We start from the raw sequence: 56655 nt of genomic DNA on the forward strand, positions 1-56655 counted from the left end.
CCTTATCTTTGTGGCCACAAAAGGGAACACCCCCCAGGCGCGCGGCGCTCCGCCCCCGGGTGTGGGGTGGGGGGGCGGCCCCCGGAGCTGCGCTTTCACGCAATTCCGGTGCCCGCCACCACGACTCGGTTTCGAAACAGCCCTTCGAGAACCGAGCTACATCGCAGTGACTAGCCGCGAATCATGTTGCGCAGCACGAACTGCAGGATGCCGCCGTTACGGTAGTAGTCCGCCTCACCGGGGGTGTCGATGCGGACGACCGCGTCGAAGACGACCTTCTCGCCGTTCTCCTTGGTGGCGGTGACCTTCATGGTCTTCGGAGTCACACCCTCGTTCAGCTTGGTGATGCCCTCGATGTCGAAGGTCTCGGTGCCGTCCAGGCCCAGCGACGCGGCCGACTGGCCGGCCGGGAACTGCAGCGGCACAACGCCCATGCCGATCAGGTTCGAGCGGTGGATGCGCTCGAACGACTCGGTGATGACGGCCTTGACGCCCAGCAGGCTGGTGCCCTTGGCGGCCCAGTCACGCGAGGAACCCGAGCCGTACTCCTTGCCGCCCAGCACGACCAGCGGGATGCCCGCGGCCTGGTAGTTCTGCGAGGCGTCGTAGATGAAGGCCTGCGGGCCACCCGGCTGGGTGAAGTCGCGGGTGTAACCACCCGAGACGTCGTCCAGCAGCTGGTTGCGCAGACGGATGTTGGCGAAGGTGCCGCGGATCATCACCTCGTGGTTACCACGACGCGAGCCCAGCGAGTTGTAGTCCTTGCGCGCAACGCCATTGGCGTCGAGGTACTGCGCGGCCGGGGTGCCCGGCTTGATCGGACCGGCGGGGGAGATGTGGTCGGTGGTGACCGAGTCGCCCAGCAGCGCCAGCACGCGCGCGCCCTTGATGTCGGAGACCGGGGTCGGCTCCATCGACATGCCGTCGAAGTACGGCGCCTTGCGGACGTAGGTCGACTTCTCGTCCCACGCGAAGGTGTCGCCCTCGGGGGTGTTCAGACCCTGCCAGCGCGCATCGCCGTCGAAGACGGTGGCGTAGGACTTGGTGAACATGTCCCGGCTGATCGCCGACTTGATGGTGTCGTCGATCTCCTGCGAGGACGGCCAGATGTCCTTCAGGAAGACATCGTTGCCGTCGGTGTCCTTGCCCAGGGCGTCGACCTCGAAGTCGAAGTCCATGGTGCCCGCGAGCGCGTACGCGATGACCAGCGGCGGGGAGGCCAGGTAGTTCATCTTCACGTCGGGGGAGATGCGACCCTCGAAGTTGCGGTTACCCGACAGCACGGCGGTGACCGACAGGTCGTTGTCGTTGATCGCGGCCGAGATCTGCTCCGGCAGCGGGCCGGTGTTGCCGATGCAGGTGGTGCAGCCGAAGCCGCCCACGTAGAAGCCCAGCTTCTCCAGGTACGGCCAGAGACCGGCCTTCTCGTAGTAGTCGGCGACGACCTGCGAGCCCGGGGCCATGTTGGTCTTGACCCACGGCTTGGACGCGAGGCCCTTCTCGACGGCGTTGCGGGCCAGCAGGGCCGCGCCGATCATGACCGACGGGTTCGAGGTGTTGGTGCAGGAGGTGATGCCCGCGACCACGACGGCGCCGTGATCCAGGACGAAGTCACCGCGCTCCGGGTCCGACACCTTGACCGGCTTGGACGGACGGCCCGCGTTGCCGTTGGCGGCGGTCGGGACGGCCGAGTCGTCGGAGGCGGTGCCCGGGGCGACCGGGTCGCTGGCCGGGAAGGACTCCTCGATGGCCTCGTCCAGCGCGGTGTGCGGCACCGGGTCGTTGGTGTAGGTGCGGATGTCCTGACGGAAGGCGTTCTTGCTCTCCGACAGCAGGATCCGGTCCTGCGGGCGCTTCGGGCCGGCGATGGACGGCACCACGGTGCCCAGGTCCAGCTCCAGGTACTCCGAGTACGCGGGCTCGTTGTCCGCGTCGTGCCACAGGCCCTGCTCCTTGGCGTACGCCTCGACGAGCGCGAGCTGCTCGTCGCTGCGGCCGGTCAGGCGCAGGTAGTTGATGGTCTCCTCGTCGATCGGGAAGATCGCGGCGGTGGAGCCGAACTCCGGGCTCATATTGCCCAGGGTGGCGCGGTTGGCCAGCGGAACCTCGGCCACACCGGCGCCGTAGAACTCGACGAACTTGCCGACCACACCGTGCTTGCGCAGCATGTCGGTGACGGTGAGCACGACGTCGGTGGCGGTCACGCCCGGCTTGATCTCACCGGTCAGCTTGAAGCCGACGACGCGCGGGATCAGCATGGAGACCGGCTGGCCCAGCATGGCGGCCTCGGCCTCGATGCCGCCGACGCCCCAGCCCAGCACGCCCAGGCCGTTGACCATGGTGGTGTGCGAGTCGGTGCCGACACAGGTGTCGGGGTAGGCCTGGCCGTTGCGGACCATGACGGTGGGGGCCAGGTACTCGATGTTGACCTGGTGCACGATGCCGACGCCCGGCGGGACGACCTTGAAGTCGTCGAAGGCGCCCTGGCCCCAGCGCAGGAACTGGTAACGCTCGCCGTTGCGCTCGTACTCCAGGTCGACGTTGCGCTCGAGGGCGTCGGCGGTGCCGAACACGTCGAGGATGACCGAGTGGTCGATGACCATGTCGGCGGGGGACAGCGGGTTGACCTTGTTAGGGTCGCCGCCGAGGGTGGTGACGGCTTCACGCATGGTGGCCAGGTCGACGATGCAGGGCACGCCGGTGAAGTCCTGCATGATCACGCGGGCCGGGGTGAACTGGATCTCGGTGTCGGGCTCGGCCGACGGATCCCAGGCTGCGAGGGCGCGGATCTGGTCGGCGGTGATGTTCGCGCCGTCCTCGGTGCGAAGGAGATTCTCCGCGAGGACCTTCAGGGCGTAGGGCAGCTTCTCGGTGCCGGGCACGGCCGAGAGCCGGAAGATCTCGTAAGAGTTGCTTCCGACCTCGAGGGTGCCCTTGGCGCCGAAGGTATCGATACTCGTCACGTTCAGCTCCACTCGTCTGTGAATGGGAGGGCCAGCGGCGGGGCTGTGCCGATGGCCTCGTCGAGGCGCGGGCCTCGTCCGTTTTCCGACATTAACAGTACGCTTGTCCTGTGAGCACATCGGGGGCGGGAACTGTGTGGCGCGGTGAGGCGATCTGACAAGCCGTCCCGTACCCTGCGTTCGTGACCGTCTCGCACCCCTCGGTTTTCACGCCCGTGAAGGCGGAACTACCGCCGAACACCGACTTGAATAAGATCATCGCCGATCTCGACGACAACCATGTCGCCGCCCCCGAGGGACGCGACCAGGAGGCCCTCGCGGCCATCGCCGCCGACGCGCGCGATCAGGGCGTCAAGCTCGATATCGTTGTGGTGCCGGGCAATCCGGGAATCGAGGCGAACCTGCGCGATCTGGCCAACGAGGTCGGCAAGATCGAGCACGGCACCGTGGTGGTTTTCAGCGACGACTGGGTCGGCACCTTCAGCGACCAGTTCACCCGCGGGCGGCTCGAGCGCGCCGAGGACGGGGCCAAGTACCGCGGGCCCGAGCACACCGCCGATGCCGCACGGGTTTTCGTGGATCGGCTGCAGCAGCCGGAGGCGGTGTCGTGGACGGTGATCACGCTGGTGCTGCTGGGCCTGCTGGTCGCGGGGATCGGCGGGCTGTACGTGGTGAAGTCGCGGCGGGCTCCGGAGGGGGCGCGGCCGCCGACTCCAGTGGGGTAGGGGTTCTGTTGCCGACGGCGACGGGGTCGCCGGGTGGGGTTCGGGTTCGTCCCGGGCCCCTTTTTCATTGCCCGAATCCGGAGGCGCGGTAAAGCAAACCGCCCGGTTCGTATGCGACACGCCCACTCGGTGATGCGTGTCGTGTCATGTGACGCATGGTGATTGTGTGATCTACCTGCAAATATGTGGCTACTGACGAATTACATATGTGTGATTGTGGCGTGGCTGATCAGAGCACTCCATGACATGTCGTACGGTTTCGCGATGGCACGCCTGGGACAGATGTGCCGAATGGGACTCCAGGGAGGTGCGATGCGACGACCGGCGAAGCGGCGCGGACGTCCAGCGAGAGTCGCTACGGAGTTGCTCGTAGCGGCCGTCGTGCTGGCCTGTGGCATGGCCTCCGGACACGCGGTCCCACCCCCACCCCCCAATCCCAGCGACGGCGACCTCAATGCCGCCGGAGCCCAGGTCGACGCCGGTGTCGGCGAGGTCGGCGCGCTCATCAACCAGGTCGCCACCGCCGAACAGCAGCTGCAACAGCTCGACGACGCGATCGCCGTGCGCCGCGAAGCGGTGAACAAGGCCCTGGTGGATCTGCAGATCGCCCGCGACGCCGCCGATGCCGCCGCCCAAACCGTGGTGCAGTGCCAGCAGGAGCTGACCGACGCGGGCGCGAAAGTCGATACCGCGCACGGCAATTTCGACAAGTACGTCGCGCAGGTCTACATGCGTCCCGGCTCCACCTCACTGATCAGCTATATGGCCGCGCCGAGCCCCGAGATCGCGCTCAACCGCGCCCAGATCCTGACCATCGCCTCCAAGAACCAGCAGCAGGTCGTCGACGGCCTGCGCCACGCCCAGGTCGACCAGGCCAACAAGACCTCGGCCGCCAAGCAGGCCCAGCAGGCCGCCGACGCGGCCGCGGCCGCCGCCGACGCCAAGAAGGCGGACGCGCAGAACGCCGTCACCACCGCCCAGGCCGAATTCAACCAGCAGAACAATGTCCGCAACGGCCTTGTCTCCCAGCGTGACTCGGCCCAGCAGCGCCTGGACTCCGCCCGCGCCAATGTGGCCGGCCTGCAGAGCCAGCGTGACGCCTTCGTCGCCTGGGATCAGCAGCGCAAGGCCGAGGAAGCCGCCGCCCAGGCCGCAGCCCGCGCCGCCGCGGTCGCCGCCGCCGCTCGCGTGGCCGCCGACCGCGCCGCCGCCGACCGCGCCAACCAGGTCGGCCAGAGCCATCGACCGCACAAGGTCCAGGACTCCTCCCCACCCCCGCGCCGCCCCCAGCCCAACCGCTCCGACACCCAGACCACCCGTCCCAGCGGCGGCTCCCGCTCCGAACTCATCGAAACCGTCGTCGACCGCGCCATGTCCCAACTCGGCGTCGTCTACGCCTGGGGCGGCGGCGACGAGGACGGCCCCACCCTCGGCATCCGCGACGGCGGCACCGCCGACAGCTACGGCGACTACAACAAGACCGGCTTCGACTGCTCCGGCCTCATGATCTACGCCTTCGCCGGCGTCGGCGTCTCCCTCCCGCACTACTCCGGCTACCAATACACCATGGGCACAAGGGTTCCCGTCTCCGAACGAGCCCGCGGCGACATGCTCTTCTGGGGCCCCGGCGGCTCCCAGCACGTAGCCCTCTACATCGGCAACAACAAGATGATCGAGGCCCCCCAATCCGGCGAGGTCGTCAAGGTCTCCGCGGTCCGAGAAGACGGCATCATGCCCTACGCCGTCCGCATCATCTCCTGACCGACCGGCGGCGGTGTAGCCGCGGCCGAGAAATCCCGTGTGTGCCATCGCTGTAGCGATTCGCGGGCCTGATGGGGCCCGAGGACACGGCCGTCCTCGTAGACCGAAACAGCCGTGTTGCTCGTTAGGCTTTCGAGATGAACAGCTGGATCGTCGAGGGAAGCGCGGTCGACAAACAGGACGTGGTGCACCTGATCGTGGACCTGCACAACACGGGCGATTGGACGCAGCGATGCACGGGACGGCCCGCCACGCCTGAAACTGTGCCGGGGCGAGCGCGCTGCCTGCGTTGTGCGCTCAAAGCCGCAGAGGCGTTCCGTCTCGGCGAACAACCATTGGATGCCGTCAAAGAGTGGATGCGAGTCGACCACACGGCTCTTCCCCGCCCGGCTTCGATCCAGCTTCGGGTGCCTGAACGGCGGACGCATCGGTCGGCCCCTGCCGAGTCGGGAAACCAGGAGTTGGTGCTCGATCTGGCAGACCCGGACATGCGGTATGTCATCACGGATGCCCTCTCGAGGTGGGCTGCGCACCAGCGTCGCAAGGCCCGCGCCGAACCGGACACGACCCTGACCGCAACGCGAAACCGTTGGGCCGACCTGGCTGACGTGGTCCGTGTCCGCGCCGATGTCGTGGGAAGTGACTGAGTTTCTCGATGACGGAGGCCCGGTCGGCGTCGGGAATGCTGCGTAGGCTCGAGGTTCCGACAGTAATCGCCAAGATTGCGGCTGATATACGTAATCGGCTGGTAGATAACAGGTCTGGCACTCGGCGTGCGGATTGTTCCGGTGCCCTCGCAGCTCTCTTCGAGAAACGTAGGCAGGTAGGTATGGGATTCGTTCAGCGATTCGACCATGTCGGCATCACCGTTGCCGACCTGGACGCCGTGACGGCGTTCTTCGTCAGCCTCGGCTTGGAGGCTGATCAGAAGATGGCTGTCGAAGGCGCGTTCCTGGACACGGTGATCGGTATGACCGGTGCCGCCACCGAGATCGTCATGCTGCGGGTGCCCGGCGGAGGAACGACGCTGGAGCTCTCGAGCTTCGAGCGGCCGGAGCACCTGCCGGGTTCGTCGGCCGCGCCGGCCAACGAATTGGGTCTGCGCAGCGTCGCTTTCGAGGTGCAGGATCTGCAGGCCGCCGTTGACCACGCCGCAGCAGACGGGTACGGCCTGGTGGGAGGCATCGGTGAATACGAGGGCATATGGCGGATGGCCTATGTCCGCGGACCCGAAGGAATCATCGTCTCGTTGGCCGAGCGTATCCAGCGGTAGGGAGTCGCATCAGGGCTCGGCCCGAGTCGGGCGGGTTGTTTCCCGGCAGCGTGACGAGGGACGATAGCCGTATGGAATTGACAGCGGTGCCCATCGAGAATCCCGATGAGCTCAATGTCATCATCGGGCAGTCCCACTTCATCAAGACCGTCGAGGACCTCCATGAAGCCTTAGTCGGCACCGGCCCGCAACTCCGCTTCGGGCTGGCCTTCTGCGAAGCCTCCGGCCCCCGCCTGATCCGCTGGTCGGGTAACGACGACAGTCTGATCGAGCTCGCCACCAAGAACGCGACAGCCCTCGCCGCCGGACACTCCTTCATCGTCTTTCTCCGCGACGGCTACCCGGTCAACGTTCTCAATGCGATCCGCCATATCCCCGAGCTCTGCACCGTCTTCTGTGCCACGGCCAACCCCGTCGAGGTGCTCATCGCCGAAACCTCGCTCGGGCGCGGCATCATCGGCGTCGTCGACGGTACGCCGCCCCTCGGGATCGAAACCGAGACCGACCGCGCCGACCGGCACCGACTGCTCCGCGCCATCGGCTACAAGCTCTGAGCCCACTCGGACTCACGCGCGGGGCATGGACGTGCGCCGAGCGCGGTCGTTCGCGCTCATGCGGTGATGATGCCGATCACCGTTGCGACGAGATCGCCGTCGGGATCGCGCAGGCGCGGTAACTCCGCCCTGCTCTGCACTAGCGATCCGAGAGTGAGATCCACCAGTTCGGAACCGACCTGTGCGGCCGAATTGCGTCCGCCCGGCTCGAACCACGTCCACGCCCATTGCGCGGCGCCGAAAACGAGCAGGCTCCGGATGCTGGTGTCGACGGGACGGAAGTCGCCGGATGCGATGCCCGCCTCGAGCACGCCGCGCAGGATTCCGGTGTAATACCTGCGCAGCTTGCGCCCCTCGGAATCCTCTTCCTGCTGGCCGAATCGGGCGACCTCGCGCTGGAATGCGACGGTCCGGTTCCGGTCGTGTACCTGATAGAGCATGGCCGCGTGCAACAACCCGGCCAGCTGCTCGGGTGGCGTCGAGAAGGTCGAGACGATTCGTTCCGCCTCGTCGACACGGCGCCGCATATAGGAGACGTGCAGCGCTTCCAGCAATCGCGCCTTCGTGCCGTAATGGTGCACGATCAAGCCCTGCGAGATACCGAGCTCGCGTGCTATCTCGCTGAAACTCGTTCCGTCGTAGCCTTTTTCGGCGACATGGCGCGTGAACATGTCGAGAATCGCGCCCGACTTGCCAGGTCCCGCCGCACGTTCATTCATCGATCCCGCCCCTGTTCGTCCACATTCTCCGACACCCCTGGAGAACCGATCGACCGCGCGAACTGTCGTTGACTGAGTGCGCAGTCAGTATTAGCATTATGCCCCGAGTCGCACCGGCGCGTTCTCGACATCAACCATTCATCTCGAAAAGTTGACCTACCGCCCATGTATCAGCACGCCAATCTCACCGAAGTCGTCGATGAGCGACGAGCTTTCGCATGCATCGCATGACCGGCTCGTTCGGTAGCGCCACAGGCGGGCGCGCATGAATGCGGGTGTAGCGGCGTCCGAGTACCCGGCGACCGATTCCGAATCGTTGTTGTCCCCGGAGCAACTCTTGGCCGCGATCGCCGGGCGGCTTGCCGAACCGTTCCCGCTCGTGACGTGGGCGAGGGAGCTCGGCGATCTGCATGCCGCGTTGATTTCCGCGGTGCTGAATCCGCGGCGGAATGCGCCGGAGGTCACCGAGGCGGCGCTGTGCGCCGATATCGCGAAGGTCATCGACAAGATCAATTCTTGGGCCGCCTCCTCTGTCCGCCACAGCCGTTGCGCCCGCCGCCACACCCACACCTTCGGTGAGGTGATCAGCCACGTGGCCAAGACCTACGCCGAAGCGTGGTGGACGGTGCTGCACAGCGACTGCGAGGACCTTCGACACTCGGCCTGGGTTCACCTCGGCGAAGTTCGCGACGGCTACGCCCACCTCATCAGCGACATCCGCGCAGGGCGCGTCCAACTCCCACTCGGCTGGCGAGGCATCCGGCACACTCGGCCCGCGGGCTGAGAACCGACGCGACCGGTCCGGCCCGAGACGGCTGTAGAGCTGTACCCGAGTCTCGAATCACTGTGGGGCGGTAGTCAATCTGCGGGCGGCCATCCGCTCGACCAGTAGCGGGATGAAGTCGCGGACGGGACGTCCGTCGAACGTGCGGTGGGCGTCGTGGACTATGTCGGCGACGGTCCCGGCGCCGACGGCCGGGAACTTGGAGGTGAGTCGACCAACGAGTTCCTCGATCTGCTGATCTTCATCATTCGCTGCCATACTTCATGGTCGCGCCTCGTGATCGAGTGCCGTTGCCGAACCGCGATGAAATCCGTATGGCCGTTGGCTCTCTATCTGGTCACGGTGCGCCTATTCCGCTATTCGGCTGTACCCGCGAGTAATCCGTCGAACGTGGGCCTCGTCTACCTGGTGGTCTCGGTTCGGGCCTCGATCGCGGTCACCGAGTTCTTGAACGCCTTGGTCAGCACGCCCCGGCCGACGGTGGCGAGCACCGCTCCGAGGAACCAGCCGCGCGGATTCTTGCCCTCGCGTACCACGGTGTAGTCGATATCGGTGGTGCCGTCGGGACGCGGGGTCAGGTCGTAGGTGTGCCCGGAGTGGTGACCCCACGCGTTGGAGTCGGTGGTCGTCAGCACGACGTGGTCGGGGTTGGTCCAGTCGTAGTCGAGTCGCTCCCAGATTCCGGTGGATCCTTCGGTGACGTCCGCGTGCTGGGGATCCTGGGCGTGCACCGCGAGGTACGACCCGGTGCTGTTGCCGAACAGCTCCGATCGGCCCGGGCCGAAGTCGGTGAGGGCTGCGACGAACTGCTCGGGCGTCACACGCGTGTTGGCGTGCATGTGGATGGTGGTCATTGCCTCTTCTCCTTACTCGGGTAGCTGATCGCCGTGCATGTTCCAGAGTGCGCTTCGCAAGGCTTCGTCGGACCGGTGGTGGTCTCTGATCTGGCCCGGGAGCCGTCTTCGGCACCCGCGTCGGTGAACTCCACGTGGCTGTTTGCTCTCGATACGGTCACGGTGGCCGCCGGTGCGGCTCCGCGAGATCACGGGAACGTGACGATCGTGATGAATCGGACGGTTCAGAGCACGCAGCTATTGCTGACAAGTTGCTGTTCGGCTTAGCGTCGAGTTCCGTCCGGAAAGGTGGGGCGGGTCACACCCGGTCGGGGATTCCGGTCAGCAAGGGATACGTCCATGAACCTTCATCAACTCTCCACAACTCGAGCCAGCCGTCCGCCGATCGACGTGCGGGATGAGATTCGGCCGGCGGCCCGGGTGCTGATCGTCGAGCAACATCCCGCGACCGCCGAGATGACTCTGCTGGTCCTCGGCGCGGCCGGTTATGACGCCGTGCACGCGTCGACGGCCGCCCAGGCGCTCACCGCTGTCACCAGCTGGAAGCCGGATCTGGTGCTGACCGATCTGATGTTGCCGGACCTGTCCGGACCCGAGTTCTGCCTGCGACTGCGGGCGGCCTCGTCGGTGCCGATCCTGATCGTGACCACCGAAACCGATCCCGACCTCGTGGGCCTCGCGATCAGCGCGGGCGCGTCGGGGTATCTGCCCAAACCGTTCCGGACCGGCGACCTGCTCGATCGAATCCACACCGGTCTCGGGTTCTGACCGAACGTTTGCCCGCGCGTTGAGCGGTGAGCCGTGATGCGGTGGCTGTGTCGGCTGACTCGGGTCGCCTCCCACGCAGCGGGTGGTCTACCGAGCCGCCGGGTTACAGCCGCGCGGCACCGTCGGGTGAGCAGCGGTGTCGATCGCACAAGCGGTAGTAGGTCGCCTCGGTGATCTGAAGGATTCGGTACCCGAGGACGAACAGCATCGCCACCGGCGTCAGCGGTGCGGAGACGACGCTCATGGGCTGACTTCCTGTACCGAGGCGTCGAGGATCGCGAGCAGGACCTTGCGGCACACGGACGTGCTCGCCAGGTGTCCGGGGAGCGTCAGCACCGTGCAGGCCTCGGCTCGCCGGCATTCGTGGACGAGGTCGACGAACACCGGGGGCAATGTCGCGCTCTGAGGTCCCGGCTCGTGGAAAACCGTGCCGAGCACGTACCCGAGGGATCGGGCCGCGGCGCGCAGTAGCGTGTCGCTGGCACTCGGGTCACGGTTGCTCAACAGATCGTCGCGCACATATCCGTAGGCGAGCGGCTGCAAAGTGGTCATCGAAGCAGCCGGTTCGGGCGGTCGGCGACGGTGACGACCGGAAATCCGTCCTCGCGGCTCTGCTGGAAGCGCACCCGCACCGGCCCGATGGAGATCAGCGGCACCTCACCTTCGAAGGAGGTGTAGACCCAGGGTCCCTCGTCGAGTTCGACGATGGCGATGGTCATCGGCGTCGATACGCTCTGCGGATCACCCGTGCGGTGCACCCTCCGCGAGGACACGATCGAACCGGACCCGGACGCCGGCACCCACTCGAGATCGTCGGACGCGCAGGCCGAACAGGCGCCGACCATCGGCCCGAACAGCTTGTCGCAGGCCGCGCATCGCCGGATTGCGAACATGTCTTCGTCGTCGCTGACACTCGCTGGGTGCTGGGCAATCGGTAGGGACATGGAACCGAACCTCCGTGGACCGGTGCTGGTGGATTTCGGTTTTCAGCATCGTCGGTCCGGGCGTCGCACACGACGGTGGAATGGCCACTGGGTATACCTATTTTTGGTCCGCGTCCACGATCCACGCCGCGATCTGGGCGCGCGAGTTGAACCCGAGCTTGGCCAGGATGTGCTCGACGTGCGCGTCCACGGTGCGCTGGGCGATCACCAGCTGGGTCGCGATCTGCTTGTTGGTGAGCCCTTCGGCGACGAGGCCCGCGACCTGGCGTTCTCGTTTGGTCAGAGTCGTCGCGCCGGGGCGGGGTGCGTCGGCCGGCCGTTCCTCGTTCAGGGCGTAGGCGACCGCGGCGTTGACCCGCATCGCGCGTCCGCGTCGCCACGCCGTATCGAAGCGCGCGGCGCCGAGCGCGCCACGCACCGCTCGCTCGCAGTCGAGGTGGGCTTCGACCATCTGGGGGAAGTAGATGGCCACGCCGGGGGCGGTCCGCATCATGTTCGCCGCCGCGCCCATCAGCACCGCGGCGCGCTGGTCGTCGGCGCCGGCGGCGATCCATGCCAGCACTTCGAGATCGAGCGCCGCGACGAGCAGGCTGCGCACGCGCCGGTTGAGCCGCAGCGATTCCCGCAGCAGATCCTGTGCGCGGGCGCCCTCTCCCCGGCGGTAGGCCGCGATCGCGGTCATTCCCAGAGCGGTCGACCGGAACAGCGACTCGCCGCACTCCTCGGTGATCGACAGCATCCGCTGGTGGCACTCGGCGGCGCGCTCGGCGTCGCCCTGCTGCGCGTACGCCACACCGAGCAACAGCAGAGCGGAGACGTGCAGGCATCCGCGCGGCTCGGAGCTCAGCACCTCGATGGCTCGATTGATGCACGACACCGCGCGCGGGGGGTCGTCGCGATAGAGCGCCAGATCTCCCTCCGCATACGCGATCAAGGCTTGATTCAGGGGTGTGGGATCACGCTCGGCGAGCACCCGCCCGTGGGCGAGCAGGGTGGCGGCTGTCTCGAGGTCCCATTGCCGCGTGGCCATGAATATGCTGGCGTGCAGCGCCCGGACCTGGTCGGTTGCCGAATGCGCGCACGGATGGGCCAGGGCGCGCTCGAGCCAGCGGCGGCCTTCACCGAACAGGCCGCGGAAGCTCCAGAAGGTGAGGGACGCGGCGCTGATGCGCAGCCCCGCTTCGGCCGACTGCTCGGTCGGGTCGGACATGCAGAATTCGAGCGCGGCCCGGATGTTGCCCTGCTCGCGGTCGAGCCGGGCCATCCAGTCGCATTGCCGGTCGCTGATCCAGTCGTTCTCGGCGTCGAGCACCAGCCGCCGGTACCAGTCCCGGTGCGCGCGCCGGAATTCCTCGTCCGCACCGGCTTCCCGCAGCTTGTCCTGCCCGTATTCCCGGACGGTGTCGAGCATCCGGAAGCGGACCACGCCGTCGGGTTCCTCCCTGATCACCACCGATTTGTCCACCAGCGAGGACAGCACATCGAGCAGTTCCGCCGTCTCGGCCTCGGCGCCGCACACCGCCTCGACGGCTTCGAGTTCGAAACCACCGGCGAACACCGACAACCGGGCCCACAGCCGCTGCTCGGCCGGGGTGCACAGCTCATAGCTCCAGTCGATGCACCACCGCAGAGCCTGCTGTCGGGTCGGCGCGGTGCGGCGACCCCGGGTGAGCAGGGCGAACCGGTCGGTGAGCCGCTGCAGAATCTGGTCCGGCGACATCGTGCGCATCCGAGCCGCCGCGAGTTCGATCGCCAGGGGCAGACCGTCCAACCGGGCGCAGATCCCGGCCACCGCGGCCTTGTTCTCCTCGGTCACCTCGAAGCCGGGTACGACCGTGCCGGCGCGATCGGCGAACAGCGTCACGGCGTCGTACTTGCGGAGCTGTCGCAGCGTCGGCTCGCGGTCGGCGGCGGGCACGCTCAGCGGCAGTAGTCGCTGCACCGCTTCGCCGCCGATATCCAGCGGTTCGCGGCTGGTGACCAGCATCCGCAGGCCCGGGCATTGCGACAACAAGGTCTCGGCCAGGCTCGCCATCGGTTTGGCGACCTGCTCGCAGTTGTCGACGACGAGCAGCGTTTCCCGGGATCGCAGATACTCGACGAGCGTGTCGTGGACCGGCCGAGCCGAATCGGCCCGCACACCCAGAGCGGCCGCGACGATGGGAGCCACCAGCGACGGGTCGCGCACGTCGGCCAGGTCGATCGCCCACACCCCGTCGGCGAAATCGCGTTGAGCGGCCGAGGCCGCCCGCAGCGCCAGCCGGGTCTTGCCGACGCCGCCCATCCCGGCGAGCGTCACCAGCCTCGAGACGGTGAGCTGGTGCTTGAGTGCGCTCAACTCGGCGCGCCGGTTGATGAAGCTGGTCAATTCGGGCAGTAGCGGGCGGTGGTGTCGGGTGGTTCGCGAGGCACTGCGTTGCTGTATATGCCGGATGGTCGCGCCGAGCTCGGCGGCGGAGGGCCGTTGTCCGGGATCGCGGTGCATCGCCGCTTCCACGACGGTGCACACCTCGGCGGGGAAGCCGCGATCGCGCAGGTCCGGTGCGTACGGCTCGGGGGCGGCATGACCGGTCAGCGCCCAGAACATAGTCGTGCCGAGCCCATGGATATCGGCGGCGGGAGTCGGAGGGCTTCCCTCGGCAGAAGTTCGGGAGCCTCCGGGAACGCGCGCGATTCCGAAGTCGGTCAGAGCGGGTTCACCGTATTCGGGGTAGAGAATACAGTCCGGCTGCACGTCGCCGTGCACGATGTCCAGCCGATGCGCGCTCTCGAGCGCCCGGGCGATCCCGGCCCCGACCTTCAGCACGTCATCGACAGGAAGCGGGCCCCGCTGCCGGATCCGCGCACCCAGCGAGTCCACGGGGTGATACGGCTGGGCGAGATAGGGCCGCCCGCCGCTGCTGACACCGGCCGCGAGCACGGTGACGAGATTGGGATGCCCGGTCAGCCGGCCCAGAGCCTGCTGCTCCCACACGAACCGCGCCTGGCTGTCCTCGTCCAGGTCCCCGGTCAGGACCTTCACCGTGACCGTGCGATCCAACCCCGCTTGCCGACACCGGTAGACCACGCCGAACCGGCCGCGATCCGTCTCTTCGGCGTTCTCGAAGCCGAGCTCACGCAATTCCTCCGCTACCGTCAGGTTCACGTCGCGGGGGATACGGTTCGTCACGTCGTCGATCATCGGCCGCGCGCGATCCTCACGGTACGGCTGCGAGCACCGGCCATTATCGACTCACCTTTCGACGTACTCAGCCTATCGCCGATGGCGAGCAGATATGCAGCTATTCGGTGGGCGGTCTCGATCGTCGATAGATCACGGCTGCAGCGGCGAGCGGCGTGTGCTGGTGGCGACCGCCCAGCGCAGCGCGGCCCGGCGCATGGAGGACTCGTCGGCGTACCCCAGGAGTTGTGCCTGTTTGCCTCGGCTCAGCGGACCGGTCGCCTGGGCCGCGCCGAGACGGGCCGAGCGCGCCCGGTCCAGCTCACGTCGCCACGTCGTCCCGGCTTCGGCGAGCCGGCGCTGGAGGGTGCGCGGGCTTGTGGTGAGCCGCCGCGCGACCCGTTCCAAGGACGCGTCACCCTCGTCGAGGGCGGCGGCCGCCGCCACGGCGACCCGTTCGGGCCACGCGGAGATGAGGGGCGGGGGAGGCGGCAGCGCGTCCGCCAGGGGTTGCAGCACCGCGGCGAGGACCGGGTCGGCGGTGGTGAGCGGCAGGTCCAGATCGGCTGGGCGGAAGGTCATCGCGTCGACGTCCGCGCCGAATTCGATTGTGGCGTCGCCGAATACGTCCCTGTAGGCATCGAGCCGACGAGGTGCGTTGCGGCGCACGGTGACTCGGACGGGGTCCAAGGGGGCGTCGACCACGCGGCGCGCCCGGGTCAGCACGGCGGCCAAACCCCACAGCTGAGTGTGGTCGCGGGTCGCGTCGGCCCCGTCGACCATGTCCAGGCGCAGCGTCGGCCCGCGGTCGTCGTCGACGAGATTGAAATTGTGGTTGGTGGTGACGGCGCTGACATAGGGGCCGCAGGTCGCCAGTCCGGCGCCCAAGGTCGGTGCGCTGGTGAACAAATAGTCGTAGAGCCCCGTTGCCCGGAGCTGGTACCGGCTCGCGACCCGCAGCGCCACGTCCGGATCGTCGAGCATCTTCGCCCCGGTCTCCCACAGCCGCCAGAAGGTTTCGCTGGGGACGTGGACGCCGCCGCCGGTCAGTGTCCACTCCGGCACACCGGATTCCCGGATCAGGCGGGTGCGGTCCAGTCCCATGGAGGTCAGCTGCGAGAGCACAAACTGGTGCAGCAGAGTCAGATCAGTGCGCAATGCCCCTCCTACGCATCGTCGTCCCCCCGGTCGATGGGTGGATCGTAGACGCGGCGGCGATCCGGAACCAGCACCGGGTGGGGCCGCGAACCGGGCGCGACGGCCGGCGACCACACCCCGCTATCGGCGGCGGGCGGGGCCGCGTTAGGGCGGTGTTCGAGCGGAAGATCGGCCGGTGGTTGGGCCGGCGTGGCGTCGCCGCTTGATAGATTCGTTCGCGTGACGTCGTCGACCACTCAGCCGTATCATCACGGCGACCTGCCCTCGGCGCTGTTGCGCGCGGCGGTCGAGCTGCTGGAGGAGAACGGCGCCGCCGACCTGTCCTTGCGTGCCGTGGCCCGACGTGCCGGTGTGTCGACGGCCGCGCCCTACCGCCATTTCGCGGACCGCGAAGCTCTGCTGTCCGCGGTCGCCGCGGTCGGATACCGCGATCTGGCAAGCCGTTTGGCCGCCGTGCATCCCGCGCCGGTCACGCCGGAGGATCTGGCGCTGATCGCCATCGCGTACGTGCGGTTCGCCGTGGATCGGCCGGGGTTGTTCCGGGTGATGTTCGCCGATCCGTGTGATCCGACGAGTCCGGAGCGGGTCGCGGCCACCGAGGCGATCCACGAGTACGTCGAGAACATTGTGCGGCAGGCGTTTCCGACGTCGGATCCGGAGGCCATGGCCATCGCGGTGTGGGCGTTGGTCCACGGCCTGGCGTTCCTGCACCTGGACGGCAAGTTCGAGGCGGTCTCCGACGAGGCTGTCGCGGAACGTATTCGCGCTGCCGTCTTCGCGGTACTCGGCGCGTCGAGCCAGGTCTCCCACACGCCTCACACCAACTGACATACCGGCGCGGTCGGGTCGCCGACCGAATGAGCCGCCGTTGTCGTTCGCCACCCGGGCGGTGGTCCGATCGGCCCGGATGTCGATGTCGATGTCGGTGACCCACTTGGGGAATCCGTAGCCGTCGTGGCCGCGTACCTGGGCGATCTCGCTGCTGACCGGGAGTGACAGCACGTACGAGTGGAGATGGTCGTCGGTGAGTCCGGCGAGCAGGTCCACCGTGCCGAGGCGTCCGTGCCGTGCCGGGCGGACCGCGATGCCGACCGCCGCCTCGGTGTAGAAGTGTCGATATCGCACACGTCGTAGCGGAACAGCATCAGTGAGACGATCCCGATGCCGGGCACGACCTCGAGCGGTGCGAGCTCGCGGGGGAGCCGGCCGCGGATGGTACGGGTGCGGGCGAGCATCACCAGCCGGGCGGTCGAGATGCGGTAGTAGAAGTTCGGGGTGAACGTCTTGCCGATGCGGGAGCTGACCTCGGTCTTGGGCATCCGGCGGAAGAAGTCCACGCTGCTCACCCGTGGATCCGCCGCGATGGCGTCGAGGTCGGGCCGCATGCGGTACGTGTCGTACAGGCCGCCTTCGGGGACGGTGACGACGCGGCCGTCGAGGGAGACCTCGACTGTGTTCCGAGAGGTCGATGGCATGTTTCCCGGTTCCTCGCTCTAATGTATTCGGTGTTAACATCAGGCTGGGATTGAATGTAAGCGCTGTCAACACCTCTGCTCAGGCGAAGAACTTTCGCAGTGCCGCGGCCACCGCAGCGGCGTCGTGGGGGTGGTGGAACTGCCCCGGCAGGGTGATGGTGCGCGCGTCGGGCAGCGTCGCCCGGAGACGTTCGACGCTCTCGGTGCCGTAGGGGTCGGTGAGCTCGCCCGCGAGCAGGAGGGTGGGGATGTCGATGCTGGACCACGGGGTGATGTCGGAGTTCATGGCGATCAGGCATTCGAGGTCGGCCACCAGGCCGGAGGCTCGGAAGGCCAGGCCGTCGGCGAGGGGCTGCAAGGCCGCGCGGGGCGGGGTGGGTTCGACAATGGCGGTGAAGAATTCGATGATCGCGTCCGCGGGGCGCGCGGCGGCCATGTGCTGGCGGATCGTTTCGAGGGTCGATGTCAGCGGGGAACCGGCGAGGGTCACCGGGGGCTCGTAGAGCGCGAGGCGTCGGACCATCGACTGATCCCGGTGGAGTGCGTGCAAGGCGACCAGGCCGCCCGCGGAATGCCCGAAGACGAAGGCGGGGTCGTCCAGGGTCGCGAGCACCGCCGCCAGGTCGGCGGCCTGTTCGGTGAATTCGGCGGGCCGGGGGCCGTTTCCGCTCTCGCCGTATTCTCGCCGTTCGACCACGAGGACCCGGTAGTCCGGGGCCAGTAATTCTGCGAGCTGGAAATAGAGGTCGAGGGTGACCAGCGCGCCGGGGACGATAACCAGGGCCGGGCCGTCACCTCGGGAGTGAAAGACGATGCGGGTGCCGTCCGCCGATTCCACGGCTTCTCTGTATTGCGACATATATCGATAGTGGCAGATACCTGACGCCACATCGGCTGGTGGACAGTCGAATTCGCCGCCCGCGCTGCTGGATCGGGCGGGGCGGCCAATTGTCGGCACGGGCCTTCGGGCGGGTGGCCGGCGACTCGCGGGAGGTGGGGGAGGGCGTGGAATACGGGGTGTGACGGTGGATTTGCCGACCGTGAATTGATATTGGAGTTTCGTCCTTATTTCGCCACGTGCTCCGCTTAAGATCTCTAGGGCATCAGGCAATTGCTCGATGTAGAGCAGTTTTTCGCTCAGGAGGTGCGGAATGCTGGAAGCCGATTGGTGGATCCGGTCGAGGCCACTGTTGATTGCGGGTGCTTTGCCGTTCGCTGTGCTGCTCGGCACCGGAGTCGCCTCGGCGGCGTCGGAGGACTATGCGCCCCCGCCCGCCGCGCTACCGGCGCCACCGGATTGGCTATTGAACGGCCAACTACCTTCCATCGATGCGGCCGACCCGCTGCCGGGGGTGGATCCACAAGCGGTGGACTCGCTGTGCGCGTCCATTCCGGTCGATGCGCAGCGGTGCGGCGTCACCGTGGTCGACGCCGGTGTCGGCGCGGCCATCGGCGCGGGGATCGGGGCGGGCGTGTCCGCGCCGCTGGCGATCGCCACCGGACTGGTCGGCGCCGGTCTCGGATTCGTGGCCGGGATCCCGTTCCTGCCCACCGGTTTGGTGGTCGGACCGCTGGTCGGGGCGGCCGTCGGTGTGGCCGTCGTGGCCGGGCCCGCGGCCCTGCTGGGCGCGGCGCTGGGGGCGTCGGTCGGAGCGATCGTGGGCCTCACGACGCCGCTGCCGGTGGACGCGCCGATCGACGAGACCGGCGTGTCCACTGCGTTGGAGTAGCCGGCGCCCTATCCCGGAACGACGCGGACGAGTTCGGCGCTGAGGGTGTCGCCGGATTCGTCGGCGAGTGCGGCCGCCCGCAAGGCGGCCAGGTGTCCGGCGGCGTCGGTCCGGCCGGTCAGGTCGTGCGCCGCCCCCATGAGTTCGGCGAAGCTCTCGGCGCCGTGCTCGTAGGTGGCGCCGTAGCCCTTCAGCACGCCCTGGCAGGCCAGGATTTCGCGGGCGAACTCGGCGTCGAAGGCCGCGGCGGCCACGGCCGTGCGCAACCATTGGTCGATGGCCTGCTGCTCACGGGCGTATCGCAGAGAGTGCGGGCGCAGCGGGCGCAGCCGGGCCGTCACCGATAGCGCGGTGAACCCGGTGATCGAACTGGTGTTGACCATCATGCCCCGGTGAGTGAGCCTGCCGATGAGGCGGCGAAAGGCACTGGACCGGTGAAGCATCGAGCCCAGGCGCACCGGCATGGTGTCGGTGATCTCGTCGACCTGCGGGTGCAGGTACTCGTGGACGTGAATGAGCTGGTCCGGTTCGGCGCCGGCCTCAGCCCGGATGCGGTCGGTGCGCTGGCGCCGGATCTTCTGCAGTGCAACCTGAATCGTGTCCTGGTAGCACATCCACAGGGCCAGCTGCCGCGCTGCCTCCACGGTGAGCCGCGCCGCGCCGTCGCGGTCGGGGTCGATGTCGGCGACTGTGGCGACACGCCGTAGATAGAGCCGCGCGTATCCCGGGTTCTGGTACACGGCGGTGCGAACCAGTCCGTGCAGGATCATCGATCGCGCGGCCGGCGGCATACCGCTGACCGTGCGCGCGAGCTCGCGAAGCCGTGGGCCGACCAGCTCGCCGGGATCGGTGGCCGCGATCTCGTTGCGCCGCTGTTCCTCTCGCTCCTTGCGTTCGGCGGCGGTCAGAGGTTTGGGGATGAGCGTCAGCTCCACCGGCTGCGCGGTGGGGGGCGGGCTCGCCGGTTCGACGGTCGCCGCGGCCGCGTCGAAACCGTCGGCGAACGCCGCCAGCGACTGCTCGACGCCCTTGCCGAACGCACGGATCGGCGCTTCGCACTGCTCCCGGGTGAACGGCAGCAGGCCGGATCCGGCGACCGCGCCGAACAAGGCCGCGCTGATCACGCTGCGGTGCTGCTCGGCCACCGCCATGAAATCGGTCGCGATCAGCCGCTTCGCGCCGCGCCGGGCGGTGTCGAGCAGCGCCGTGCCGTCGACGCGGCCGTCGCCGAGCGCCATCTTCTCGTCGATCGAGTAGACCCGGTGTGTGGAGGCGACCAGTGTGGTCCGGTCCGGGGTCGAGAAGCCGCGCTGCACGGCGCGCGCGGCCTCCATCAGTTCGGAGGCGATGACGATGTCGACCTCGCCGGGCGTGGGGAAGACGCTCAGAACCGGTGCCGCCCGGCCGGATCCGGTGGTGGCGTGCGCGGTGCGAGGGAACAGTTCCACGTAATAGACGGTGGCCCCGGTGCGTTGGGCCACACCGGGCACCGAGGTGGACTGCGCGTAGTGGTCGGCACTCTCGGCGACTTCGACGATCCAGTCCGCGAGCACACCACCGCCCTCGCCGCCCATGGCCAGAATCGCGATGGTGATCGGGCGCTGCCCGTTGTACCAGCCGGTCATGACACCGCCTCCAATCCGGCCGCGCGGCGTTCGACGCCACGGGAGAGCATGCTGATCCACCACGCGCGCATCCTCGACAGCAGGCGGTCGCGGCGGGTGGGGTTGTAGACGACGTCGGTGCGATAGAACGACGGGCACAGCACCGCCGCGTGCGCGTTCGCGCCGCACACCCCGCAGCCGACACAGCTGTCGAGCACGGTGGCGATGGGGTCGGTGCGCATCGGATCCGGGTTGTCGGCGATGGTCAGTGACGGACAGCCCGAGATGCGGATACAGGCGTGATCGCCGGTGCAGGTTTCGGGGTCGACCCCGAAACGCTGCCGCACCACCCGCTCGCCCGCCTTCAACGCCTGTGCCCGCCGGGGCTTCTCGCGCCGCTGCCGGTTGAGCTGGCATTCACTCTGCATGACAAGGACTTTCGGTCCCTGCTCGGGAGTGGTGAGCCCTTCGATGAAGGTGTCGCGCACGGTCGTGACGTCGTAGGTGTCGTCGATCGTGCGGGCCCAGCCGACTCCGATGCCGCGTACGGCTTGCTCGATCGGATGCTTGGTCGAGCGCGCGGGTGTCTCGGCGTGGGAGGACAGCACGTCCTGTCCTCCGGTGGCGGCGGCGTAATCGTTGTCGACAACCACCAGCAACTGGTCATTGCGGTTGAATACCGCATTGCCGACACCGCTGGTCAGGCCGTTGTGCCAGAAACCGCCGTCACCCATGATCGCGATGGTGCGGCGATCGGAATCCTTCGAATTCAACGCCGATGCCGCGGCCGATCCGAGGCCGTAGCCCATGGTCGTGGCACCGAGATCGAACGGCGCGTTGACCGAGAACAGATGGCAGCCGATATCGGCGCTGACGTGATGCTGCCCGGTCTCCCGCTCGGCGAGTTTCAACCCGCTGAAGATGGGCCGCTCCGGGCAGCCGGTGCACAGCCCGGGCGGGCGCGGGCGCACCAGCTCCGGCTCGACCCGGGTGGCGAACGGGCTCGTGGGATCCTCGGCCGGGCGCAGCAGCGCGGGTTCGGAGGCGATCGCGTCCGGAAGATAATCGGTCAGGAACCGGTGCAGGCCCCGGGTGAGCACCAATGAGGTGTACTCGCCCGCCATGGTGAACATGTCCTTGCCGTGCAGGGCGGTCGGTATCCCGGCGCGGCGCAGAATCGTGTTGATGTTCTGCTCGATGAAGTCCGGCTGCCCCTCTTCGACCAGCAGTACCGCGCGCTTGTTCGCGCAGAATTCGATGACTTCCTCGTCGATCACCGGATAGGCGACGTTCATGACGTACAGCGGAACCTTGGTGTCGCCGAAGGCATCCGAGCATCCGAGCAGTTCCATCGACCGGTTGAGGGTGTTGTACAGCCCGCCCTGGACGATGATGCCCACATCGGCGAGGTCCTCGCCGAACACCTCGTTGAGCCGGTGCTCGCGGATATAGTTCACCGCCGCGGGCCAGCGGTCTTGGATCTTCTCCTGCTCGTGGTGGAAGCTGGCGGGCGGCAGCACGATTCGGCTCACGTCCCGGGTCGGCCGCTGGGTCGCTTCGGTCACGGTCACCGCCGGGCGGCGGTTGTCCGAAGCCGTGAAGGTCCCGTGCAGGTGGCACGAGCGCAGCCGCAACAGCAGGAACACCGGGGTGTTACTGGCCTCCGACAGCTGGAATCCGGATTCGACCGCGTTCACGATCGCGGGGATGTCGGGCCGCGGATCCAGCAGCCACATCTGCGATTTCATCGCGAACGCGTGCGAGCGCTCCTGCATGATGCTGGAGCCCTCGCCGTAGTCCTCGCCCAGAATGACGAGTGCTCCGCCGGTGACGCCGCCACTGGCCAGATTGGCCAGGGCGTCGGCAGCAACGTTGGTGCCCACGGTCGACTTCCATGTCACCGCGCCACGCAGCGGGTAGTGCACCGAGGCGGCCAGCATCGCCGCCGCGGTGGCCTCGGAGGCACTGTTCTCGAAATAGACGCCCAGCTCGTCGAGTACTTCCTTGGAGTCGCCGAGGACGTCCATCAGATGTGAGATCGGCGCGCCCTGATAGCCGCCGACATAGGCGACGCCGGACTGCAGCAGCGCCTTGGTCACGGCCAGGATGCCTTCCACGTGCAGGGTGGTGCCTTCGCCCTGCCGGAGTTTGCCGACCTCGTTCGCGAATGATCGTTCCGCCATTGGCTTCTCCTCCTATTCGCCGCGCTCGACCAGCGCCAGCACCCGCGCGGGGCTGCCGGAACCGCCGACGATCGGCAGCGGGCAGACGATCAACAGGGCGCCGATGGCGGGCAGCCGGCCGAGATTGCGCAGGCTGGTCAGACCCCATTTGCCGGCGCCCAGCAGCATGCTGTGGCAGGGGAAGGCGGTCTCGAAGCCCGCCGCCGCGCCGGCGTCGGTGCCGACGGTCTCCACCCCGAATCCGGTCAGGGTGGATTCCTCGGCCAGCCACGTGGCGCATTCGACGGACACACCGGGTGTGTGGCCGCCGTTCGCGAATGCGACGGCGTCCTCGCCGCGCGCCTCCCACCCGGTCCGGTACAGCAGCCAGCCACTCGTGGGCAGCGGGCCGTGCTCGGCCTCCCAGCGTCGAATGTGGTCGATTTCCAACAGAAAATCCGGATCTGCGGCGGCCTCGGCGGTCATGTCGATGACCGCGGCGGGTGCGACCAGCGTGCGCAGCGGAGCCTGCGAGACGTCGTGCCGGTCGCGACCGCTGACCCAGTGCACGGGCGCGTCCAGGTGGGTGCCGGTGTGCTCGCCGGTGTGAATGTTGTTCCAGTACCAAGCGGGACCACGATCGTCGTAGCGGCTGATCTCCTCGAGCCGGAACGGGATGGTGTTGGCCAGTGGAGGCGGCAGCTCGAGGATCGGCGTGGACTCCTGCAGCGGCGTGGTCAGATCGATGATGTCGACAGCACCGGAGCGGGTCGCCTCGACAACGGCGTTGAGCAGGGACATCGCGACTCCTGAGAGTGAAAGAACTGATGGGATGAGTGTGATTCGGCCGACAGTGCGCGGCTATCCGCAGGACGCGGCGGTTGTCCAGCGCGCGCTATCGCCGGCCACGAGCGCCGAACAGCCCCCGCGGCCGGGTGAGCGCGTGCGCGACCAGATGTCCTGAGCCGCCGCCCAACCCTGGTCCCGGATGCGTGGAAGCGCCGATCTGCCACAGGCCCCGCACGGGGGTGGCGTGGCGTCCAGCCGAGGGCAGCGGACGCCACAGATAGCTCTGATCCACCTCGCACGAGCCCCCGTACGGATCTCCGCCGACAGCATTCTGATTGTGGGCGGCCAGATCGGCGGGCGTGATCACGTCGACCGCGAGCACCTTCCGGCGTAGGTCGGGGGCATGGGCGGCGATCCGCGCGAGCACCCGATCGGCGAATCCGCGGGCGAGCGACGGGGTCCACCCGTCGGTGGTGTCGAGTTCCCCGGCAGCGTCTCCGCGCGGGGCGAACGGGAGTTCTTGTAGTTGTAGCCACAATGCCGCCGCGCCCTCGGGCACCCGGGTCGGATCGAGCACGTACTGCTGGCCGACCACGACGGTCGGGCGGCGGGGGAGCAGCCCGGCTTCGGCTTCGGCGCAGGCGATTCCGGTGCTGCCGGAACCGTCGGACAGATGGATCAGCGGAGTGTCCCGCAAACGGGCGTCGTGCCAGTCCAGCGGCGCCGACAGTGCTACGTGGATCTGCATCTCCGCGCGGCCGTAACGGAACGCCGCGGCCTCGGCGCGTAGGGGAGCGGGCACCGCGCCGGGCGGTAAGAGGTTGCCGTACAACGCGGTCGGGGTCACCGAGGCGAGCACGGCGCGACGCGCACGCAGCGTGCGACCACGGCTCACCACGCCGGTCGCGCGGCCATGCTCCACGAGAATGCGGTCGACCGGCGTCGACGTGCTCACCTGCACACCGAGTGATCCGAGCAGCGATTCGAAGGCGGTGAGCAGCCCGCCCGAGCCGCCTGCCACGACAGGCAGTCCAGCGCCGTGCAGAGTGGCCGCGAACAACGGGATCATCACCCCGCCGGAGGCGTGGTCCGGGGACAATCCGGCGTGCAGGAGCCACGGCGTGAACAAGTGATCAACCTCGGGGCCGTGGAATTCACGGCGCAGGTAGCCGCGACCGCTGCTGGCAGCCGTGCGCAACCAGGCCTCGGCACCGCGACGGCCGTTGCCGCGTAGCAGTCCGGCCAGCGGGCCGAGTGCGGCGGGCGAGCGCAGTTCGGCGTTCATCAGTCCGCCGATCGGAGCCGCGCTGGCGGCGAGCTGGTTCAGCATCGCCAGATAGGCGTCGCCGTCTCCGGCATGTGTGAACAGCGCGGCGGTGCGTTCCGGATCGCGGTGCGCGATCGAGACCCGGCCGTCGTCGGCGACGCTGGCGGTCACCCACCCGTCGCTGTTGCGGTACTCGAGTCCGTGCTTGTGCAGGTCCGCGCCGAGTTCGGCGTAGGCGGGCCCGGACACGAACATCGGATGCCACGACGAGTAGGTGTCGTGCCGATAGCCGGGCAGTGTGCGTTCCTCGGTGGCGATGAAACCGCCGATCTGGCTGTTGCCTTCGAGGAGCAGCACCGTCCAGCCGGCGCGCGCCAATTCGGCGGCGGCCACCAGGCCGTTGATCCCGGAGCCGATGACTATCGCGTCGGCATCGGTTGTGATGGCGGTCATAGCTCGCACGGTAGGAGCGGTGCGCCCGCGGGGCTATACGGTCCGCGCGGACGCTATCCGGATTCCGTGCTCCGATCGGAATCGGCTGTGGCGCTGTGCGGCCCGGGCCGGTACCGCGGCCCGGGCCCGCGAGTCACGCCCGGCGGTAGCCCGCCAGGATGGAATCGTCGACGTCGGGCAGGTTGACGACGATATTGTCCGGGGTGCGGCAGGTCAGCCAGACCAGCTGCTCGGTGGTGCTCATATTGACCTCGACGTGCGGCATGAACGGCGGCACGAACACGAAGTCGCCCGCGTACATCTCGACGTATTCCTGGTAGTTCTCGCCGTAGTAGATGCGGGCAGTGCCGCTGAGCACGTAGCCGCCCGTCTCGGCCTCGCCGTGGTGGTGCGGCAGCGAGCGGTAGCCGGGCTCGTTGGTCACCTTGCCGTACCAGATCTTGGTAGCCGGGGTGTGTTGCGGACTGACACCCGAGACCCGGACCGCGCCACCGGATTGCGCCGTTCCGGTGAACTCTTCGCCGGCCCGGGTGAGGATCGGGGCGGTCCCGGTGGTGATTTCGCTGGTCATCGTGATTCCTTTCCGTCCCGCGTCGCGGGCACGATTTCGGTGGGGGAAAAGGTGATTCGGTTGCGGAGCAGGCCGATTCCCTCGATCTCGGTCTCGACGACATCGCCGGGCCGCAGATAGCGCGGCGGATCCGCCGCGATGCCGACGCCGCCGGGGGTGCCGGTCAGCACCACGTCGCCTGGGTGCAGCACGGTGAAGGCCGAGATGTAGGACAGCAGCGTCGCCGGGTCGAAGACCAGATCGTCGGTGCGTCCGGTCTGCTCCTCGACGCCGTTGACCCGGCAGGTGATGCGCAGGCCGTCACGGGGATCGGCTTCGTCGGGCGTCACCAGCTCCGGACCCAGGGGCGTGGTGGCGTCGAAGGCCTTGCCTTGCAACCACTGTGGCGTCCGCCGTTGCCAGGAGCGGACCGAGAAGTCGTTCGCGACGGTGTATCCCGCGACGGCCGCGAGCGCGGTCTCGGGGTCGGCGTGACGCAGCGTGGCTCCGACGACGATCGCCAGCTCGGCCTCCCAGTCGACGAGCATCTCCTCGGCCGTGCCGGGCAGCGCGATATCGGCGTCCCAGGCAGTGAGGGTGTCGGCGAATTTCGCGAAGAGCGTGGGGAATTCGGGTTCCCGGTGGCCGAGCTCGGCGATGTGGGCGCGGTAGTTGTGGCCGCAGCAGACGATCTTCGACGGCGCGAGGACGACGGGAGCCGCGCGGCCCGGCGCTGCGGGCCGGGTGGACAGGGGCAGTCGGCTCGGGGGAACCGGCTCGCGGAGCAGGGCGCCGACGTCGGCGGCAGAGGTCGCGTACCACTGCCCGTCCAGGCGGATATCGGCGCGGCTGCCGCCGTCGTCGCTGAGAACTGTGCGCAAACGCATCGCTGGAGACTCCAGGGATTCGGCCGGGATTGTCCGCGGCTGGTGCGAACGCTCGCCGGCGTTGGGCTATGTAGCGTTCTATTGACGGTGGTAACCGTAACACCATATTGTGGTGCGAGCCACCCCCAATCGAATCGGCTCGCCGCCCGGTGGGTCTCCGCGAGAAAGAGGCGAAATGTTCGTCGACCACATCAATCCGCCCGAACTGGTGAAACCGTCCGGTTTCTCCCACGCCACCCGCTGCGGCGACATCGTTCACCTGGCCGGGCAGACTGCCCTGACGCTGGACGGCACGATCGTCGAGGGCGGCATCCTCGCCCAGTTCCGGCAGGCGCTGACCAACGTGCTCATCGCGCTCGAGGCCGCCGGAGGCACGCCGCAGGATCTGCTCTCGGTGACCATCTACCTGCTCGACATCCCCGGCTATCAGGCCGTCGGCAGGGAAATCGGCCGCATCTGGCGGGAGCTGGTGGGAGAGGCGTACCCGGCCATGGCCGGCATCGGCGTTACCGCGCTCTGGCAGCCCGAGGCGCTGGTGGAGATCCAAGCGGTGGCCGCCCTGGGTTCCGACCGGTCCTGAGCTCGGCTCAGCAGTTCGAAAGGGGCCGAGTCCGATGCTCACACCCTCCGCACACGACGACACCTTCTGCCGGGACCACCTCCCGCCCGCCGCCGAGTGGCCCGACCTGATCCTCGATCCGAGCGGCCCACGGGACTCGGACCGGCTCAATTGCGCGACCGCCCTACTCGACGCGGCGGTCGCCACCCACGGCCGAGAGCGGGCGTGCCTGCACGCCGACACCGAAACCTGGACCTACGGAGATCTTCTCGACCGCGCGAATCAGATCGCGCACCTGCTGGCCGACGACTACGGCCTGGTCCCAGGCAACCGCGTCCTGCTGCGCGCACCCAATACCGCATGGCTGGTCGCCTGCTGGTTCGGTGTGGTAAAGGCCGGTGGCGTGGTGGTGACCACCATGCCGCTGCTGCGCGCACCCGAACTGGCCAAACTGATCGAGCTGACCCGTCCCGCGCTGGCGCTGTGCGACCACCGGCTGCTGGGCGAACTGGCCGCGGCGGACCCCGGACTGCCGATCTGCACGTTCGGTGGTCCGGGCGCGGACGACCTGATCCGCAGGGCCGCAACGAAACCCGTGGACCACGCCGACGTACGGACCGCCGCTGACGACGTCGTGCTGCTCGCCCCAACCTCGGGCACGACGGGAATCCCCAAGGCGACCATGCACTTCCACCGCGACGTGCTGGCCATCGCCGACACCTTCTCCGCGCGGGTCGTGCGCCCGCACCGTGACGACGTCTTCTCCGGAACGCCGCCGGTGGCTTTCACCTTCGGCCTCGGTGGGCTGGTGGTCTTCCCGATCGCGGTGGGCGCGTCGGTGGCTCTGTTGGAAAAGCCCGATCCCGACGCGCTGGTGGCGGCGATCGAGAAGTACTCGGTCACGGTGCTCTTCACCGCACCGACCGCCTACAAGGCGCTGCTCAAACGCGACGACAACGACCGTCTGGGATCGCTACGGCGCTGTGTGTCGGCGGGTGAGCATCTGCCCCTGGACGTCTTCGAGCGGTTCCGGGACCGGACCGGGCTCGCGATCATCAACGGCATCGGCGGCACCGAGATGCTGCACGTGTTCATCGCCGCCGCCGACGAGATCCGGCCCGGTTCCACCGGGCGCGTCGTCCCCGGATTTCACGCCGAGATCCAGGACGATGATGGTCATCCGGTGCCCGACGGCACCCCCGGCCGGCTCGCCGTGCGCGGCCCGACCGGCTGCCGCTATCTGGCCGACAACCGCCAGCGGGACTTCGTCCGCAATGGCTGGAACCTGACCGGCGACACCTACACCCGCGATGCCGACGGCTACTTCTGGTACCACGCGCGCAACGACGACATGATCGTCTCCGCCGGTTACAACATCGGAGCCCCCGAGGTCGAGGCGGTCCTCGATCAGCACCCCGACGTCGTGGAGAGTGCGGTGATCGGGGTACCGGACGAGGACCGCGGCATGATCGTGCACGCGGTGGTGGTGCTGCGCCCCGGAGTCCCCGGAGACGACGCGAAGATTCGCGAACTGCAGCACTTCGCGAAAAACACCGCGGCACCCTACAAATACCCCCGCAGTGTCGAATTCGCCGACGAGCTGCCCCGCAATCCCAGCGGCAAGCTGCTGCGCTATCGCCTGCGGGAACGGTGGGCCGCGCGATGACCGGCATCGTCGTGAACCGCGTCGTCGACTGGCAGGACACCGACGCGGCGGGCCACTACCACCACGGCACGGTGGTGCGGTGGGTCGAGGCGGCCGAGGCGGCGCTGCTCGAATCCTTGGGGCTGCGTGGGTTGTTCGGCGGTATTCCGCGGGTTCGCTACGAAGTGGACTACCTGGAACGACTGTGGTTCGGCGATACCGCGGCCGTCGACTTGACGGTCGGCGCGGTGGGCCGTTCCTCGGTGCGCTACGACTTCGTGATTCGCCGAATTCCGGCCGAGACCCGCACGCACGCGGCCGAACCGCCCGCCATCGCCGCCCGAGGCTCGCTCACCGCCGTGCACGCACCCGACGCCGCCGGTGGCTCCCGGCCGTGGCCCGCTTCCATCGCCGACGCCTTGCGCGACGGCCTGCCAATCGATTCCGAACCGACTTCGACCCAGTGAATGTGAGGCTTCCATGCGTATCGCAGTGATCGGCGGTGGGCCCGCAGGGCTGTACTTCTCCGCCCTGATGAAACAACTCGACCCGACCCACGACATCACCATCTGGGAGCGCAATGCTCCCGACGACACCTTCGGCTTCGGCGTGGTCTTCTCCGACGAGACGCTCGGCGGCATCGAACACGCCGACGAGCACATCTACCGCGCGATGAGCGAAGGCTTCGCCCGTTGGAGCGATATCGACATCAACTATCGCGGCGAGATCCGCACCTCCGGCGGGCAGGGCTTCGCGGCCATGAGCCGCAAGGAACTTCTTGGCATCCTGCAGCGGCGGTGCGCCGACCTCGGCGTCGCCGTCCACTTCCGTTCGGTCGCACCCGATGTCGAGGAACTCGCGGCGACCCACGATCTGGTGCTGGCGGCCGACGGCTTGAACTCGGCGGTGCGCACGCGTTTCGCGGACGTCTTCGGACCCGACCTGGACCGCCGCCACAACAAGTACATGTGGCTGGGCACCGACCGGGTCTTCGAGGCGTTCGAGTTCTTCATCGCGCACACACCGCACGGCGTGATGCAGGTGCACGGCTATCCGTTCAGCGCCGAGCAGAGCACTTTCATCGTCGAGATGCACGAGTCGGTCTGGCGCGATGCCGGTTTCGATGCCTTCGCCGACCGTGAATTCCAGCCCGGCGAGAACGACGAGAAGTCCATCGCGCTGTTGTCGGAGATCTTCGCGGACGAGCTCGACGGCCACGGCCTGCAGGCCAACAATTCCCGGTGGATCGACTTCACCACTGTCCGCAACCGGACCTGGCGGCACGGCAATATCGTGCTGATGGGCGACGCCGCCCACACCGCGCACTTCTCCATCGGCTCAGGCACCAAACTCGCCATGGAGGACGCGCTCGCACTCGCCGCCTGCCTGCACGAGAACGACTCCGTCGCCACCGGACTCGCCGCCTACGAGATCGAGCGCAAACCCGTCGTGGAGTCCATCCAGCGTGCGGCGCAGGCCAGCCTGGAATGGTTCGAATCCATCGGGCGGTACGCCGAGCAGGCACCCGACCAGTTCGCGTTCAACCTGCTCACCCGCAGCCGCCGCATCACCTACGACAATCTGCGCCTGCGCGACAACGGATTCGTCGACCAGATCGACGGATGGTACCTGTCGAGCCAGGACGATTCGAAGCACGACGAGGCCGGCGAGACCCGCCCGCCGATGTTCTATCCGCTGCGGCTGCGCGGCGTCGAGCTGCCCAATCGAATTCTGGTCTCGCCGATGGACATGTATTCCGCCGTCGATGGGGTCCCGAACGATTTCCACCTGGTACACCTGGGCGGCAAGGCGCTCGGTGGCGCCGGTCTGGTGATGACCGAGATGGTCTGCGTCTCCCCGCAAGGGCGCATCACGCCCGGGTGCGCGGGCCTGTACACGCGGGAACAGGAGCAGGCGTGGGCGCGCGTCACGGACTTCGTGCACACCCGGACCAACGCGAAGATCGGTGTGCAACTAGGCCATTCGGGGCGCAAGGGCTCCACGAAAGTAATGTGGGAGGGCATCGACGATCCGCTGGCGACCGGCGGCTGGGACACCGTCGGCCCTTCGGCGCTGCCCTACGGTCCCGACAGTCGCGCGCCGCGTGAGATCACGCTCGCGGAGATGGACGAGATCACCGCGCAGTTCGCCGAATCCGCGCGCGCGGCCGCCCGCGCCGGGTTCGACCTGCTCGAGTTGCACTGCGCCCATGGGTATCTGCTGTCGTCGTTCCTGTCGCCGCTGGCGAATCGCCGCACGGACGAATTCGGCGGGTCCCTCGCCAACCGGCTGCGGTTCCCGCTGCGCGTCCTCGACGCGGTCCGGAAGGAGTGGCCCGCGGATCTGCCGCTGTCGGTGCGTATTTCGGCCACCGACTGGGCCGAGGGCGGCACCACCGTCGACGACGCGGTCGAGATCGCGCGCGCCTTCGCCGAACATGGCGTGGACGTGCTGCACGTATCGTCGGGCCAGGTGGTCAAGCATGAGAAGCCCGCGTTCGGGCGCAGCTACCAGACACCGTTCGCCGACCGGATCCGGCAGGAAATCGGGGTGCCCTACGGGGTCGCCGTGGTGGCGGTCGGGGCGATCTCGTCCTACGACGACGTGAACTCGGTGCTGTTGGCCGGGCGCGCCGACCTGGTCGCCATCGGACGTGCGCACCTGTGGGATCCGCAGTGGACCCTGCACGCCGCGGTGGATCAGGGCTACAGCGGTGCGGGGGCCGAATGGCCCGCGCCCTTCCGGGCGGGCAGCCGGAAGCCGCCCAGTGGCCGCACCGACGGACCGCCGCCGCGTCTGCAGTTGATCCGCGCGGCCGAAGACTCCGCCGATGTCGGGCGGCGCTGGCAGCCCGCCTCGCACCACTGAGTGGACCGCACGATCCCCCCGTCCGGACATCGGGCGGGGGGATCATTGTCGTCGTGACGTTCTCGTTCCGTCCGAAGGGAGCGTTCGGCGAGAACGTGTGTGCCTAGGCGCGGGCCGCGCGATCGTGCTCCAGGCGAAGCGTCTGTGAGGGTGATTCGCCGTAGCGGCCGCGATACAGCACCGAGAACCGGCCCGCGTGCAGGAATCCCCATCGGATCGCGATATCGGTGACCGTCGCGGTGGCCGGATCGGCCTGCAACAGATCGGTTCGCACCCGGCGCAGCCGGACATCGCGCAGGTATGCCATCGGGGTGGTGTCGTAGTAGCGGCGGAAGCCGTCTTGCAGCGTCCGGGTGCCCACGCCGACCGCGTCGGCGATGTCGTCGATGGTCAACGGTTCGTGGGCGTGCGCGTCGATCAGCTCCGCGGCCCGGGCGATGGGCCGGGCCACCACGGGCCCTGGGCGGCCGTCGAGCTCATCGCGATAGTTGTTCGGCTGGCCGAGCAGCAACTGGCTGACCAGCAGACTCTCGAATTCGCGGACCGGAATCGAGTCCGGCGCCGCGGACCCGCCGACGGCCTCGGTCAGGAGCTCGAGGATCCCGCGCCAGGTGCGCCCGGCGGGCGTCGTGAGATCCATGCGCGGTTGGAATGCCAAGGGCGCGACCGGCTCTCGGCCGAGCTTCTTGCGCAGCGTGTCCTGTACGGCGCCGCGATCCAGGCGCAGTAGCAGCTGCCGGTTCGCGCCCTCCCACGACATGGAGACCCGGGGCCCGGGTTCCAGTACCGAGGCGACCTCGGGGGTGGAGGTGAAACTCTCGGCGCCGACGGTGATCGTGGCGCGGCCGACGAGCGGCACCTGGATGAGATAGAAGTCGTTGATGTCGCGCGGGTCGATGCGGACGTCGGCGCCGTACTCCAGGTAGTACACGCCCGAACCGCTCCACCGCAGGCCGTGGAAGTGGGCGTCGAGGCCGGTGCCGCCGCTCAGCGGCGACAGCCGGTGATCGCAGAACGCCTCGCCGACGGCGGCGCGCACGAGATCGGGGTCGCCGGACGCGGCCAGGCAGTGTGCGGCGAGCGGGCGCTCGTCAACGGTCATCCGGCCTCCAGGTACTTCGCATTCTCATATCGCATTCACAACTATCGTCATGAATGCGCGTTATGAGTTTGTTCCATGCTGCCGCCGCGCGTCTCGGAAATCGGTCGAATACGCGGTGGGCGGACAGGTTCCGCGTTTGCGGGATAGCTGCGCGACCGGCCGCTCCCTACCGTGACTCGGGTCACAGCACCGAGTGTAACCGGAGGGCAAGATGCCAAATCCCCCCATCTCGCTGGCGGGGAAGACCGCCATCGTCACAGGTGGCGCGACCCTGTTCGGGGCGAGCGTGGTCGGTGAGCTGATCGCGGCCGGGGCGCAGGTCGTCGTCGCGGACATCGACGAGGGCGGCGGTACGGCGGTCGCCGATCGCTTCGACCGGGCCGTGTTCGTCCGCACCGACATCACCAGCGACGAGTCCATCGAACAGTGCGTCGCGGGCACGGTCGACCGCTTCGGCGCACTCGACATCCTGGTCAATCTGGCGTGCTCGTACGGCGACGACGGGGCCGACACCGACCGCGCGACCTGGCTGCGCACGCTCGATGTCAACCTCGTCGGCGCCGCGCTGTTCTCCGGCGCCGCCCGCCCCGAACTGGCCCGCACGCGCGGCGCGATCGTCAACCTGAGTTCGATCTCGGCCAAGGTCGCGCAGACGGGGCGGTGGACCTATCCGGCCAGCAAGGCCGCCATCGCACAGCTCACCCGCAGCATGGCCATGGACTACGCGGCCGACGGGATCCGGGTCAACGCGGTGAGCCCGGGCTGGACCTGGTCCAAGATCATGGACGAACTCTCCGGCGGCGACCGCGCGCACACCGATTCCGTCGCCGCGCCCTTCCACCTGCTCTCCCGCGTCGGCGATCCGGCCGAGGTGGGCCGTGTCATCGCCTTCCTGGTCTCGGACGCCGCCTCGTTCGTCACCGGCGCGGAGTGGGCGGTGGATGGCGGCTACTCCGCGCTGGGTCCCGAGCGCACCGAAAGCGCCATCCCGCGCCTCGCGCCCCTCCCGGCGTCCTGACCCGATATCGAAAACCGAAGGAACACAATGCGTACCATCACCATCATCGGGGCCGGGCAATCCGGTCTGCAGCTCGGCATCGGACTGCTGGATGCGGGCTACGACGTCCGGATCGTCTCCAACCGCACTGCGGACGAGATCCTCGCGGGCCGCGTGAGCTCCAGCCAGTGCATGTTCGGCGGCGCGCTCGCTCGCGAACGCGCACTCGGACTGGACTTCTGGACCGCGGAATGCCCGGATGTCGAGGGCATCGGCTTCACCGTGCCCGACGGCAGCGGCGGCCAGGCCATCTCCTGGGCCGCCCGCCTGGACCTGCCCGCGCAGTCGGTCGACCAGCGAGTGAAGATGCCGCGCTGGATGCGCGAATTCACCGACCGGGGCGGACGTCTCGACATCCACGACGCCGGCCTCGACGACCTCGAGGACTACGCGCGCGAGTCCGATCTGGTCCTGGTCGCCGCGGGCAAGGGTGACATCGCGAAGATGTTCGAACGCGACTCGGACCGTTCGGCATTCGACCGTCCGCAGCGCGCCCTTGCACTGACCTACGTGACCGGTATGACGCCGCGCGAACCGTATTCGGCGGTGTCGTTCAATCTGATTCCGGGCATCGGCGAATACTTCGTGTTCCCCGCCCTGACCACCTCCGGCCCCTGCGAGATCATGGTCATGGAGGGCGTGCCCGGCGGCCCGATGGATTGCTTCGGCGGTGTCACCGATCCCGGGCAGCACCTCGAGATCGCGAAGAAGATCGTCGACACCTACCTGCCGTGGGAAGCCGAACGGTGCCGCGATCTTTCCCTCACCGACGATCTGGGCGTGCTTGCGGGCCGGTTCCCGCCCACCGTGCGCCGTCCCATCGGCGTGCTGCCCTCGGGTGCGCCCGTGCTCGGCATGGCCGACGTGGTCGTGCTGAACGACCCCATCACCGGACAGGGGTCCAACAACGCCGCCAAATGCGCGTCCTCCTACCTGTCGAGCATCCTCGAGCACGGCGACCGGCCCTTCGATCGACAGTTCATGCACGACACCTTCGAAAGGTATTGGGACTACGCCCAATACGTGGTGAACTGGACCAATGGCATGCTGATGCCCCCGCCCGAACACGCGATGGCGCTGCTCGGCGCGGCCGGTGAGCAGACCCGGATCGCCCGCCGCTTCGCCAACGGATTCGACGATCCTCGCGACTTCTTCCACTGGTTCATGGACCCCGAGGGTGCGCGTGCGTATCTCGGCGACCTCACCTCGGTGGCATGAACACCCGCCCACCCCGCCGCGTTGCCATCATCGGCGCGGGCCAGGCCGGAGCGTTGCTGGCGCTGGGACTTCGGCGTCACGGCGTCACGGTGACACTGATCGGGGACCGCACCTCCGAGCAGGTTCGCACCGGACCGGTGCTGTCGAGCCAATGCCTGTTCGGCTCCGCGCTGCGCGTCATGAACCGGATCGTCGACGCCGACGACAGTGACGCGCCCGCCATCGACCGGCTGGCGCTGAGCGTCGACGGAGTCGGCACGGTCGTGTCGGCGCTCCAGAGCCCGGCACGTTCGATCGACCAGCGGGTGGCGTGCGCCGCCCTGATCGAGGCATTCCGCACCGAAGGCGGTGATTTCCAGGTCGAGGACGTGACCCCGGAACGTCTGGATTCCCTTGCCGCCCAGCACGATCTGACCATCGTGGCGACCGGTGCGGGCGACCTGGGCCGGATGTTCGTGCGCGACCGCGCGCGCTCGCCGCACGATCGGCCACGCCGCGCGCTGGCCGTGGCCTACGTCCGTGGCCTGTTGCCCGACGACAGCGGCGCCGATCTCACCGTGTCGGTGATGCCGGGCGTGGGGGAGGTGATCACGCTGCCCGCGCTGACCACCTCGGGCCCGTGCTCGATCCTGGTCCTCGAGGCTGTCCCCGGCGGTCCCATGGACCGCTTCGACGACGTCCAGACCCCCCAGGATCATCTGACCCGCTGCCTCGAGGTGCTCGGCGACGCGTTCCCGAAGGTCGCGGCCCGGGCGAGCGAGATCGAGCTCACCGACGACGGCGGCGTGCTGCGTGGCCGCCTGACGCCTACGGTGCGGCGGCCGGTGGCGTTCACCGCCGCGGGACATCCGGTGCTGGGACTGGCCGACGCGGTCGTGCTCAACGACCCGCTGACCGCGCAGGGCGCGAACAACGCCGTGCACGCCGCGGGCATCTACCTCGACGCGATCCTGCAGCGCGGCACGCGGGCCTTCGACACCGACTGGATGCACGAGGTGTTCGAATCGTTCTGGCGCAGTTGGGGCCGGTGGTCGGTGGCGTGGACCAACCGCATGCTCACCGAGACCCCCGAACACGTCCTGGACCTGGTTCGGGCCGGGGCGGACGAGCCGGCCGTGGCAGGGTTGTTCGCTACCGGCTTCGACGACCCCAGCACCCTGCACGACTGGTGGTTCGACCGCACCGACGCCGAGCGCATGCTCGAGGCGGTGCTCGCCGACACCCGCGGGGTCGATCCGCGCGCGCTGCGCAACGCCTTCGGCCAGTACGCGACCGGTGTGACGGTGGTGACCTCGCGTGCTCCCGACGGCCGCAAGCTCGGGGTGACCGCCAACTCGTTCACCTCGGTCTCGCTGGATCCGCCGCTGGTCGCCTGGTGCCCGGCCAAGAAGGCGCCGAGCCTGCCGGATCTGGTCGCGGCCACGCATTTCGCGGTCAATGTGCTCGCCGCGGATCAGCACGAGCTGTCGCGGCAGTTCGCCACCCCCGCGCCCGACAAGTTCGCGGGAGTGGCCCACCACGACGGCATCGCGGGAGTCCCGTTGCTGGACCACAGCATCGCACGTTTCCAGTGCCGGACCGTGCAGCGCGTGGAGGCGGGCGACCACGTCATCTTCATCGGTGAGGTGGAGCATTTCGACACCAGCGCGGGCCAGCCGCTGGTCTTTCATTCCGGCGGCTACCGCGTGGCCGCCGATCATCCCGATTTCGTGTGACCAGGCGCCCGCCGACCGGGCGCCGCTACGAAGGAACCAACCGCATGGGCGAGTACATCGACGTCATCAAGAAGTCCGGCGAGCGCTTCGCCGCTTACCTGGCCGTGCCGGAACGGGGCTCGGGTCCCGGACTGGTGCTGCTGCAAGAGATCTTCGGCATCAACGACTACATGCGCGAGATGGCCGACCAATACGCCGCCGAGGGCTATGTCGTGCTGGTGCCCGACCTGTTCTGGCGGTCGGAACGCCGCGTCGAACTCGGATACGACGAGGCGGGTTTCGCACGCGGGCTGCGATTGCGCGATGAACTCGACCTCGACCGCGCGGTCGAGGACATCGGCGACACCGTGGCGGCGCTGCGGTCGCGGGACGAGCACGCCGGCGGCGTCGGCGTGCTCGGCTACTGCCTCGGTGGACTGCTCGCCTATCTGGCGGCGCTGCGACTGCCCATCGACTGCGCGGTCAGCTATTACGGCGTCGGCGTGCACGAACACCTCGACGCGGCGGACAAACTGACGGTCCCGATGACCTTCCATCTCGCCGAACTCGACCCCTACTGCCCGGAACCGGCCCGCGCCGCGATTCGCGCGGCCTTCGCGGACAACGATCGCGTCCGCGTCTATGACTACGCCGGCGTGGACCACGCGTTCGCGACCTTCGGGCGCGACACCTACGAACCGCTGAGCACCGCGATGGCCTACTCCCGCACGCTGGAGGTGATCCGGCAGTCGATCGGTCCACGCTACGACCTGTCGGCGCTGTGGGACAGCCACATCTACTACGAGTTCGAGGCCCGAGACGTTCCCGCGACCATGGCCACCATGGTCGCCGAGCCGTACGTCAACCACATTCCCACCCTTACCGGCGGTGTCGGGCAGCAGGATCTGTCGCGGTTCTACGCCCATCACTTCGTGCACGCGAATCCCGCTGACACCAAGTCGATTCCGATCTCGCGCACCATCGGGGCCGACCGCATCGTGGAGGAGCAGCTGTTCTGCTTCACCCACGACCGGGAGATCGACTGGATGCTGCCGGGCATCGCGCCCACCGGCCGCTACGTGGAGGTGCCGCTGGTCGCCATCGTCACCTTCCGCGACGACAAGCTCTACAACGAGCACATCTATTGGGACCAGGCGAGCGTCCTGGTGCAGATCGGACTGCTGGATCCGGCTGAGTTGCCGGTCTCGGGCGTCGCGCAGGCCCGCAAGTTGCTCGACAAGAGCCTGCCGTCCAACGGACTGATGACCAGATGGAGCGCCAGCGCGAACAAGAATATAGAGTAACTGTGACGAACAAAACGTAGGCGCGATAATTTTTGGAATCCTCTGCCGGTGGCCACCGGCCCGCTCGATGGGAAGAATCGATGCCCACCCGCACCCTGCCCACATCCGCGATCTTCACTGCGGCCGTCACCCTGAACCCGGCCGAGCCGGAGCACTTCGACGTGGCGTTCGACGCCACCACGCAGCCCTGCCCCTGGCCGAAGGCGTACGGCGGCGATTTGGTCGCCCAGGCCGCCGCGGCGGCGATGCGGTCGGTTGGCGACGGCAAGACGCTGCACTCGATGCACAGCTACTTCCTGCGGCCCGCCGACATCGGTGCGGTGGTGCGCTACGAGGTGGAACTGCTGCGCGACGGCCGCGGCTACAGCACCCGCCAGGTCCGCGGCTACCAGAACGGCAAGCCCGTGTACGTGTGCCTGGCGAACTTCGCCGCGGGCGAGCCGGGCGGCGCCTTCGCCGCCGAGCTCACCGCGGACGTCCGCGCTCCCGAAAACCTGCCCAGCTCAGCCGATTATCTGGCCGCGCGCAGTGGCGGAACCATGACCGCCGAGTCCAAGGATTACTGGTCGGTGGGGCGCAGCTTCGACATGCGCCATGTACCCGGCCCGGTCTACCTGACCGTCGACGGAGGGCGCGTGCCCCATCAGGCGGTGTGGGTGAAACCGTTCGATCCGCTGCGGCCGGTGACCGGGCTCACCGACGCGCAGCGTGATGTCGCGGCGCTCGCCTACGTCTGCGACTACACCATTCTCGAACCCGTGCTGCGGGTGCTGGACCTGCCGTGGGCGCGTCCGGGCCTGACCACGGCCAGTCTCGACCACGCCATGTGGTTCCACCGTCCCGCTCCGGTGGAGGACTGGCTGCTGTACGTCCAGGAGGCGGTCGCCGCCGATGATGGCCGCGGGCTGGGCTACGGCCGGTTCTACGACCGGGAAGGCCGGCACGTCGCCACGGTTCTGCAGGAAGGAATGATTCGCGCGCAGTGAACCTGGGACCGTATGGTGCAGATATGACGACAGAGCCGGAAGCGGCACTGGGGAACGGTCGCGGCCGTGACGCCCGCCTCGCCCAGGTGATCATCACCATCTTCGGTCTGTGCGCCCGCGCCGAAGGCAACTGGCTGTCCACCGCGTCGGTGATCGCGCTGATGGGGGACGTGGGTCTCGACGCCCAGGCGGTGCGCTCCTCGATTTCCCGGCTCAAGCGGCGCGGCGTGCTGGTCAGCGAGCGAAACGCCGGTGCGGCCGGATATTCGCTGTCCGAGTCGACGCTCGAGGTTCTCGCCGAAGGCGATGTGCGAATCTTCCAGCGCGCCAGGGCATCCGAAGAAGACGGCTGGATCCTGGTGGTCTTCTCGGTGCCGGAGTCCGAACGCGAGCAGCGCCACGCGCTGCGTTCGAGCCTGACCCGGCTCGGCTTCGGCACCGCCGCGCCGGGGGTCTGGATCGGACCCGGGACGCTCGCCCGTGAGACGCGCCAGACGCTCGAGCGGCGCGGCCTGTCGGGGTACGTGGACATGTTCGCGGGCACTCATCTCGGATTCGGCGACATGCGGTCGAAGGTGCGTGAGTGGTGGGATCTGACCGAACTCACTCAGTTGTACGCGGACTTCCTGCAGCGGTATCGGCCTGTGCTGTACCAGGTGACCTCCGGCGGCATGACCCCGCAGGAGGCGTTCGCACTGTATGTCCCGATGCTCACCGAATGGCGGCGGCTGCCCTACCGCGACCCGGGGCTGCCGCTGTCGGTGCTGCCCCCGGCATGGAACGGGGAGGCGGCAGGCACGCTGTTCGGGGAACTGGACGACGCCCTCGGGCCCCTCGCCCGCAAGCACGCGTTGTCGGTGATCCACGGGCAGCGCGTGAAGCGGGAGAAGGCGTCGCCCGCGTCGCAACGGGCCTGAACAGGCATTCGTCGAGCGGATTCAGCCTTCCAGCCGGGTGTTGAGGATCCGGGCGATCTGGGCGACCGAGTCCGGGTCGGTCATCGCCAGGTGGGCGGTGTCGATGTCGAAGGCCGAAATGCGGCCGCGCACAACCGGTGTCCAGCCGTTGTGGCCCTCGGCGTCGGAGCGTCGATCCCGTGTCGCGGTGAAATAGAGCATGTCGGTGTCGAGGACCTCGGGGCGGTGGGCGGCGGCCGCCCGGATCGCCAGGTTGTAGGCGTCGGTGAGGCGCTCGATCATGGCGGCGTCGATGCCGAGTCCGGCCCCGAGGTGCTGTTCGATCAGGTCGGCGGCCTCCTGAGCGGTCGCCTCGGGGCTCACGTAGTCGACGCCCATGACCGGGCCCAGGTTGCTGATCAATTCTCCGGCGGTGACGGTACGCAGCATGGACGCGTCGACTCCGCTCGCCTCGGCGTCCAGCAGTGCCAGAAGCGCGACTTCCTCTCCGGCGGAACGCATTTCGACTGCGATCGCGTGGGCGATCGCGCCGCCCAGCGACCAGCCGAGCAGGTGGTACGGGCCGTGCGGTTGCACGGCACGGATCTCCGCGAAGTAGCGTCGCGCCATCTCCACGATCGTGGTCGGTCCCGGGTCCTCGCCGGTGATCTGCGGGGCCTGGATGCCGTAGATCGGCCGATCGCCGGCGAGGTACCGGTCGAAGGAGTGGTAGCACCACGACAGGCCCAGGGCCGGATGGATGCAGAACAGCGGAGGCTGGTCGCCGCCGGTCCGGATGGGCAGCAGAACGTCGAAGCCGAGGGCGGTGTCGTCGACCGTGCTGCCCGAGCGCATGCCGGATTCGATCCGCTTGGCCAGGTCGGCCGGGCAGGGATCGGACAGCATCCACCGGATCGGCACCTCGTAGTCGATCTCCTTGCGCAGGTGGGTGACCACCTGCACCGACTTCAGCGAGTTGCCGCCGAGGGCGTAGAAGTCGTCGTCCGCGCCGACCCGGTCCACCCCGAGCACCGCGCCGAAGGCTCGTGCGACCTCTTTCTCGAGCCACGACGAGGGTTCGCGGAACTCGCCGACCGGGAGCACCGGTTCGGGGAGCAGCTTCCGGTCCAGCTTGCCGGATACGGTGAGTGGCATGCTGTCCAGGGCCATCACAGTGGTAGGCACCATGTAGTCGGTCAGCGCGCCCGCCGCGTGCGCCAGGATGGCGGCGGTGTCGATGGTCGCGCCGTCGGCGGGGACCACGTACCCGACGAGGTGTTCGGCCGCGCCGGTGTTGTGCACCAGCGCGATCGCGCGGGCGACGCTCGGGTGCTCGGCGAGGACCGCCTCGATCTCGCCGAGTTCGATCCGCAGGCCGCGCAGTTTCACCTGGAAGTCGGTGCGGCCCAGGTATTCCAGTTCGCCGTCGTCGGTCCAGCGCACCAGGTCGCCGGTGCGGTAGAGGCGTCCGCCGTCGCCGAACGGGTCGGGCACGAACCGTTCCGCGGTGAGGCCGGGCCGCGACTGGTAGCCGCGCGAGAGCTGGACGCCCGCGAGGTACAGCTCGCCGGAGACGCCGGGCGGTACCGGATGCAGCCGGTGGTCGAGCACGTATGCCTTTGTGTTCCAGGCCGGTGCGCCGATCGGCATGCTCGCGCTGTCGGTGTCGGTGACCCGATGCGCGGTCGCGGCCACGGTGAACTCGGTCGGTCCGTACAGATTGTGCAGCTCGACCCCGGGCATGGCGCGTCGCGCCTCGGCCACCACGTCGGGACCGAACGCCTCACCGCCGACGAGCAGCGTCCGCACCGACGCCAGCGACTCCGCGGGCACCGTCTCCGCGAACACCGCCAGCATCGACGGCACCAGCGCGGCGATCGTGACCCGTTCGGCGGCAATGGTTTCGGCGAGATAGGCCAGGTCGGCATGCCCGTCGGCGCGTGCGATCACCAGCCGCGCCCCCATCGCCAAGGTCGTGAACAGCTCCCATACCGACATATCGAACGTGGCGGGGGACTTCTGCAGCACCACGTCGTCCGGCGTCAACGCGTAGGTGTCGGCGTGCCACCGCAGCTGGTTCACCACCGAACAATGCGATACCGCAACACCTTTCGGCCGACCGGTCGACCCCGAAGTGAAGAGCACGTATGCGACGTTGTGCGGTCGAAGCGGTGCGAGCCGATCGGCGTCGGTGACCGGCGTGTCATCGAATCCGGACAGCTCGAGCCCGTCGAGGGACGACAGCTCCAGTACCGGCTCGGCAATGGACAGCATGTACTCGATGCGGTCGGCCGGAAGGTCCGGATCGATCGGCACGTACCCGGCACCGGCCGCGTGCACGGCGTACATGGCGGTGACCTGGTCCAGGGAACGCCGCATGCGCAGCGCCACCAGCGACTCCGGACCCACGCCACGGCCGATGAGCCATCGGGCCACTCGGTGGACGCGAGAAGCGAATTCCGCGTAACTCAGCGACCGGTCGCCGAAGGTCACCGCCGGCCGGTCCGCGTGCGCGCGCACCGAGTCGGTGAAGAGCGAGGCGAGGGTCTCGCCCGCCGGGAGCCGGCACTCGGTCGAATTCCACTGTGTCAGTACGGTTTCCCGCTCCTCGGCGCTGAGCAGCTCCACGTCGTACACCCGCTGCGTCGGATCGGTCGCCAGTGCCCCGAGCAACCGCAGCAGGCGCTCGGCGATGGTGGTCACCGTCGACGCGTCGAACAAGTCGCTCGCGTAGGTCACCGCGCCGGTGATTCCGGCCGGTTCGCCGATGTCGTCGTAGGAGTCCTGCACGGACACCAGCAGATCGAACAGCGCGGTATCGGCGTCGGGCGTGACGCCCGAGACCGAGAGACCCGGTAGTTCGAATTCGGCCTTGTCGAGGTTCTGGAACGCCAGCATCACCTGGAACAGCGGGTGATGGGCGTGCGACCGCATCGGATTCAGCTCCTGCACCAGCCGCTCGAACGGCACGTCGGCGTGCCCGAAGGCGGCCAGGTCGGTGCCGCGCACATGCTCGAGCAGCTGGGTGAGGGTCATCTCCGGCGTCAGCCGGGTCCGCAACACCAGGGTGTTGACGAACATGCCGACCAGGTCGTCGAGTTCGGGCTCGCCGCGTCCCGCGTACGGGGTGCCGATCGCGATGTCGTCCATATCGGCGAGCCGGGCCAGGGTGGCCGCGAGCGCGGCGTGGACCACCATGAACAGCGTCGTATTGTGCTCGCGCGCGACCTGCTGCAGTCCGGTGTGCAGGTCGGCGTCGATGCTGATCGGTACGGTCGCGCCGGCGTAGGTCTGCGCGGGCGGCCGCGGCCGGTCGGTCGGGAGTTCCAGCAGCGGCGGGAGTTCCGCCAATTCGAGCGTCCAGTAGTCGATCTGGGCTCGGATCAGCGAGTCGGGATCGTCCTCGGCGCCCAGCACCGCGCGCTCCCAGATCGCGTAGTCCGCGTACTGCACCGGCAGTTCGGGCAGCTCCGGGGACTCCCCGGTCAGGTGGGCGGCGTAGGCGGTCATGGTGTCCCGGGCGAGCGGGCCCAGCGAGGAGCCGTCGCAGGAGATGTGGTGCGCGACCACGGCCAGCACCCATTCGTGCCGCCCGAGTTCGAACAGCCGGACCCGCAGGGGCGCGTCGACGGTGACGTCGAAGGCCGTCGCGACGAGCGCCGACATCGCTTCGGCCAGCTCCGATTCCGTGACCGGGATCGGCGTGATGTGCGTGATGGCCTGTGCCGTGGGCAGCACGACCTGCGACGGTTCGCCCTCGGCGTACGGGTAGACGGTCCGCAGCACCTCATGCCGGTCCACCACCTCGGTGAGGGCCGCGCGCAGCGCGTCGAGATTCAGTTCCCCGGTGAGCCGCAACACGATCGGGATGCTGTAGGCGGCCGAGTCAGGCTCGAGCCGGTTCAGGAACCACATGCGCTGCTGGGCGTAGGACAGCGGAATCCGCTGCGGCCGTTGCTGTGCGGTCAACCCGATCCGGCCGGTATTGGCCCGCGATTCGGCGCGGGCGGCCAGCCGGGCCACGGTCGGCGCCTCGAAGATGGTCGACACCGGGACGGTTTCGTCGAGCGCGGCGCCGATGCGGGCGGCGACGCGGGTGGCGACCAGGCTGTTGCCGCCCAGTTCGAAGAAGTCGTCGTCGGCGCCGATGGGGGTGTCGATGCCGAGGACATCGGCGAAGATGCCCGCCACGATCTCCTCCACGGGGGAGGACGGGGCCCGGAATCGCTTGGTCTGCACCACGGGAGCGGGCAGCGCCGAACGATCGAGCTTGCCGTTGGGTGAGAGCGGGATGGTGTCGAGGACCATCACCGAGGCGGGGACCAGGTAGGACGGCAGCGCCTCGGCCAAGGCCGCGCGCAGCTCCTCACTGGACAGGCTCGCCCCGGCCTCGGGGACCGCGTACGTGACCAGCTGGGTGGGCCCGGTGTCGGTGCGCCACGGCGTGGTGATCGCGTAGGTGACATCCGGCCGCGTGTCGAGGACCGCGTCGATCTCGCCCATCTCGACCCGGTAGCCGCGGATCTTGACCTGGAAGTCGTTGCGTCCCAGGAACTCCAGATTTCCCTCGGCGTTCCATCGCACCACGTCGCCGGTGCGGTACATGCGGCTGCCGGGCTCCCCGAACGGGTGCGCCACGAAGCGGGACCCGCTGGCGGCGGGCTTGCCCAGATAGGCGCGCGCCAGCGACGGGCCCGCCAGATACAGCTCGCCGGCCACCCCGACGGGCACCGGCCGCAGCCGGGCATCGAGGACCAGCGCCCGCACGGCCTGCAACGGAACACCGATCGTCGGCCGGTCGCCCGGCCACAGCGGGCCGGTCGCGGTGGTCACGATCGTGGCCTCGGTCGGGCCGTACAGTTCCCGGAACATCCGGACGCCCGCGAGATCGGTTCCGGCCCACCGGTTCACCAGTTCCGCGGACACCTCGTCACCACCGGACATGACCACCCGCAGGTCGTCGAGCCCGGCCGGATCCACCGACGCCAGCGCGGCGGGGGTCATGAAGGCGTGGGTGACGCGCTCCTCGCGCAGGAACTCCGTCATCTCGGCGCCACCGTAGATGCCGGTCGGCACGATGATCAGCGCACCGGCGCCGCTGACCGCCATCAGGGTCTCCAGCAGGGCGGCGTCGAACGACGGCGACGCGAAGCGCAGCACCCGGGAGGTCGGCCCGAGGTCGAAGTCGGCGCGGAACGAGGCGAGGAAGTCGGCGACACCGCTGTGGGTGACGGCCACGCCCTTCGGCTTTCCGGTCGACCCGGAGGTGAAGACCACGTAGGCCACGTTCTCGGCGCGCATCGGGTGGAGCCGGTCGGCATCGCCGACCGGCCCGCTCGCCAACCCGTCGAGGCGCTCGGCAACAGCGGCGTCGTCGAGCACGATCCAGTCCACCGACTCGGGCAGCCGGCCGGAGACGGCGGACACCGTGACACCCAGCGTCGCAGCCGAATCCGACACCATCTGCGCGATCCGGTTCTCCGGGTATCCGGCGTCCACCGGGACGAAAGCCGCGCCCGACTTCACCACGGCCCACCACGCGACCACGGTCTCCAGCGAGCGCGAGGCCGCCACCAGTACGGGGGTCTCCGGTCCGGCGCCACGGTCGATCAGCAACCGCGCCAACCGGTTCGAGCGTTCGTCGAGTTGCGCGTATGTCAACGCGGTGTCCCCGGCGACGACGGCGATGCCGTGCGGGTTGTTCCGGACGGCGGTGTCGAACACCTCCGGCAGCAGTCCGGACGGCTCCGGCCTGGTGCCGGTGCGCGCCCCGACCCGGGAGGTGAGCGCGGCGCGCTCGTCGGCGTCGAGCCAGTCGATATCGCCGACCACCACGGCCGGGTCGGCGGCGACGGCTTCGAGGACCCGCACCAGCCGGCGCACGATCGCCGCCGCGGTCGACTCGTCGAACAGGTCCCGGGCGAAGGTCAGCATGCCCGAGATGCCCTGTGCGACACCGGCCTCCGGGGCCGCTTCGGAGAGCACGAGTTGCAGGTCGAACTGGGTCGCCCCGGTATCGACCTCGGCGCGGGCGATGCGGACGCCGGGCAGCGCCACCTCGACCGCCGCCAGATTCTCGAACGCCAGGGCCACCTGGAACAGCGGATGCCGGGCCGCGGATCGCTCCGGGTTCAGCTCCTCCACCACCCGCTCGAACGGCACGTCGGCGTGCTCGAAGGCCAGCAGGTCGGTGTCGCGGGCGCGCATCAGGAGTTCGGCGAACCGCTCGGTGGTGTCGACCCGGGTGCGCAGGGCCAGCGTGTTCACGAACATGCCGACCAGTTGCTCCAGGCCGGGTTCGCCGCGCCCGGCGACGGGGGTGCCGATCACGACGTCGTCGGTGCCGCCGAGCCGTCCCAGAACCGTTGCCAGCGCGGCGTGCATCACCATGAACAGCGACGCTCCACGCGACCGCGCGAGGGTGACCAGCTGCCGGTGCAGGTCCGCGTCGATCTGCACCGGCACCCGGCCGCCCGCCAGGGATGCGACGGCGGGGCGCGGGCGGTCGGCGGGGAGATCCAACCGGTCCGGCGCGCCGTCGAGGGTGGTCCGCCAGTACTCCAACTGGGCGGACATCAGCGAGGCCGGATCGTCGGCGGCGCCGAGCATCTCCCGCTGCCACCACGCGAAATCGGCGTACTGCACGGTGAGCGGCTTCCACTCGGGCGCGTGCCCGGCGGTGCGCGCGGCGTAGGCCGTCATCACGTCGTGGGCCAGCGGGCCCATCGACTGACCGTCACCGGCGATGTGATGGACCACCAGCACCAGCAGGAATTCGCCGGTGCCGTCGTCGTGTTCGGCGAGTTCGAACAAGCCCACCCGCATCGGAACGTTCGCGGTGACATCGAATCCGCGTCGCACGAACTCGCCGACCACCTCGGCGACGGCCGCTTCGGGAACCCGCTTCGGCTCGACCGCGGTCGCGGGCTCGTCGAGCACGACCTGCCGGGGCTCACCGGAGAATTCGGGATAGACCGTGCGCAACACCTCATGGCGGGTGACCACATCGGCGAGCGCGGCCGCGAGGGCCTCGGTGTCCAGCGATCCCGACAACCGCAGCATGACCGGGATGTTGTAGGCCGGGGATTCGGGCTCGAAGCGGTTGAGGAACCACATCCGCTGCTGGGCCAGCGACAGCGGCACCGGGTCGGGATGGGTCCCGGGCAGCAGCGGCAGCCGGTCCGAGTCGCTGAATGTCCAGGTGCGGGCCGCCAATTGGGCGACCGTCGGCGCTTCGAAGATGGAGCGCACCGGCACCTGCACCTGCAGGGCCGCGCCCAGCCGTCCCGCGACCAGCGAGGCGCTGAGCGAATCGCCGCCCAGTTCGAAGAAGTCGTCGTCCGCGCCGACACCGGCCACATCGAGGACCCGCTCGTAGATCCGCGCGACCAATTCCTCCGCACCCGGTGTCGGAGCCCGGAATACGCGGGTCACGGCGACCGGCTCGGGTAGTCGGTCGCGATCGAGTTTGCCGTTGGCGGTCAGCGGCACCTCGTCGAGGACGATCACCGCGGACGGCACCATGATCCGGGGCAGCGACTCGGCCAGCGCCGCACGCAATTCCGCACCCGAGAGCTGAACCCCGGCCGCGGGCACGACATAGGACACCAGCCGGACCGGCCGACCGGGATCGTGGCGCGGCACGGTGACCGCGTACGCGACCTCGGGCCGCGCGCCCAGCGCCGCGTCGATCTCGCCGAGTTCGATGCGGGTGCCGTGCACCTTCACCTGGAAGTCGTTGCGGCCCAGGAACTCGAACTCGCCGTTGGCGGTGCGGCGCACCACATCACCGGTGCGGTACATGGGGTGGCCCGGCTCGCCGAACGGGCAGGCCACGAAGCGGGCCGCGGTCAAGGCCGTCCTGGCGACATAGCCGTCGGCCAGGCCCGCGCCGAACAGATACAGCTCACCCGCGACACCGTGCGGCACCGGTCGCAACCAGGTGTCGAGCACCACGGCCGCGACGGGACCGACCGGTCGGCCGATCGTGATGGCGGCGCCCGGCGTCAGCGCGTCGGTGGCCGTCGCCCAGATGGTGGTCTCGCTGGGTCCGTACAGATTGACCATGGTGCGCCCGGGAGCCCACCGCTCGACCAGTTCGGGTCCGAGGGGCTCACCGGCGGTCGCCAGCAGCCGCAGCCCGTCGAGGCCGGCGGTCGGGACCGTCGCCAGCGCCGAGGGGGTCACCACGGCGTGTGAAACCTGTTCGCGGGCGATCAGTTCCGCCAGGTCGGGCCCGGCGTAGATCTCGCCGGGGGAGACGACCAGCCGGCCGCCCGACCCGTGCGCCATGAGCAGCTCGAACACCGAGGCGTCGAAGCTGGGCGAGGCGACCTGCAGCACCACCGACATCGGGTCCACCCCGAACCGCCGCCGCTGCGCCGCGACGATATCGGCCAGGCCGCGATGGCTCACCAGCACGCCCTTGGGGGTTCCGGTCGAGCCGGAGGTGTAGCTGACGTACGCGATCTGCTCGCGCCGAATCGGCGCTCCGCGTTCGGCATCGGTGATCGGCGCGCCGGACACCGAGTCCAGGGCGTGCAGCGCCTGAGTTCCGTCCAGCAGCAGCCAGTCGACGCCGTCCGGCGGGCGCTTGCGGACGGACCCGTCGGTCAGCCCGAGCACGGTGCCCGAGTCCGACAGCAGGAATTCGATCCGCTCGGCGGGCAGCGTCGGATCGATCGGCAGGATCGCCGCACCGGTCTTCGCCACCGCCCACAGGGTGACCGTGGCCGCCAGCGAGCGGGGCAGCACCGAGGCGACCACTTGGCCGCGTCGGGCCCCGCGCCGCAACAGGATTCGAGCCAGCCGGGTGGATCGGTCGTCGAGCTGACGGTAGGTCAGGGAATCCGCGCCGCAGCGGACCGCGACCGTATCCGGATCGGCCATCACCGAGGCCGCGAGGATGCGATCCAGGGTCTCCGGGATCGCCGCCTCGGCAGCCGATTCCGGCCACGCCGGCAGCGGTTCCCGGTCCAGGGGCAGTTCGCCGAGCCGCGTGTGGGCGTGCGAGCCGATTCGGCCCAGCAGGTCGATGAACCGGTCGAGAATGCGCCGCGCGGAGTCGTGGTCGAAGACCCGTTCGTGGAATCGCAGGATGATCTTCAGGCCGTTCGCCTCACCGCGCTCGGACTGCATCGGTTCCACGACCATGCTCAACGGGTACGGGGCGGCGTCCACGCCGTCGAGATCGGTCACCCGCAGGCCCGCCGAATCGACGAGCTGTTGCAGGGCCGAGCGGTCGACGGGGAACGACTGGTAGGTGATGGCGGTGTCGAACAGCTCCGACAGGCCTGCGCTGCGGTGGATCTCGGGCAGGCCGATGTGGTGGTGCTCGAGCATGCGGGCCTGCCGCGACTGCATCTCGCTCAGCAACTCGTGCACCGTCATGGCGGGATCGAGCGGGACGCGCACCGGAATCGTGTTCAGGAACATGCCGAGCGTCTGGTCGACCATCGGCAATTCCGGGGGCCGGCCCGCGACCGAGGCGCCGAAGATCACGTCGGTCTCACCGGTGAGCACGCGCAGGCTCAGGGCCCACGCCGCGTTGACGGCGGTATTGAGGGTGACGGCCGCGTCCGCGGCCACCCGGCGCAACGCGCCGAAGCGGTCCTCGGTCAGCTCGGCCCCGACCTCGCCGGAGGACGTCGGGCCCGCGTCGGCGTCACGGGACGCCCGAGTGGGGGCGTCGACATCCGAGAACTCCCGCGCCCAGGCCGCTTTGGACTCGGCGCTGTCCTGCCGCCCCAGCCAGGCCAGGTAGTCGCGGTAGGTGGGAGCCGGTCCGGCGGCGTCGATGTGGTCGGGCGAGCCGTAGTAGTCGAGCAGTTCGGCCATGAGCAGCGGCATCGACCAGCCGTCCAGGATCACATGGTGATTGGTGACGAGCAGCCGGTAGGACTCCGCGCCGAGCCGGATCAGGGTCAGGCGCAGCAGCGGCGGGGCCGCCAGGTCGAAGCTCTCGGCCGCGTCCGCCGCGGCGATCGCCGCCGGGTCGGCCGGGCCGTCCTCGTCGCCGCCGGTAGCGAGATCGACCACCCGGAACGGGATCTCGGCATGGTCGACCACGACCTGGCACGGCCCCGCCGCGGTGTCCGCGAACGCGGCCCGCAGGATGTCGTGCCGGTCCACCAGGGCCTGCGCGGCCCGCCGCAGCCGGTCGGCGTCGACGGCGCCGGAGAAGCCGATCATGGTCTGGACGGTGTAGCCGTCGTCCGCGTCCGGGTCGAACATCGTGTGGAAGTGCATGCCGGACTGCATGGGCGACAACGGCCAGACATCGGAGAGCCGGGGGTACCGCCGCTCGAGCTGGTCGATGTCCTGGCGGGTGAGCTTGACGAGTTGGGTGCCCGCCGCGCGATACGCGTGATGCGCGGTGGCCGGCTGCGGGGGCTCCTCGACGGTCTTCGGGGTCGACTCGCCGTCGGCCATCGCGGCCAGGGCGGCAACCGTCTTGCCCTCGAAGACATCTCGCGGAGTGAGCGTCAGCCCGGCGTTCCTCGCCAGCGCCACCAGCCGCATGGACACGATGCTGTCGCCGCCGAGAGCGAAGAAGTTGCTGTCGGCGGACACCGACTCCAGGTGCAGCACCTCGGCGAAGAGCCGTGCCATCACCTGCTCGGCGGGGGTCGACGGCGCTCTGCCGCCGGTCGCGCCCACCTCGAAGGCGCGCTGCTGCAAGGCTCTTCGGTCCACCTTGCCCGTGGGCGTGCGCGGCATCTCCTCGAGCCGCACGATCGCGGCGGGATTCATGTAGCGCGGCATGCTGCCGGCCAGATCGCCTTCGATGGCGGTCACGTCGACCGATTCGCCGGGCGCGGCCACCACATAGGACACCAGCAGTGGTTCGCCGGTGGGCCCGTCGACGGTCACGGTGGCGACGCTGGACACGGCGGGGTGGCGCGCGATGTGGGCGTCGATCTCGCCGGGCTCGATGCGCAGGCCGTGAATCTTGACCTGCTGATCGATGCGGCCCAGGTACTCGAGCGCGAGACGGCCGTTCGCGCGCACCCAGCGCACGGAATCGCCGGTGCGGTAGAGCCGTTCACCGCGGGTGGACCGCGGATCGGCGACGAACCGGGCCGCCGACACCTCCGGGCGGTCGCGATAGCCCCGGGCCAGGCCGGGGCCGCCGACGTACAGCTCGCCCGCGACGCCGACCGGCACCGGTCGCAGCCACGGATCCAGCACCAGCGCGGACGCGCCGATGATGGGGCCGCCGATCGTGACGGGGTCACCGGCGGCGAGATCGTCGGATCCCGTTGCCCAGACGGTGCATTCGGTCGGACCGTAGTGGTTCATGAGCCGTCGGCCGGGGGCCCATCGGTTCACGGTGTCGGGCCCGACCGCCTCCCCGACCACGGCCAGCGTGGTCAGCGACGGCAGGTGGGACGGATCCATGGTGTTCAGCACCGACGGGGTGATGATCGCGTGCGAAACCCGCTGCGACCGAAGCAGTTCTTCCAGGTCGATGCCCGCGTACACCTCCGGCGGCGCGACCACGAGGCACGCGCCGCTGCTGTGCGCCAGCAGCATCTCCGACACGCAGGCGTCGAATCCGGGCGAGGCGACCTGCAACACCCGCGAATCCGGGGTGGGCCGGAACGAGTCTGCCTGCGCCGCGACCAGATCGGCCAGACCCCGGTGACTGAGGTGGACCGCCTTCGGCGTGCCGGTCGAGCCGGACGTGTAGATCACGTACGCCGCGTGGTCGACCGTCAGGTCCGCCTCGGGCGGGTGGGGGAGGCGCTCGTCGGCGTCGGTGGTCGAGAGGTCCAGCGTCAGCCAGTCCACGTCTGCCGGAATCTGCTGTGCGACAGCGTTTGTCGTAACACCCAGCCGGGTGTTCGAGGCGGACAGCAACTCGCCGATCCGCGCGGCCGGGTTGCCGGGATCCAAGGGCAGGAAGGCGGCGCCGGTCTTGGCGACGGCCCAGATCGCGACGAAGAGCTCGGCCGAACGAGGCAGGACCAGCGCCACGGTCGACTCGGGACATGCGCCATGGGCGATCAGCCGGCGGGCGAACGCGTCGGCGCGCTCGTCCAGCTCCCGATAGGTCCACGTGGTGTCGCCGTACCGGATGGCCGCGGCGTCGGGGTATCGGCGAGCGGTCGCGGACAGGATGTCGCGGAGCACCCGCTCGGGGGCGGGCTCGCCGCCGGTGACCGAGAGTAGTTTGGCGCGTTCGGAATCCCAGCAGGACGAGATCGAGGCGACCGTGGCGGCCGGATCGTCGACGAGCTGCATGAGCAGCAGCTCGAAGCGACCGAGCAGCTGGTGGGCGTCATTGTCGTCGAAGCGGTCGGTGGCGAATTTCAGTGTCACCGAATAGGTTCCGGGATCCGCTCCGCCGTCGCCACCCGGGCGCGGCGGGGTCACCTGCAGGCTCAACGGGAACGGCGTCGCGTCGTGCGCGTCGATCTCGACCAGCCGCAAACCGGCGGCCGAGAGGTCGTGGGCCAGCAGCTCCCGATCGAACGGGTAGGACTCGAGCACCGTCGCGGTGTCGAACATGTCGGTGATCCCGGATACCCGCTGCAATTCCGCCAAGCCGATGTGCTGGTGATCCAGCATCGCGGCCTGCTCGGACTGCACCCGCACCAGCAGGTCGCCGACGGTCTCGCCGGGCTCGAGCCGGATCCGCACGGGCAGTGTGTTCACCATCAGCCCGACCATGCGCTCGACGTCCGGAATCCGCGGCGGACGGTTCGAGACCGTATTGCCGAACACCACATCCGGCCGCCCGGCCAGCACGGACACCAGCAGCGCCCAGGCCACGTGCAGGGCGGTATTGGGGGTGACGCCGTGCGTGCGCCCGAGATCGAGAATCGCGGCGGAGGTGGCGGCATCGAGGTTCAGACCCACCTCGCCCGCATCCGAGGTGACGGTCCGCTCCGGACCGTTCGTGATCCGCGTCGGCCGGTCGATCCCGGCGAGCATATCCCGCCACGCGGCCGCCGTGGCGTCGGCGTCCTGCTCCTGGAGCCAGCGCAGGTATTCGCGGAACGACCGCGCGGGCGCGAGGCCCGCGGTGTCGCCGTCGGAGATGTACAGCGTCAGCAGCTCGTGGATGAGCAGCGGCATCGACCAGCCGTCCAGCACCAGATGGTGATTGGTCACCAGCAACCGGAACTGCTCGACACCGGTGCGCACGAGATGGAAGCGCACCAGCGGCGGCCGCGCCGGATCGAAGGGTGCGGCGGCGATGCGCGCGATGTCCCGCAGCGCGTCGTCCTGCGCGTCGACCAGGCTGACATCCGACTCGGCCCACTCGACGGTGGTGTCGCGCAACACGATCTGACGCGGCCCGGCATCGGTCTCGACGAACGCGGTCCGCAGGCTGTCGTGCCGATCCAGCAGCACCTGGGCGGCCCGCCGCATCCGCTCGCCGTCCACCTGCCCGTCGAACGTCAGCGCGGCCTGCACGATGTAGCCGTCCTCGCCGCCGCGGTCGTAGATGGTGTGGAACAGCAGCCCGGACTGCAGGGCGGTCAGCGGCCACACCTCGGTCATCGAGGGGTACTCGCGCAGCCACCGGTCGATCTGGTCCTGGGCGACAGGGGCGAGCGGGAAGTCGGAGGGCGTGTAGCTTCGCGTGGTCATGGACCGGACGTGATCGGCCAGCGCCTCCAGAGCGCGGGTCCACAGGTCGGCGAGCTCCTCGACGTCCTCGGTCGCCAGCGCCTGCGACGCGAATTCCCAGGTCACAGCCAGCTCGAGCCCGTCGGTGCCCGCCTCGGCGATGGCATTGACGTCCAGCAGGGCGGCCAGTGCCATGGCCGGATCGCTGGTGCCGGTGAGCGCGGTGAACTCGGTGGTCGGGGCCCACGGCCCGGACCGCTCACCCGAACCCACGCGCCCGAGGTAGTTGAAGCTGATCTGCGGTTCGGGCAGGTGCGCGAGCTCGGCGCGGCCCATGGGATCGAGATGCCGCAGCATCGGGAAACCGATGCCGTTGCCCGGCACCGCCCGCAGCTGCTCCTTGACCAGCTTGATCGCCCGTCCCGCGCTCGGGCCGCCGGCCAGGGCGTCGTCGAGATCGAGGTCGTCCCACTCGATGCGGATCGGGAAGCGGGTGGTGAACCAGCCGACGGTGGCGCCCAGATCCGCGCCCGGGACGGCCTGCTCCTCGCGGCCGTGGCCTTCCAGGAGGATGGACTCGCCGGTCGTGGTCACGCCGCGCCGGCGTCGCCACTCCGCGAGAGCCAGCACCAGGGCCGCGACCAGCGGATCGTTGGCGCCGCAATGGAATCGGTCCGGGATGGTGGTGAGGACCGCCTCGGTCACCGCCGCCGGAATTCGTTCGTGGATCCGGCCCGCGGTGGCGCCGGTGTCGACATTCGGGTCCAGGCGACGCGAGCCGAGTAGTCGATCCTCGTGCGCGAGAACGCCCTTCCAGTGCTCGAGTTCGGTCCAGCGCCTACTCTGCGCCTGCTCGGCCAGACCGTGCAGCCACCGCCGCATGGAAGTGGTGGCCGGACCCCACTGCGGCTCGCCGGCCTGGGTCCAGGCCTGCGCGAGATCGGTGAGCACGGTACGCCACGACACCGCGTCCACGGCGAGATGGTGGATCACCAGCCAGAACAGGTCGGGTCCCGAAGCGCGGTCGTCCCGCAGCCACACGGCTCGAACGAGTGCGCCGTTGCCGGGGTCCAATCGATCCGCGGCGTCCTGGAGATGACGGTCGATCTCCTCGGCGTCGCGCCGGCCGAGACGCACCTCGTCCAGCGAGGCGTCCGGGTCTACCGCGTCCCGCTCGAGGACCTCGACGTATCCGTCCGCTCCGACGCCCCGCAAGACCGCGCGCAGCATGTCGTGGCGGTCCATCAGGGCGCCCAGTGCGCGCACCAGACCCGCTCGATCGACCCCGTCCGGGAGTTCCACGAGCGCGGCCTGCGCGAATCGGTTGTAATGGCCGCGATCGAGCATGGCGTGCATGATCGGCGACAACGGCATCCGCCCGACGCCGCCACCCGGCAGCTCGGCCAGCCCGGGTGCGTCGCCGGCCTCGGTGGCCGCGGCGGCCAGCCCCGCGACCGTCTTGTGCACGAACACATCCTGGGTGGAGAAGCCCAGACCCTCGGCCTTGGCGCGCGCCACGAGGCGGATCGACAGGATACTGTCGCCGCCCAGGACGAAGAAGCTGTCGTCGGCGCCGACCCGGGGCACTCCGAGCACCTCGGCGAACAGCGCCGCGATCGTCTTCTCCCGCTGGGTCGCCGGGGCCCGCCCGGAGGCCGCGGTCCCGAACTCGGGCTTCGGCAGGGCGCGGCGATCCACCTTGCCGAAGGCGTTCATCGGCAGGCTGTCCAGGGGCAGCACGATCGCCGGAACCAGGTGCGGCGGCAGCGTTTCGCGGGCGAAGCGCAGGATCTCGGCCGGGTCGATATCACGGCCGTCCACCGGCACGACATACGACGCCAGCACGGTGGTGCCGACATTGTTCTGGGCGGCCACGGTGACGCACAGATCGACGTCCTCGTGGGTGGTGAGCGCGGCGTCGACCTCGCCCGGCTCGATCCGGTAGCCGCGGATCTTGACCTGGAAGTCGCTGCGGCCCATCAGTTCGAGGGCGGTGTCGCCGTTCTGGCCGGTCCAGCGCGCGATATCGCCGGTGCGGTACATGCGCGCGCCCGTGCCGCCGTACGGGTCGGCGACGAACCGGGTGGCGGTCTCCACGAATCGGTGGCTGTAGCCGCGGGCCAATCCCGGTCCGGCCAGATACAACTCGCCGACGGTGCCCCGTGGCACGGGCTGCAACGCCCGGTCCAGGACCATGGCCTCGACGCCGCGGATCGGGCCGCCGATCGTGTGTACCTGCCCGGGCTTCAGCATCGCTCCCGCGGCGGTGACGGTGGATTCGGTGGGCCCGTACTCGTTGAACATGGCCGCCGACAGCGTCCAGCGCTCGACCAGATGCGGCGGGCAGACGTCGCCGCCCACCACGACCACGCGCACATCGGTCGGCAGCTCCGGATCCACCGTCGCCAGCATGGTGGGCGTCAGCGTCAGGTGGGTCACGTGCTCGTCGGCCAGCAGCTGGGTGAGCGAGTCGCCGCCGACCACCTCGGGCGGCACGACCACCAGCGTGGACCCGGTCGCGAAGCAGGTCAGGAACTGTTCGAGGGAGGCGTCGAAACTGGGGGAGAGGGCATACGACACCCGGGAAGTCGTGTCGATGCCGAACGTGGCCGCGCGGTCGGCGACCAGATTCGCCAGCCCGGTGTGCGTGACCTGCACGCCCTTCGGTGTTCCGGTGGAACCCGAGGTGTAGGTCATGTAGGCGACATTGGACGGCCGCAGCGGATGGCTGCGGTCGAGGTCGGAGATCGGCCCGTCCGCGGCGTCGGACAGAGCCAGGGTCGAGGGGTCGTCGAGCACTACTTGAGGCAGATCCGCCGGGAGGGTGTCGCGCAGCGCGTTCACCGTGATCGCCACGGTCGCGCCGCTGTCGGTGACCATGTGCTCGATCCGCTTGGCCGGGTAGTCGGGGGCCATCTGCACGAAGGCCGCGCCGCTCTTGGCGACCGCCCAGGTCGCCACCACCGAATCGGTCGACCGGCGCAGCATGAGCGCCACCGCCGTGTCCGGGCCACACCCCAGCGCGATCAGCTGCCGGGCCAGCCGCGACGACTGGGAGTCCAGTTCGGCGTAGGTCATGCTCCGGCCGTTGGAGCTGATCGCGCAGCCGTCCGGGTTCCGGCGGGCGCTCTCGGCCAGCATGTCGGGCAGCAGGCGGGTGTCGAC

General features: G+C 69.0%; 36 protein-coding genes and 2 pseudogenes. 19 read left to right on the forward strand and 19 right to left on the reverse strand.

Going from position 1 to position 56655, the window contains the following annotated elements:
- Window positions 1-170: 170 nt before the first annotated feature.
- Window positions 171-2963 (reverse strand): aconitate hydratase, encoded by a 2793-nt coding sequence (locus tag ACFV4K_RS07565; RefSeq protein ID WP_379272904.1) that lies wholly within the window; start codon window positions 2961-2963, stop codon window positions 171-173.
- Window positions 2964-3145: 182 nt separating this feature from the next.
- On the opposite strand from ACFV4K_RS07565, the gene ACFV4K_RS07570 reads away from it, so the two are divergent.
- The 5 genes from ACFV4K_RS07570 to ACFV4K_RS07590 all read left to right on the forward strand — a co-directional run bounded on the left by ACFV4K_RS07570 (window position 3146) and on the right by ACFV4K_RS07590 (window position 7276).
- Window positions 3146-3688 carry a DUF6676 family protein gene (locus ACFV4K_RS07570; RefSeq protein ID WP_379272905.1) on the forward strand — a complete coding sequence of 181 codons (543 nt, stop codon included), beginning with the start codon at window positions 3146-3148 and terminating at the stop codon, window positions 3686-3688.
- A 312-nt stretch (window positions 3689-4000) separates the two neighbouring features.
- Complete coding sequence (locus tag ACFV4K_RS07575) at window positions 4001-5449, forward strand: NlpC/P60 family protein (protein WP_379272906.1); 1449 nt, start codon at window positions 4001-4003, stop codon at window positions 5447-5449.
- Between the two features lie 137 nt (window positions 5450-5586).
- The gene (locus ACFV4K_RS07580) at window positions 5587-6096 is read left to right on the forward strand and encodes a hypothetical protein (RefSeq protein ID WP_379272907.1); all 510 of its coding nucleotides are present in this window, start codon (window positions 5587-5589) and stop codon (window positions 6094-6096) included.
- Between the two features lie 182 nt (window positions 6097-6278).
- Window positions 6279-6722 (forward strand): VOC family protein, encoded by a 444-nt coding sequence (locus ACFV4K_RS07585; protein ID WP_379272908.1) that lies wholly within the window; start codon window positions 6279-6281, stop codon window positions 6720-6722.
- 71 nt (window positions 6723-6793) lie between these two features.
- Window positions 6794-7276 carry an adenosine-specific kinase gene (locus ACFV4K_RS07590; RefSeq protein ID WP_379272909.1) on the forward strand — a complete coding sequence of 161 codons (483 nt, stop codon included), beginning with the start codon at window positions 6794-6796 and terminating at the stop codon, window positions 7274-7276.
- Window positions 7277-7332: 56 nt separating this feature from the next.
- Here ACFV4K_RS07590 and ACFV4K_RS07595 read toward each other — a convergent pair whose 3' ends face one another.
- Window positions 7333-7995 carry a TetR/AcrR family transcriptional regulator gene (locus ACFV4K_RS07595; protein WP_379272910.1) on the reverse strand — a complete coding sequence of 221 codons (663 nt, stop codon included), beginning with the start codon at window positions 7993-7995 and terminating at the stop codon, window positions 7333-7335.
- Between the two features lie 337 nt (window positions 7996-8332).
- On the opposite strand from ACFV4K_RS07595, the gene ACFV4K_RS07600 reads away from it, so the two are divergent.
- Window positions 8333-8779, forward strand: a complete 447-nt coding sequence (locus tag ACFV4K_RS07600) for a hypothetical protein (RefSeq protein ID WP_379272911.1) — start codon at window positions 8333-8335, stop codon at window positions 8777-8779.
- Between the two features lie 57 nt (window positions 8780-8836).
- Here the strand turns inward: ACFV4K_RS07600 and ACFV4K_RS07605 are convergent, their stop codons facing one another.
- Window positions 8837-9037, reverse strand: coding sequence for a three-helix bundle dimerization domain-containing protein (locus ACFV4K_RS07605; protein ID WP_379272912.1), 201 nt, complete (start codon window positions 9035-9037; stop codon window positions 8837-8839).
- Between the two features lie 143 nt (window positions 9038-9180).
- A complete protein-coding gene (locus tag ACFV4K_RS07610) occupies window positions 9181-9633 on the reverse strand; it encodes a hypothetical protein (protein ID WP_379272913.1) in 453 nt (150 codons plus the stop codon).
- 339 nt (window positions 9634-9972) lie between these two features.
- Here ACFV4K_RS07610 and ACFV4K_RS07615 point away from each other — a divergent pair, with 339 nt between their 5' ends.
- Window positions 9973-10401 (forward strand): response regulator transcription factor, encoded by a 429-nt coding sequence (locus ACFV4K_RS07615; RefSeq protein ID WP_379272914.1) that lies wholly within the window; start codon window positions 9973-9975, stop codon window positions 10399-10401.
- A gap of 103 nt (window positions 10402-10504) precedes the next feature.
- Here ACFV4K_RS07615 and ACFV4K_RS07620 read toward each other — a convergent pair whose 3' ends face one another.
- From ACFV4K_RS07620 to ACFV4K_RS07640, 5 genes are all read right to left on the reverse strand, one after another.
- Window positions 10505-10645: a hypothetical protein gene (locus tag ACFV4K_RS07620; RefSeq protein ID WP_379272915.1), complete on the reverse strand. Its 141-nt coding sequence runs from the start codon at window positions 10643-10645 to the stop codon at window positions 10505-10507.
- Complete coding sequence (locus ACFV4K_RS07625) at window positions 10642-10953, reverse strand: hypothetical protein (protein ID WP_379272916.1); 312 nt, start codon at window positions 10951-10953, stop codon at window positions 10642-10644. The genes ACFV4K_RS07620 and ACFV4K_RS07625 overlap by 4 nt, the downstream gene beginning before the upstream one ends.
- Window positions 10950-11345: a Zn-ribbon domain-containing OB-fold protein gene (locus ACFV4K_RS07630; protein ID WP_379272917.1), complete on the reverse strand. Its 396-nt coding sequence runs from the start codon at window positions 11343-11345 to the stop codon at window positions 10950-10952. The genes ACFV4K_RS07625 and ACFV4K_RS07630 overlap by 4 nt, the downstream gene beginning before the upstream one ends.
- A 97-nt stretch (window positions 11346-11442) precedes the next feature.
- The gene (locus ACFV4K_RS07635) at window positions 11443-14514 is read right to left on the reverse strand and encodes a LuxR C-terminal-related transcriptional regulator (RefSeq protein ID WP_379272918.1); all 3072 of its coding nucleotides are present in this window, start codon (window positions 14512-14514) and stop codon (window positions 11443-11445) included.
- 144 nt (window positions 14515-14658) lie between these two features.
- Window positions 14659-15663, reverse strand: coding sequence for an AraC family transcriptional regulator ligand-binding domain-containing protein (locus ACFV4K_RS07640; RefSeq protein ID WP_379272919.1), 1005 nt, complete (start codon window positions 15661-15663; stop codon window positions 14659-14661).
- 219 nt (window positions 15664-15882) lie between these two features.
- On the opposite strand from ACFV4K_RS07640, the gene ACFV4K_RS07645 reads away from it, so the two are divergent.
- On the forward strand, window positions 15883-16491 hold the full coding sequence (locus ACFV4K_RS07645) for a TetR/AcrR family transcriptional regulator (protein ID WP_379272920.1): 609 nt from the start codon (window positions 15883-15885) through the stop codon (window positions 16489-16491).
- A gap of 33 nt (window positions 16492-16524) precedes the next feature.
- On the opposite strand, the pseudogene ACFV4K_RS07650 reads toward ACFV4K_RS07645, so the two are convergent.
- Both ACFV4K_RS07650 and ACFV4K_RS07655 read right to left on the reverse strand, forming a co-directional pair.
- Window positions 16525-17138, reverse strand: a pseudogene (locus ACFV4K_RS07650) (acetoacetate decarboxylase family protein); the annotation flags it as partial.
- Between the two features lie 79 nt (window positions 17139-17217).
- The gene (locus ACFV4K_RS07655) at window positions 17218-17997 is read right to left on the reverse strand and encodes an alpha/beta fold hydrolase (RefSeq protein ID WP_379272921.1); all 780 of its coding nucleotides are present in this window, start codon (window positions 17995-17997) and stop codon (window positions 17218-17220) included.
- 292 nt (window positions 17998-18289) lie between these two features.
- On the opposite strand from ACFV4K_RS07655, the gene ACFV4K_RS07660 reads away from it, so the two are divergent.
- Window positions 18290-18868, forward strand: a complete 579-nt coding sequence (locus ACFV4K_RS07660; RefSeq protein ID WP_379272922.1) for a hypothetical protein — start codon at window positions 18290-18292, stop codon at window positions 18866-18868.
- An 8-nt stretch (window positions 18869-18876) separates the two neighbouring features.
- On the opposite strand, the gene ACFV4K_RS07665 is transcribed toward ACFV4K_RS07660, so the two are convergent.
- From ACFV4K_RS07665 to ACFV4K_RS07690, 6 genes are all read right to left on the reverse strand, one after another.
- Window positions 18877-20493, reverse strand: coding sequence for an indolepyruvate oxidoreductase subunit beta family protein (locus ACFV4K_RS07665; protein WP_379272923.1), 1617 nt, complete (start codon window positions 20491-20493; stop codon window positions 18877-18879).
- A complete protein-coding gene (locus ACFV4K_RS07670; protein WP_379272924.1) occupies window positions 20490-22655 on the reverse strand; it encodes a thiamine pyrophosphate-dependent enzyme in 2166 nt (721 codons plus the stop codon). The genes ACFV4K_RS07665 and ACFV4K_RS07670 overlap by 4 nt, the downstream gene beginning before the upstream one ends.
- 12 nt (window positions 22656-22667) lie before the next feature.
- Complete coding sequence (locus ACFV4K_RS07675; protein WP_379272926.1) at window positions 22668-23435, reverse strand: cyclase family protein; 768 nt, start codon at window positions 23433-23435, stop codon at window positions 22668-22670.
- 94 nt (window positions 23436-23529) lie between these two features.
- Entirely contained in the window at window positions 23530-25143 is a 1614-nt protein-coding gene (locus ACFV4K_RS07680; protein ID WP_379272927.1) for a phytoene desaturase family protein, read from the reverse strand.
- A 133-nt stretch (window positions 25144-25276) separates the two neighbouring features.
- The gene (locus tag ACFV4K_RS07685) at window positions 25277-25714 is read right to left on the reverse strand and encodes a cupin domain-containing protein (protein ID WP_357277005.1); all 438 of its coding nucleotides are present in this window, start codon (window positions 25712-25714) and stop codon (window positions 25277-25279) included.
- Entirely contained in the window at window positions 25711-26580 is an 870-nt protein-coding gene (locus ACFV4K_RS07690) for a fumarylacetoacetate hydrolase family protein (RefSeq protein WP_379272929.1), read from the reverse strand. The genes ACFV4K_RS07685 and ACFV4K_RS07690 overlap by 4 nt, the downstream gene beginning before the upstream one ends.
- 175 nt (window positions 26581-26755) lie before the next feature.
- On the opposite strand from ACFV4K_RS07690, the gene ACFV4K_RS07695 reads away from it, so the two are divergent.
- Genes ACFV4K_RS07695 through ACFV4K_RS07710 form a run of 4 tightly spaced genes read left to right on the forward strand, consistent with a single transcriptional unit; the run spans window position 26756 to window position 31652 of the window.
- Window positions 26756-27160, forward strand: a complete 405-nt coding sequence (locus ACFV4K_RS07695) for a RidA family protein (RefSeq protein WP_379272930.1) — start codon at window positions 26756-26758, stop codon at window positions 27158-27160.
- A 34-nt stretch (window positions 27161-27194) separates the two neighbouring features.
- Entirely contained in the window at window positions 27195-28805 is a 1611-nt protein-coding gene (locus tag ACFV4K_RS07700) for an AMP-binding protein (RefSeq protein ID WP_379272932.1), read from the forward strand.
- Window positions 28802-29251, forward strand: coding sequence for an acyl-CoA thioesterase (locus tag ACFV4K_RS07705; RefSeq protein WP_379272934.1), 450 nt, complete (start codon window positions 28802-28804; stop codon window positions 29249-29251). Before ACFV4K_RS07700 ends, ACFV4K_RS07705 begins: the two co-directional genes overlap by 4 nt.
- Before the next feature lie 13 nt (window positions 29252-29264).
- Entirely contained in the window at window positions 29265-31652 is a 2388-nt protein-coding gene (locus ACFV4K_RS07710; RefSeq protein ID WP_379272936.1) for a bifunctional salicylyl-CoA 5-hydroxylase/oxidoreductase, read from the forward strand.
- A gap of 103 nt (window positions 31653-31755) precedes the next feature.
- Here the strand turns inward: ACFV4K_RS07710 and ACFV4K_RS07715 are convergent, their stop codons facing one another.
- Window positions 31756-32754: an AraC family transcriptional regulator gene (locus tag ACFV4K_RS07715; protein ID WP_379272937.1), complete on the reverse strand. Its 999-nt coding sequence runs from the start codon at window positions 32752-32754 to the stop codon at window positions 31756-31758.
- 211 nt (window positions 32755-32965) lie between these two features.
- On the opposite strand from ACFV4K_RS07715, the gene ACFV4K_RS07720 reads away from it, so the two are divergent.
- The 6 genes from ACFV4K_RS07720 (at window position 32966) to ACFV4K_RS07745 (ending at window position 39930) form a co-directional block, all read left to right on the forward strand.
- A complete protein-coding gene (locus tag ACFV4K_RS07720; protein ID WP_379272939.1) occupies window positions 32966-33772 on the forward strand; it encodes an SDR family oxidoreductase in 807 nt (268 codons plus the stop codon).
- Window positions 33773-33799: 27 nt separating this feature from the next.
- Entirely contained in the window at window positions 33800-35029 is a 1230-nt protein-coding gene (locus ACFV4K_RS07725) for a styrene monooxygenase/indole monooxygenase family protein (RefSeq protein ID WP_379272940.1), read from the forward strand.
- A complete protein-coding gene (locus tag ACFV4K_RS07730; RefSeq protein ID WP_379272941.1) occupies window positions 35026-36744 on the forward strand; it encodes a flavin reductase in 1719 nt (572 codons plus the stop codon). Before ACFV4K_RS07725 ends, ACFV4K_RS07730 begins: the two co-directional genes overlap by 4 nt.
- Before the next feature lie 44 nt (window positions 36745-36788).
- Window positions 36789-38027 (forward strand): dienelactone hydrolase family protein, encoded by a 1239-nt coding sequence (locus ACFV4K_RS07735; RefSeq protein WP_379272942.1) that lies wholly within the window; start codon window positions 36789-36791, stop codon window positions 38025-38027.
- Window positions 38028-38107: 80 nt separating this feature from the next.
- A complete protein-coding gene (locus tag ACFV4K_RS07740; protein WP_379272944.1) occupies window positions 38108-39013 on the forward strand; it encodes an acyl-CoA thioesterase in 906 nt (301 codons plus the stop codon).
- Window positions 39014-39036: 23 nt separating this feature from the next.
- Window positions 39037-39930, forward strand: coding sequence for a PaaX family transcriptional regulator C-terminal domain-containing protein (locus tag ACFV4K_RS07745; RefSeq protein WP_379272945.1), 894 nt, complete (start codon window positions 39037-39039; stop codon window positions 39928-39930).
- 21 nt (window positions 39931-39951) lie between these two features.
- Here ACFV4K_RS07745 and ACFV4K_RS07750 read toward each other — a convergent pair.
- Window positions 39952-56646, reverse strand: a pseudogene (locus tag ACFV4K_RS07750) (amino acid adenylation domain-containing protein); the annotation flags it as partial.
- Window positions 56647-56655 lie beyond the last annotated feature (9 nt).

Origin of the sequence: Nocardia sp. NPDC059764, from assembly GCF_042732555.1 — a bacterium.
Lineage (GTDB): Bacteria > Actinomycetota > Actinomycetes > Mycobacteriales > Mycobacteriaceae > Nocardia.

Bases quoted from the DNA above. Each gene is read 5' to 3' on its own strand.
- ACFV4K_RS07690 (WP_379272929.1), bottom strand. From the start codon at position 26,580: ATGCGTTTGCGCACAGTTCTCAGCGACGACGGCGGCAGCCGCGCCGAT.
- ACFV4K_RS07605 (WP_379272912.1), bottom strand. From the start codon at position 9,037: ATGGCAGCGAATGATGAAGATCAGCAGATCGAGGAACTCGTTGGTCGA.
- ACFV4K_RS07715 (WP_379272937.1), bottom strand. From the start codon at position 32,754: ATGACCGTTGACGAGCGCCCGCTCGCCGCACACTGCCTGGCCGCGTCC.
- ACFV4K_RS07575 (WP_379272906.1), top strand. From the start codon at position 4,001: ATGCGACGACCGGCGAAGCGGCGCGGACGTCCAGCGAGAGTCGCTACG.
- ACFV4K_RS07685 (WP_357277005.1), bottom strand. From the start codon at position 25,714: ATGACCAGCGAAATCACCACCGGGACCGCCCCGATCCTCACCCGGGCC.
- ACFV4K_RS07660 (WP_379272922.1), top strand. From the start codon at position 18,290: ATGCTGGAAGCCGATTGGTGGATCCGGTCGAGGCCACTGTTGATTGCG.
- ACFV4K_RS07625 (WP_379272916.1), bottom strand. From the start codon at position 10,953: ATGACCACTTTGCAGCCGCTCGCCTACGGATATGTGCGCGACGATCTG.
- ACFV4K_RS07710 (WP_379272936.1), top strand. From the start codon at position 29,265: ATGCGTATCGCAGTGATCGGCGGTGGGCCCGCAGGGCTGTACTTCTCC.
- ACFV4K_RS07655 (WP_379272921.1), bottom strand. From the start codon at position 17,997: ATGTCGCAATACAGAGAAGCCGTGGAATCGGCGGACGGCACCCGCATC.
- ACFV4K_RS07700 (WP_379272932.1), top strand. From the start codon at position 27,195: ATGCTCACACCCTCCGCACACGACGACACCTTCTGCCGGGACCACCTC.
- ACFV4K_RS07675 (WP_379272926.1), bottom strand. From the start codon at position 23,435: ATGTCCCTGCTCAACGCCGTTGTCGAGGCGACCCGCTCCGGTGCTGTC.
- ACFV4K_RS07620 (WP_379272915.1), bottom strand. From the start codon at position 10,645: ATGAGCGTCGTCTCCGCACCGCTGACGCCGGTGGCGATGCTGTTCGTC.
- ACFV4K_RS07705 (WP_379272934.1), top strand. From the start codon at position 28,802: ATGACCGGCATCGTCGTGAACCGCGTCGTCGACTGGCAGGACACCGAC.
- ACFV4K_RS07630 (WP_379272917.1), bottom strand. From the start codon at position 11,345: ATGTCCCTACCGATTGCCCAGCACCCAGCGAGTGTCAGCGACGACGAA.
- ACFV4K_RS07595 (WP_379272910.1), bottom strand. From the start codon at position 7,995: ATGAATGAACGTGCGGCGGGACCTGGCAAGTCGGGCGCGATTCTCGAC.
- ACFV4K_RS07735 (WP_379272942.1), top strand. From the start codon at position 36,789: ATGGGCGAGTACATCGACGTCATCAAGAAGTCCGGCGAGCGCTTCGCC.
- ACFV4K_RS07680 (WP_379272927.1), bottom strand. From the start codon at position 25,143: ATGACCGCCATCACAACCGATGCCGACGCGATAGTCATCGGCTCCGGG.
- ACFV4K_RS07615 (WP_379272914.1), top strand. From the start codon at position 9,973: ATGAACCTTCATCAACTCTCCACAACTCGAGCCAGCCGTCCGCCGATC.
- ACFV4K_RS07590 (WP_379272909.1), top strand. From the start codon at position 6,794: ATGGAATTGACAGCGGTGCCCATCGAGAATCCCGATGAGCTCAATGTC.
- ACFV4K_RS07730 (WP_379272941.1), top strand. From the start codon at position 35,026: ATGAACACCCGCCCACCCCGCCGCGTTGCCATCATCGGCGCGGGCCAG.
- ACFV4K_RS07720 (WP_379272939.1), top strand. From the start codon at position 32,966: ATGCCAAATCCCCCCATCTCGCTGGCGGGGAAGACCGCCATCGTCACA.
- ACFV4K_RS07745 (WP_379272945.1), top strand. From the start codon at position 39,037: ATGACGACAGAGCCGGAAGCGGCACTGGGGAACGGTCGCGGCCGTGAC.
- ACFV4K_RS07725 (WP_379272940.1), top strand. From the start codon at position 33,800: ATGCGTACCATCACCATCATCGGGGCCGGGCAATCCGGTCTGCAGCTC.
- ACFV4K_RS07740 (WP_379272944.1), top strand. From the start codon at position 38,108: ATGCCCACCCGCACCCTGCCCACATCCGCGATCTTCACTGCGGCCGTC.
- ACFV4K_RS07585 (WP_379272908.1), top strand. From the start codon at position 6,279: ATGGGATTCGTTCAGCGATTCGACCATGTCGGCATCACCGTTGCCGAC.
- ACFV4K_RS07695 (WP_379272930.1), top strand. From the start codon at position 26,756: ATGTTCGTCGACCACATCAATCCGCCCGAACTGGTGAAACCGTCCGGT.
- ACFV4K_RS07665 (WP_379272923.1), bottom strand. From the start codon at position 20,493: ATGACCGGCTGGTACAACGGGCAGCGCCCGATCACCATCGCGATTCTG.
- ACFV4K_RS07610 (WP_379272913.1), bottom strand. From the start codon at position 9,633: ATGACCACCATCCACATGCACGCCAACACGCGTGTGACGCCCGAGCAG.
- ACFV4K_RS07670 (WP_379272924.1), bottom strand. From the start codon at position 22,655: ATGGCGGAACGATCATTCGCGAACGAGGTCGGCAAACTCCGGCAGGGC.
- ACFV4K_RS07580 (WP_379272907.1), top strand. From the start codon at position 5,587: ATGAACAGCTGGATCGTCGAGGGAAGCGCGGTCGACAAACAGGACGTG.